Genomic DNA, 48,170 nt, shown 5'->3' with positions numbered 1-48,170 from the left:
TCTTTGCTTTCGAGCGTAGCTCGCTCAGGCGGCTATGCCGCCGGTTCTAACCGCATACGTTCAAACCATCACTGACATATTGTGCGAGAGCCTCAAAGTATTTACCGTGTTTCTCTTCTTTGTAGGTGTCGTCTAGGATGATTGCATTGTCTTGGTCAGTGACCAGCAACTGTTCGTCGCGCCCCATTGAACCAAGAGCAAGGAAGCAATAAGGGATAGGAGGTGGACCGAGTTCTTCTTCTGCCATTTCTAAAAGGCGTTGCTTAAAGCTGCGACCGATCACCGACATCGCGCTGCCCACCATGTGTGAGTTGGCGTCTTCGTTGACCAAGCGAACAAAACTGCTCTTTACTTCTTCTGCCACAATCGCTAAATCTTCGATGCTTTGCTGCTGGAAGATACTACTGACCAGCAACAGTGAGTTTTGCGATTCATAACGTACAATATCGGTAGCTTCGATAATACCAATCGGCATTTGATCTTTAACCACTGGCAAATGATGCACGTTGTAGCGCAACATGGTCAGCATGGCTTCATATACGTATGCGTTATGATCGAGTGAGATAACCTCAGTGGTCATCACCGTGGAGACATCGTCTTGCGGTGATAAGCCTTCGGCTAAAACTCGGGTACACAAATCACGGTCGGTAATGATACCTAGCACCGGAGATTGTGGGTCTTCTTCGTCCAGCACAAAGTCTGGGTCCACAATCAACAATGAAGAAACATTGTCTTGCGCCATCAATTGCGCGGCTTCTTGGATCGTCTGTCCACGTTCAATCGTCGGTGCGTCACGGGTTAATAAGGTTTTGACCTTAGAAGTGGTTAGGTCATTGGCATCGTTGTTTTCTGACACTGCTTGGCGCAAACGAGCGCTGTTCTCTACTTCAACAAAATCAGCGAATGAGTCGAAGTTATCATACAGTTCTTGGAAAATGTCTTGAGGAATGCAGTAGAGTAGGGAATCTTCTATCGCTTTTACTGGGAAGCGAACTTTGTTGTTGGTCAGAAGCCCCATTTGACCAAAAAGGTCACCCTCGTCGAGTCGGTTGTAAAGTTCACCTTTGCGTCGATAGACCTCAACCACGCCACTACGAACCATGTATAGATCGTGGATCTGGTCGCCGAAATGAATGACGGGAGTATCTTGACGATAGTATGAGATTTCGATGTTCTCGGTCACTTTGGTGAGCGTTTCTTCCGGAAGCTCGTTGAATGGGGGATACTTGGCGAGAAAGTTATATATCTCGAGAAGTTCTGCTTCCATTAAGGTGCCTTTTGGTTTGCAAGTGATAGGGTAATCTTAACTTAGTTTTAAAACAGAATCTTATCGGATCACTGTTTTTCGTGCGCAATGATAAGATTCGGACAAGTCGCACGGCAAATCGCCATCAATTCGGCTACGCTGTCATCAAGATGCCGAATTAAATCAATACAATGGGCGTATTAAAGAAGAGTTTTGGATGACACTCATGGAAGGAAGTAGAATGGTAAGACTATTATTCGCTGCACCTCTTGTAGCATTACCACTAATGAGCGTTGCCTCAGAGTCAGAACAGGTCGAGAAGTTTGGTTACGAGCACATTAATTTAGACATTGGTGCTGGGACAACGAATGAAGAGTGGCTCGATAATTCTAACGCTACCACTCTAGGGCTTGGCGGTAATTACCTATTTACCGATAACTGGCTGTTTAACGTTGACTACTCGGCGCAATTTTTCCACCCAGACAATTTCACTTTGCGTATTGACCGTTTGTTGTTCGGTGGTGGTTATCGTTATGGCGTCAACGAGAAGTTTGATATCTACGGGATTTATGGGCTTGGCGCAATTAAAGCCAAAGCGACTGATGATAAAACCGACCGTACACTGTCCTCGGATAGCGAGTTTATTCAAGGCGTCACGTTTGGCGCAAATTACCTATTTAGTGAAAAGTTAATGGGGACGGCAGAAGTGCACTTGAATCGAAGTGATATCGTCGACGAGAACAACTATAAGATTGCCTTTAACTACCAATGGCATCGCGTGATTGGTACCGGTCTTTATTACCAGTTCCGTGACACCGATTATCAAGGTCAACCGTCAGATCACATCAATGAAGTTGGAATTAGCTTTAAGTTTGTGTATTAGTTCATAGGAGTGTAGCGCCACCTTGTATAGTGGCGTTTCAACAAGCGGTAGAATCAAAAAAGGTCAGCGAGTGCTGACCTTTTTAATTTGTGACTTTCGACGCGATTACAGAACCGCAGCGATGCCTTTACATAGAGGACCCATGTTTGCTTTTGTCATACCTGCAACGCTGATACGACCTGAGCCTACGATATAGATACCGAACTCTTCTTTTAGACGGTTTACTTGCTCTTTGGATAGACCAGAGAACGAGAACATACCGTTTTGGCGCTCGATGAAGCTGAAGTCAGCATCCACACCTTCTGCCTTAAGAGTAGCAACGAATAGTTCACGCATCTCTTGGATTCGGTCACGCATTTCCGCTACTTCCGCTTCCCATTCTGCGCGCAGGTCTGCGTCACCAAGAATGTGAGTCACAACAGCGCTACCGTGCGCTGGTGGGTTAGAGTAGATAGAACGGATGATGGCTTTTACTTGTGAGAACGCCGTTGTTGCAACGTCTTCTGATTCAGCAACCAGAGTGAATGCACCAACACGCTCATTGTATAGACCGAAGTTCTTAGAGAAAGAACTCGCGACTAGGATTTCTTTGTTGTACTTAGCGAAAGTACGAAGACCAGCTGCATCTTCTTCTACACCTTTAGCAAAGCCTTGGTATGCGAAGTCGAATAGAGGAAGCAGTTTTTTCTCTGCAACCAGCTTAGCCAGCATTTCCCACTCTTCAGCTGTTGGATCGATACCTGTAGGGTTGTGACAGCAGCCATGCAGAAGAACAACGTCACCTTCAGATGCACCTTGCAGGTCGTTAACCATAGCAGCGAAGTCTTTATCTTTGGTTTCTGCGTTGTAGTAGCTGTATTGCGCTGTTTCGATACCAGCTGCAGTGAATACGCCATTGTGGTTTGCCCAAGTAGGGTTGCTGATCCAGATCTTCACATCACCAAGCTGACGCTTAATGAACTCACCTGCTACACGTAGAGCACCTGTGCCACCTGGTGCTTGTGCTGTTTTAGCACGCTTGCCAGCAACGATTTCCGCGTCTGCACCGAAAAGCAGTTTTTGTACTGCTAGACCGTATTCTGCTGTACCTTCGATTGTTAGGTAAGATTTGGTTTTTTCAGTTTCAATCAGTGCGGCTTCGGCTTTTTTAACAGTCGCAAGAACAGGGGTTTCACCTTGTTCGTTCTTGTAAATACCAACGCCTAGGTTAATTTTTTCGGCGCGAGCATCTTTTTTAAACTCTTCAGTAAGTCCAAGAATAGGGTCAGCCGGAGCGGCAACTACTTTTTCAAACATAATCTTCATCCATGTTAATCGAAGGGGTCTGCTGACATTTATACCTTTCAGCAATATTCGTTACAACAGTTAGTGATAAGAAAACTTAAAAAAGTTTTGATTTGAAACAGAAATCTAACATAACGGAGGCTTTTGATATAAAAACCCCTCTTAACAAGCGTTTTAAGAGGGGGATAATTGGCTAAGCGGCGATGTTTTGCTCATCTTGATATTGATGTGCGATATGTTGAAATTCGGTTTCAACTGCAAGAAATGCATCGACGATTTGAGGATCGAAATGTTTGCCTTTACCCTCTAGGATGATGGCTTTCGCCTTGTCATGGCTGAAAGCAGGCTTATATACACGCTTAGAAATAAGAGCGTCATACACATCTGCTAATGCCATTAAACGACCGGATAAAGGGATGTTCTCGCCGCTTAATTGATTTGGATAGCCACTACCATCCCACTTTTCATGGTGTGTTAGGGCAATCTCTTTAGCAACGCGCAAAAACGAACTACTTCCTAGCTGTTTTTCAGCAATTGACAGCGCTTCGGCACCAATTTGTGCATGTCCTTTCATGATCTCAAACTCTCCATCGGTCAGTTTTCCCGGTTTTAGTAACACGCTATCTGGTACACCGACTTTTCCGACGTCATGCAGCGGCGCCGATTTGTAAAGTAGTTCGATATAATTTGGAGTCAGTAATGAACAATGTTGTTCAAATTGGCTTAAATGTTCAGCCAATACTTTTACATATTGTTGCGTGCGCATAATGTGCGCACCGGTTTCATTATCACGTGATTCAGCCAATGCCGACAAACTGACAATGGCAACATCTCGCGTGGCTTTGACCTCATCTTGCGAAACTTGCAAACTGTCGAGCATTTGGTTAGTTAAACAGGCCATCGAGCCAAGCTCATCATGTTGGAAAACTGGTAAACGTTGCGCAATTTTCCCTTGTGTCACTTCCAGCAAAGCTTGCTCTTGGCTAAACAAGATTTTTTGCATCAAGCGAGTCCAAAGCACCATAATCGCGATTACATAGCCTCCGACGACAAGTGCGATGTAAACCAACTCTTTAATGAAGCTGATTTTGCCTAGCCCATTGGTGATTTGCTCTGGGTTTTGCTCCAACCAATAAATGTCTTTGACTGCGACCATGGTCAAAATGGTGGTCAAGGTGATGAGCAAGGCGATCATCATGCCTATCATTTGTTTCACCATGGATTGGCGCTGACCTGATAACGCAAAGCCAAATTGGTTTTGTTGACGTAGGTTGTCAAATTGAACCAGCTTGCTTTGCAGTTGCAAGATAGAACCAGTTAAAAAGCCAAAGAGCGCCATACCAAACAACACTTTCACATTGCTGTCGAAGGTAAAGTCGTATTGAAGGTTATAGTACGCAGCAAAAGGAATACTTACAGCGGTAAACAACACAGTATCAAGCTTGGCTTGTCGGTTTTGTGCAATCAAAGGATGTGAGACAAGAATAAAGTGGCGAACAAGATAGAGGAACGTAAAAACCACCGCGCAATGTAAGATCACTTCGTATACGCTCAGCGTGCTGAGCATCGGGCAGACACGTCCACCGTATGTGCCAAAAAAGAACGCCGCAGCTAGGTAAAGTTGGAATGTAAGTGGTGCATTGTAGTTAGTATTCACCATGATTATCCTTTTTTGGACAAATCTCAGCATCGTTTTCTCTCTTAGTTGAGCCAGAAGAGAGAGGTACTGTGGAATTGATGTCTGTTGATTGATCTGTCACTAGTAAAATCGAGACCTGAAATTTTATCGATAGATTCTTATAAATGATAGAAATTTGTTATGTATATGCTCAAGTAACCTTGAGATGCTTGCTTCAGCGAGGATGGCTTGGTTTGAAGGTGAGGCAACAATTTGAAGATCTAGGGGGGCTAATTCGAAAATTGTTAAAGAAGCATGTGAACTAAAGCCACTCGCCCTTCGGGAGCCTGTCACTGAAGTACGTTCTTTGCGAACTAAATAGCATCGTCAAACAACTTGGATATAGCTTGCAATTCCGCTTCGCTGTTTTCCTTGCTGTCTTTTGGTAAAGAGGGAATAGTGACAATACTCTGAATCTAGCATCTTGAAGTGACATTGATATAGCGAAGGATTTACAAAAAAGCCCCGCTATGGCGAGGCTTGGTCTCAATCATCGACATGAAAAAGGGTAGGAATTACTTTTTCAAATCCATTTGTGATTCATGTGCATTCGTTTCGATGTCTGGGTTAGAAGACAGTTTGCCTGTTGCCCAATCGTTCATGTGCTTAAGGATAGCTTTCAATGCATGTTTTTCTGTTGGTGCTTCAGCGGATTCTACTTCGATTTTTTGTTTAGGATGAGAGCCCGTTGCGTCTTCAGCAACGTGCAACCAATCTGGGTGCCAGTAGTAAGGCTGACCTGATGTTGTACTCCAAGAGTGAACACCATTAGATTCGCCTTTGTATTGAATGTCGTTTTCGTTGTATTTCGTCATTATTATCGTCTCTCATAGTCATGAGTTGAGGTGTGCGTCACCATTACTCTATAAATGTAACAGATGTCATCGGAATTAATGTGACTGCTATCTATTTATCTTGTTGATAAATGATCCATTCCGTTGCACAGCTCTCATTCAGATATATTTGTTGATCCCACCTAGCAATAACCGCCTGAAAAATAGGTATTTATGCCCAAGTAACCTCGCCCTTTGGGAGCGTGTCGTTGATTCGATCTCTGAGTCAAACAACTTGGAAAGAGCTAACTATTCCGCTGCGGTTGTTCTCCTTGACCTCGAATCAATGACAGCGCACTGAATCCTGCATCTTGAAGACACTTGGGTATAATCAATATTATTGCCCATTGAGATGTTTGATAATTGCTGCCTTTGCATGCTCAGGTGTGGCTGCTTCACCCTCTGGGACATCGAGCTCTGCTTTTGGGTGCACCCCTAGTGCATCCTCAGCGATGTGCAACCAATCTGGGTGCCAATAATATGGGTTATTGCCTTCTGGGTGGTCCCAGCTATGAACTCCTTCGTGTATGCCTCGATAAGAGAGGTCATCCATCGTAAACATTTTCATCATTTCCTCCCGTAGAATATTCATACCTTTGAAAGTATGGAACATAAATTCTCATTTCGTAACGTCAATTGATATCACTAAGATTGATTAATTACCTTTCGAGTTTGATAAGTCGAAGATCGGAATCAGGGCGTGAAGTATGCTAAGGTGCGCTCGGTAGTAAGAAATGAGGGAAGCATGAACCGATACCGCCAACTGGCTGAGCTGTTTAAAACGCAAATTCAACAAAATACATGGAGAGCAGGAGAGAAGCTGCCCTCCGTGCGTGTCACTAGCCGCAACCATTCGGTCAGTACAGGAACTGTGTTACAAGCCTATCAATTGCTCGAAGCGCAAGGTTGGGTGATTGCTAAACCTCAGTCGGGTTACTTTGTTACTGCTGAGCTCGAACGTCTCGACGCTACTGGTGCTGATAACAATACGTATCGCACTTCACTAAACGATGAGTTGTACGATTTCCTCAAACAACAAACCGTGCCAAACGCGACAAAGCTAGGCTCCGCGTTTCCTGACCCAGCACTTTTTCCTCTCGAAGCACTAAACCGTAACCTTGCCAGTTCCGGGCGAAAAATGGGACCGGATACCTTGTTAGATAACCTACCACCGGGTAGTGCTTCTTTACGCCGCTCGATTGCCCAGCGCTATATACAGCAAGGCATGACTTTAACGCATGATGATATCGTTATTACCTCTGGCGCGTTAGAAGCGCTCAACCTCAGTTTGCAAGTGGTTACTGAGCCAGGGGATACGGTTGTCATTGAGTCGCCAACATTTTATGGTGCGTTACAAGCAATTGAACGACTAGGGTTGAATGCCATTGAGATCTCGGTAGATGCCGAGAAAGGGCATTCCTTGGCTCAGATGGAACAAGCTTTTGCACAGCACAACGTTAAGGCTTGCTGGCTTATGAGTAACTTTCATAATCCAACAGGCACTTCGTTGAGCGACGAACAAAAGCAACGTGTTGTTGAGCTTGCCAATCTACATGATGTGTATCTGATTGAAGATGATGTATACGCAGAGTTGTATTTCTCCGACAAGAAGCCGACATCGCTGAAAACCTATGATGACCAAGAGCGCGTTTTGCATTGTGGCTCTCTTTCAAAAAGTCTTTGTCCTGGCTATCGGTTGGGGTGGGTGATCACCAAGCGCTTTAACGAGCGTGTTCAAAAGCTTCAACTGATGTCGACGCTATCTGGCAGTGCACCTATTCAACAGGGAGTTGCGCATTACCTGCAAAATGACAGCTATGACAATCATCTAAGAAAGTTGCGTAAAGGGCTTGAACAGCGCCAAGCTATGTTTGTGCAAACAATGAAAGAGTGTTTGCCTAAATCTATCGAGTACTATCTTCCTCCTGGCGGTTATTTCTTATGGCTTAAGTTGCCTCAAGGGATAAGCAGTAAAGCGGTTCATCACACCTTGCTATCACAGCAGGTAACTGTTGCGCATGGTGCGTTGTTCTCGGTCGATGAGCAATATCAGGACTATCTGCGTTTGAATACTTCTCTGCCCATTGATGACAATCTGTGTCAGGCTTTGCGGAAATTGGGTGAGTTACTTCACTAAAGAAACTGTTTAATCCTTTTTTGACCTAACTGTATCAGAGTGGTTTACTTGGGTTGTGCTTCAATCGGATACAGAAATATTGTGATGATTGGAGTGACAATGAAAAAGCAGTTGGTAAAACATGAATTAAGATTGATCGCCGTTGCCATTTTTAGCGCATTTCTGTTGGTATTTGCACACCTTATTTTGGCGAAATCGTTCTCTCACATGGCGTGGACGGAATACACCGCGGCTGTGATCCCCTTTATTATGTTTGGTTTGTGCGTACTGGGTGTTAAGTATGCCGCCAAGGCAGATAAAGATGATGAGAATAAGTCTTAGATTCATGAGATAGAAGTTAGGAATAAACACTATGAAACATGCATGGCTACTGGCACTGTCTGCTATCACTTTTGGTTGCACGGCTAATCAAGGTGATGAGCCCGAATCGGTGATCTTACACTACGGCAAGTCGGAGCTTGTTGCTCAAATACAAGCCAACGAACAGTTCGAAGCCCAAATCAACAATGATCAAGAGCAGGTTGATTTTTCTGGCTTTGTGAGAAAACAGTCGTCGGGCTACCTCGTTGATGTTGTTGCTATGCAAGAAAGTAAAACCCAGCATTCTAGCTCTAGTGTGAACACACAAGTGTTAATCAAAGAGGGTGACGTAGGTAAGCCACTCATGATTGGTGCGGTTAACGACAATGCAATGAGTGTGACGCTGAAATAGTTGAAATAACAGAAACGATGAAACTGCCACAAACTAAAAGACCTCCACTTGGGAGGTCTTTTTAATTCTGTATCACTCTAGGTGATTAGAAGTTCGCAGAGCGAGGAGTACGTGGGAATGGGATCACGTCACGAACGTTGCCCATACCTGTTACGTAAGATACTAGACGCTCAAAGCCTAGACCGAAGCCTGCGTGTGGCACTGTGCCGTAACGACGTAGGTCGCGGTACCAGCTCATGTGCTCAGGATCGATACCCACTTCACGCATACGTGCATCTAGGATGTCGAGACGCTCTTCACGTTGAGAACCACCGATGATTTCGCCGATGCCTGGTGCTAGTACATCCATCGCTGCGACTGTTTTACCGTCATCGTTAGCACGCATGTAGAATGCTTTGATGTCTTTCGGGTAGTTCTTAACGATTACAGGTGCTTTGAAGTGTTCTTCAGCAAGGAAGCGCTCATGCTCAGAAGACATATCGATACCCCATTCAACTGGGAATTCGAATTCACGACCAGAATCAAGCAGGATTTGGATCGCGTCTGTGTAGTCAACTTGTGCGAAGTCAGAAGAGACAAACTGCTCTAGGCGAGTAATTGCTTCTTTGTCGATACGTTGAGCAAAGAACTCAAGGTCATCACGACATTCTTCAAGAACGGCTTTGAATACAAACTTCAGCATGTCTTCAGCCAATTTTGCAACGTCGTCTAGTTCTGCGAACGCAACTTCAGGCTCAACCATCCAGAATTCCGCTAGGTGGCGGCTTGTGTTTGAGTTTTCAGCACGGAAAGTAGGACCAAACGTGTAAACTTTGCTTAGTGCACAAGCGTAAGCTTCTGCGTTTAGCTGACCAGATACCGTTAGGAAAGTCTCTTTACCGAAGAAGTCTTCGTTGTAGTCAACTTTACCATCGTCAGTGCGAGGCAGGTTTTCCATGTCTAGCGTAGATACGCGGAACATTTCACCAGCACCTTCTGCGTCAGAAGCTGTGATCAATGGCGCTGATACCCAGAAGTAACCTTGCTCGTGGTAGAAGCGGTGAATTGCTTGAGATAGGCAGTTACGTACGCGTGCTACTGCACCGATCACGTTTGTGCGTGGACGTAGGTGAGCGACTTCGCGTAGGTACTCGATAGAGTGACGAGTTTTTGCCATTGGGTAAGTGTCAGCATCTTCAACCCAGCCAACAACTTTAACGTCAGTTGCTGCTAGTTCGAAGTCTTGACCTTTCGCAGGAGAGGCAACAATCTTACCAGTTACTTCAACAGAGCAGCCAGTCGTTAGCTTAAGTACTTCGTTGTCGTAATTATTAAGATTATTAGGGACCACGGCCTGAATCGGGTCGAAACAAGAGCCGTCATAAATGGCAAGGAAAGAGATTCCAGCTTTGGAATCACGACGTGAACGGATCCAGCCACGAACAGTTACTTCACTGTCTACTGCTAGCTGACCTTTCAAAACGTCTGATACAGGCGCGTAAGTCATGTTTTCAATATTCTCCATTGAGGTAAAAATTCAACTCAACACTTAAAAGTGCCTGTCTCACAACAAAATTGTTTAAAAAACAAGCGAAGTGTTGAGTTGGATAGAATTTTTTAGATTCAACGAAACATATTACCTGTCAAATCGTCAGCTTCAACCTTTATATTCAATTTGAAGGAGAGAATTTCCTTATTTAGTCTCTTGCGCTCTCTCTGAAAGGGTAAATTGGCTAAGTAATGACTCCAAACGTTCTGAAAGATGTTCCAGATCGACACTGATCTCGCGAGTGTGCGATGCCGATTGTGAGGTCTCGTTTGCGTGTAAGGTAATGGTGTCAACTTTGCTTTGGATGTGTTTGCTTACCCCAGATGTTGTTAGTGTCTGATGTTGGATATTTTCAGCGTGTTTAAGTACTTGATGCATCTCATCGACCACATTGTGCATGGTCTGTGACAATGCTTCGACATCTATTGAGCGCTGATGAGCAAACTCGCACACTGTATCGACCGAGGTTAACGACTCTTCGCTGCCTTGTTGGAACTGAGAAATAATCGTCTCAATATTACTGGTGGCTTCGGCGGTGCGAGAGGCAAGATTGCGCACTTCATCGGCAACTACCGCAAAACCACGACCTTGATCTCCGGCTCGGGCGGCTTCAATAGCGGCGTTAAGCGCCAATAAATTGGTTTGCTCAGCGATGCCTTTTATCACGCCAAGAATTGATGACACTTCATCAGTTTGTTGGTTTAACGTCGCAATATTCTCACGCACTTTATCAATATCGGTCACAAGGTGCTTGATGTCTTCGCTGACATGATGGGCTTGACCTGCGCTGGTGGTTGCAACGTCAACGGTATGGTTAACTAAGGTTGTCGCATCGACTGTCGCTTGCTCCACCACGCTTTGTTGCTCAAGCATATCGGTAATATTGGTTTGCACTTCATTGGTTTCGACTTGTTGATTATCAGCAGCTTCATCGGTCGATTGAGCTACATCAGTCAGCCTTCCTGCTGAGTCTGCAAGAGAGTGGGAGGTATCTCGAACGCGTTCTAAACTCTCTGACACCGTATCCATAAACGAATTGATGGAATCCGACAATTGACCGACTTCATCATTTTGTGTGCCTGACAAACGCTTGGAGAGATCTTTACTGGCACTAACGTTAGACATAAAGCGTGATGTATTTTGAATAGGGCGGACGATGATTTTTCGGATGAGTCCCATAGTGATGAGGAAGCCAACAAATGCGATCACTGACATGATCCCCATCGCAAACACGGCTTGCTTGTTAATCAGCGTGTTGACGTGACTCATGTTGTATTCAAGACGAATAGCACCAAGCACTTCGCCCTCAGGAGCAATATGGCAGGACACGCAATTTGTGCCTCGATAGTCCTCACTTGATTTCATTGGTAGAGCGACGACCAAGCCCTTACCCCATTCAGCACTGATGGGTTCAATGACCAATTCTCCGCTCAGTGCCCGTTGATCGATGTCGTCGAGAGGTTGTTGGTTGGCTTGCCCTTGACCATAAAACTTTGACACGGCATCGGCACGCAACACGCGTACTTGTTCAATGCCTTCCTGTGCCAGCGCTTTTTGTCGTAGTGTCTCTTTCTGCGACATCGTGCCTGTCAGCATCATCATGTTTAAGCTGTCGAAGTAGTTACTGGCTTTGTCGTGTAACTGTTCGCTTAGTACATCATTAATAAGTGTTTTTTGTTGGTAGTACTGATACCCAGTGGACACGGCAAGAACACATGTGAACACGACGATCAGGGCGAGTAGGAGTTTAAAGGTAATAGTTGAGCGCATATTTTTATAAGTGTTATTGGAACGAACCCCACAATATTAAGAGGTTAGTTGCACTTGAGCGATGAATTGGCTAACTGAATGTGACCCCAAACATTTTGTGGTTATGTAAATGTGATGTAAGTGGTGTGTAATCAAAACTTTGACGTGGTGACAAAAAAACGGCACGGTGTTTTTTAAGATCTTTTAATGCCAAAAATTTTCTACTTGGTTAGATAATGGCGCCCGTGTTTTCAATTTCAATACGTCATGATTTACTGCTTTATCGTTTGCCTTGCTATTCATAGCGGGCGCTATTGATAAAGGTTGTCATTAAAGGGTGAATTCCTTAGTATTGCGTGTCTTTTTAAAGCCTGAGAATCAAGATGAAAACAGAATTGTACAAAGAGTTTATGTTCGAAGCGGCACACCACTTGCCACACGTACCTGAAGGTCATAAGTGTGGACGCTTACATGGACACTCTTTCCTTGTTCGTCTTTATGTAGAAGGTGAAGTAGACCCTCATACAGGTTGGGTTGTAGATTTTGCTGAAATCAAAGCCGCATTCAAACCTATCTACAACCGTCTCGACCATTACTATTTGAACGACATTGAAGGTCTGGAAAACCCAACCAGCGAAGTTCTAGCAAAATGGATTTGGCAACAACTTAAGCCAAGCTTACCTCTGCTTAGTAAAGTAGAGATCAAAGAGACGTGTACCGCAGGTTGTATTTACAAAGGTGAGTAATCGTCTTCTGCATGCATACAAGAAAGGCAAGCCAAACGGCTTGCCTTTTTCTTTATCAAGAATTTATTAGTGGGCGTTTAATAGCCTATGCCATTTCTCAGTGCAAACTGAACTAAATCTGCATGACTATCCAGCTCTAGCATGTCTAGCAACCGATATTTATGAGATTCGATCGTTCTTGGGCTTAGATTGAGTTCTGTGGCAATTTCTTTTGCTGATAATCCTTTAGCCAGCAAACCCAGCACGTCACATTGACGGTGACTCAAACGTAGCATGCGGTGATTTTCTTGGTCGGTTTTCATGTCTGGACGGTGCAAACTACGATGTAGCTTTGAATGTTGCCAAAAGGACAGCCACATATGAGAGATGAAGCTAACCTGTTCAAGCTGGCTTTCGGATAAGCCGCAACTGTTGCTACCAAAGAGAGTAAAAGAGAGACCGCCCCAGCGCTGACCAAATTGGACGAGTGGAATAGTGTAATGGCAACACGCGCCTTGTGCTGACAGCATGCGCAATACCACTACATCACTGTTGGCTAAAGCGTTTTTATCGAAAAACTGGGTTTTCTCAGAATTACCAATTAAGCGCAGGTAGCGTTCGCCATCTTCGACCCCGACTTGCTTAGTCGTCAGAACTTGGTGTGGTTCGCGAGCAACAGAAAGCGTTTTCCCTTGATTGAAAAACAGCATGGAGTTGGGAAACATCGTCATACGATCGATTTCAAACCATTCCATGGCTTCTAGCATAAACTGCTTGAGGTAGCTTTCACATTCGTCAGCATGTGCGGACGTTAAAAGCTTCGCTTGACGTATCATCAACGCATCAAAACTGGTGGATTTGGTGGTTTTACCTATATCACTGCCCATAAAAGTTGGCCCATCTTATCGTTTTTTATAAATGCAGTATTTTTACTCTACACCCTTGCCCTATCATTTTGCAAAATTGCTCCCGCAATAATTCGAAGTTTTTCGAATCACATATACGGTATCCATTTTATCTCAAGGAGAGAGTTCACGCACGTATGGGCAAAGGGCTCCAACTGCATGGATACGGTCATTTTTTATTATCATTTGGGTGAATGGCGAGCAAGTTAAGCCTCTTTCACCTTACGGAGAGGTGTACAATGAAGATGATGAAACTGCGTTATCGCGCGGGATCACATAGCATGTGGGTGGAAGTCGTAGTATCGACGTTTGTTGCCGAAGAATTGGCGAAAGAATACATTGGCTATGGCTGGCAAGCTGAAGTCATGGCAGTTTAAAGTGAAATGGGCAGTCCAATATAGACTGCCCATTTTTTATTTCGGTGGTTTGTTTTCGACTTAACTCAATGCATGGCGCATGATCAGCGCCTTACCTTGAGCGTCGTAAATGGTCTTTTGCGTATTTTCAAACCCAGTTGTCTCAAACAGTTTGATCGCCGCTTGGTTGGTGCTGGTGATCGTCGCACATATCGAGTTGCTTTCGGCATCAATAGCGTAACCATACACCATCAACTTTTGCAGCGTCGCTTTGCCTATCCCTTGACGCTGAAAGCGTTTATCAATCATGAGGTAGGTCAACCCAAGTTCATGACGTTTAGCAAAAGGCGCATGTTGAGCAAATGCTTTATCAATCACCAAATACCCCACAGTCAAATAGTCGTGGAATATGGTGTAAAACACTTCCGATTTGGCGCGTTGTTGGTAAGCCTGTTCAAAGGGCTTGAAAAATCCTTTTTGATCGTCGTGCACATCCATTTGCATCAAGCTGGCAAAATCTTTCAGCTTGGCTGGTTTAATAGCGATCATGTGCTGAATCTATTTAGAGGCGGTAAAGTCGATACCGCCATTATAGTTGTGGATATAAAAAGTACGCAATCTGGTTATGTGCAGATTTTGTCAATAAATAGAAGCCGCTAGCGACACAATGGGTAATAAAACCCTTGATGGATGTGCGCGCCAAGGGTGGTGAGTAGATGTGCGCATTCTGCAGTTTCAACACCTTCTACGATCACTGTGCAGTGGTACGTGTGTCCCATCGCGATTAGCTGACGCAGAGTTTCAACCTTTTTGTCGTCTTGCTTTAAGTTCATGACAAACAGACGGTCAATTTTCAGGTAATTCGGCGTAATGTGGCTAATCAGCTCAACATTGTTATTCCCAGTACCAAAGTCGTCAATGCTGATTTTACAACCAAGCTGTTTGAGCTTACTGATGTTGTCAAATATCTCGCGCGTGTAATACATCGAGGCATTTTCCGTGATCTCGATGGTCAGCAGTGTACAGTCTAACTGGGACAACTGACGATAAAGACGCGTAAAATTGCGCCCAATGAGAAGAGAAGGACATACGTTGATGCTGAGGGGGGCGAGTAATGACTTTGCGTCGCCATAGACGGTTTTTATCACCAGTAAGGTGTGATTGATCAGTAAGCCATTGGCAATCAAACGTTCAATAAATCGCTGAGTGTTTTTAACTTTAAAACGTGACAGTACCTCATAGTGAATATTTTGCCGATTTGATGTGTTATGAATAGGTTCAAGCTTTAGGGTGAACTGACGAATTGCCCATAGGTAGGAGACCAGCGAACGCAGCTTTTTATGCCTGGCAATAAACATTAGTATAAAGCTCAAAATAAGGATGCTTGTGATCGGTCCGGATACATAATAGATCTCTTTGTAGCCGTTATCATTGACGTTATATAAAAACGAGTTGCCCTGGGTATCGCCAATTTCGAGCGCTGTACCGGTGTTAGTACACACTTTCATTCCCGACAAAAACATCCGCGACATGTGGCTCTCTATGCTATTCGCTAGATTGATGTTTTTCACTCGCACCAACACTTCTGCGCCGTCAAAGAAAAATGAATGCGTGGTGTAACTTTCGTTATTGAGCCAAAGGTTGCGGTCTCTCTCGTTGACTGGCACGACGGCTTCTGGTGTCACCAAACAACGAATATTGTGTTTGTCCGTCATTAAGGCGGACTCGACCAGTTGGATATTATCGAACAAACCACGTAAGCGGTCTTCATGCTCAAAGCAGCTACGCTGTGCCAGATCATGGGCAAAGTCCATCGCATCATCAAAATAGTTTTGCCTGACAATCGTACTGATTGTGTAAAAGCAAATCGCAACATACAAGATGATAGTAAAAACGAGAAAAAACAGTAGATTCAAGTACAGCGCACGACTGCGTAAGCAGATGCCTATTGCTCTTCTTATGCTGTGTGTCGCTTGTTGATGGATCCGCGCTTGCTGCAGAAGTCCGTCTTTTTGTGCATGTTGGCTATCGTATGGCACAAAATATCCCTTTCTGTGGATGTTTTCGATCAGAGACTTAGGTGCCTCTACGTGATTCTTTGTCAGTTGCCTGAACTTCTTTCGTACCGACGCAACAGCGTTCTTAAATCCATTTTCCGGCAACATCAAATGATGTTGCGCTGATAACTTCTTTTCGATTTTCCTCTGGCTAATAGGCGCGTTTAGGCTGCCAAAAGCGGCGATGGTGCTAAGGATCAAATATTCGATTCGGTTTACAGGAATAGAAGAGTGGATGGAATGATTGAGCTGTAGTGAAAGTTCTTTTTCGGTCAGGCAAACGCAGATTTGGTTTCCGAGTTCAAACCTAATCATGTGTTATTGCGCTCCAGGATTAATTTTTTGAATACGTTATCAATATTGATGTATCAGGTATGTGACCTTCTACGGGCATATCCTAAACTTCTGGATATAGTGACCATTTTAGATTTTTTTATAAAGCTCAATCTAGTTGTATTTCGGTGGATTAAGAAAGCAGAAACGAAAAAAAAGCCCAAGCAATGTGCTCGGGCTTTTCAATTAAGAGGGGAGGATTAGCAAATCACTTTGATTGCTAGACCGCCTTGAGATGTCTCACGGTATTTTGCGTTCATGTCCTTACCGGTCTCTAGCATGGTTTCGATAACCTTATCCAGAGAAACCGTAGGTGCAGATGAGCGACGCAGTGCCATACGAGTTGAGTTGATCGCTTTTACTGCCGCGATGCCGTTACGCTCGATACATGGAACCTGAACCTGACCCGCTACAGGGTCACAAGTTAGACCTAGGTTGTGTTCCATCGCAATTTCTGCTGCCATACATACTTGCTCAGGGCTACCACCCATCAGCTCAGCAAGACCAGCTGCAGCCATCGAACACGCTACGCCAACTTCGCCCTGACAACCAACTTCTGCACCAGAGATAGATGCATTACGCTTGTAAAGACCACCGATTGCACCAGAAGCCGCAAAGTAACGGATGTAATCTTTTTCAGTTACTGTCTGGATGAACTTATCGTAGTAAGCCAGTACCGCTGGGATGATGCCACACGCACCGTTCGTTGGTGCTGTAACAACGCGACCACCGGCAGCGTTTTCTTCGTTTACTGCGAAAGCGAACATGTTTACCCAGTCAACAACCGACATTGGATCGTTAGTTGTCTTTTCAGAAGTAAGCAGTTGCTGACGAAGTGCTGCTGCACGACGAGGTACGCGTAGTGGACCAGGCAGAATACCTTCTTCGTTCATACCGCGATCCATACATTCGCGCATTGTGCGCCAGATGTTTGCGAAGTATGTACGAGTCTCTTCATCAGAGTGCAGAGAGTGTTCGTTTTTCATCACAAGTGCGCTGATAGAAAGACCGCTTTCTTTACACTGGTGAACTAACTCTTCTGCCGTTGTGTATTCGTAAGGAACCTTGATAGGGTTCTCTACTTCTTTACCGAAATTCTCTTCATCAACGATGAAACCACCGCCGATAGAGTAGTAAGTCTTTGAGTATACTTTTTCGTCATCGATCCAAGCGTGGATCTGCATGCCGTTTTCGTGTAGCTCAAGGTTAGTAGTATGGAAGTTCATACCACCATCTTTCGGGAACGATACTGTATGACAGTGCATGCCAACAGGTAGGCGCTCAGTTTCTTCTACTCGAGCGATAAAGCCCGGAATAGAGTCGATATCTACTTTCTCAGGGGAGTTGCCTGCAAGACCCATGATGATCGCGATATCCGTGTGGTGACCTTTCCCTGTCAGTGATAGTGAACCATAAACGTCAACGGTGATTTTAGTGATGTCGCGCAGTTTTCCCATTGCACGAAGATCATCAATAAATTCTTTACCCGCTTTCATTGGACCTACAGTGTGTGAGCTTGAAGGACCAACACCGATTTTATAGATGTCAAAAACACTAATCATATCGATTACCTCAGAACAAAGCCTCCCAAGAGGAGTTGGGAGGCTTTTTATTATCGTTATATTCTTGGATTAATCACGCTAAATAAAGCAGCAGTGATTAAAGAGCGCCGTAGATTACAGAACTAATTGCCGCAAGACCACAGATTGCTGTGAAAATCTGTACAGGTGCTGAAGTTTTGTACTTCGCCATTGCTGGTACTTTCTGCATTGCGAATACAGGCATCAAGAATAGGATTGCCGCGATCATCGGTGCACCCATTGTTTCAATCATGCCTAGGATGCTTGGGTTAACGATAGCAACGATCCAAGTTGTGATTACGATGAACAGTAGCGATACTTTTTCAATCTTGCTGACAGGAGTTTGAGAGCGAGATTTGATTAGACCTACTAGACCTTCGTGCGCACCAAGGAAGTGACCAAAGTAGCTAGAAGTGATCGCTGCAAACGCTACTAGAGGACCCATGTAAGAAATAAGTGGAGACTCATGAACGTTAGCTAGGTAAGACAGTACTGAGATGTTTTGTTCTTGCGCAGATGCTAGTTGCTCTGGAGATAGAGAAAGTACTACAGAGAATACGAAGAACATTACAAAACCCATAAGCATCATTGCTGCGCCACCAGTGATAGCGTCAGTTTTCTTCACTGCGTCATCACCGTATACACGACGTTGTTCTTTAGAGAACTGAGAAATGATTGGGCTGTGGTTGAAAGAGAATACGATGATTGGAATTGCTAGCCAAACGATGGTCGGCATTTCGCCCCAGTTTGGTGATACTTCCATCATTGATGTATTCCAATCAGGAATTAGGTAGAAAGAAAGTGCTAGTAGGATAAATACTAGTGGGTAAACCATTGCTGATGTTGCTTTCAGCATTAGTTCTTTACCAAATACTACACCTGCTGTCATTGCTGCGATAAGTGCACCAGACAGTAGCCAGCGAGGAATAGATTCCATACCCATTTGGTTGACTAGGAAAGAGTCAACTGTGTTTGTGATACCAACACCGTAGATAAGTACGATTGGGTAGATAGCGAAGAAGTAGGCAAAAGTAATAAGGTTTGCGCCAGTTTTACCGAAGTGCTCTTCTACTGTGTCAGTGATGTCCGCTTCAGGGTTTTTCGCAGAAAGTACGAAACGAGCGAGAGATTTGTGTGCGAACCAAGTCATTGGTGCCGCGATTAGCGCTAGGATAACTAATGGCCAGAAACCGCCAGCACCTGCTTTAATAGGAAGGAAAAGTACACCTGCACCTACTGCTGTACCAAACAGGGACAGACACCAAGTGAAGTCTTTGTAAGAAAACTTACTAGACGATTGTGCGGTCGAAGCCGCAGAAGTAGTTGTATTCATTTTTGAGTTACTCATTTTGGGAACAGGAAATAAGTCGGGAGCAATTTTGCAAGATTTTGCACTAGGAAAATTAGATCTAAATCATGTATTGCTCGAGCTTATTGAATGATATGTCAAAAACCTGCTTTTTATCACGAAAACGGCGTGCTACACGTGATTATTGCTAATGAGTAAAATTAGAAAAACTTATCTGAAGGGGCGATTGTATAAATTTATCTCACCGCAAGCGTTTGCGATATAAAATCCAAATTAAACTAATGTGAACGAATGTTTGAAAAATAACCTTTTATTAATATTGATGCACATGATGTTTGCTATAGAAGCAAGATTATCATTGATAAGACAGTTAGTTAGAAATGATGTGTTTTTGCATCGACTCGATAATTTGTGCTGTCATTCCCCAAATGAAATGCTGTTGATAGGGGATTGCAAACACACGGTGACTGGTGTTTTTTAGTTTGAATTTTGTACTGTAAAGCTTTTTGGGATTCAAAATATGATCTGCTGGCACCTCAAAAACCTCGGCGACTTCGTTTGGGTCGATCTGAGTCGAATAGTCTGGTGAGACAAAGGCTAAAAATGGCGTCACATTAAACTGGCTAATAGTAGGTAGCTTGGGCAACTGACCAAACACCCTTATATCTGTTTGATGAATACCAATTTCCTCTTCTGCTTCTCTAAGGGCGGTATTTACAAGTACTTGATCGTCATCTTCAAATTTGCCCCCAGGAAAACTGATTTGCCCTGGATGATGCTTTAAGTGCTCGGCACGCTTGGTCAAAATCACTTGCAGACCTTGTTCACGTTCGACAAAGCCAATCAATACGGCCGCTTCTCTCAACTTCAATGATTCTAAGTGCGCTAAGCGTCCCAAAGACTCACGATGATAGCCTGTGGGCATTTGCAGTTGGAAGTTCTGCAGTAATGTCGATTTATCAATAACCAATGCTCAATCCTTTTACTGAAAACACCTGTGTGCTGAAGCATATTAATTTGAAAGTTATACCTTTATACACCATTCTTTATTTTAAGGCGTCACTATAAGGTTAGTTGAAGACGATGAAAGGGATTATTTTCACAGAGTTCATGGAGTTAGTGGAAGAGAAGTTTGGTCTGGAAGTTTTGGACCAAGTGCTCGACTTATCTAATGATGAAGGCATCTACACCTCGGTCGGCAGTTATGATCATCGTGATTTGGTCAAGTTAATTGTCAACCTCAGCAAAATATCCAACATTCCACCGGAGCAGTTACAAGAAGTGTTTGGTGAGTGTGTGTTTCAAAACCTGCTAAAATCAATCCCAAACCATGCCAGCTTGCAGCAATGCTCCACTACGTTTCAATTTGTGCGTCATGTGGAAGACTTTATTCACGTGGAAGTGAAAAAGCTTTATCCAGATGCCAATCCACCGCAATTTGACTTTATCAGTGAAACTCAATCGGAGATGGTGTTCGATTATCGGAGTGCGCGCTGCATGGCGCATGTGTGTGTGGGGTTAATTAAAGGCTGTGCCACTCACTTTGATGAAACGGTGATCATTAAGCACCAAAATCAGTCGCAAGATGGAAGCCAAGTTCGTTTTTGGCTGGAGGCTCAATAAGGCAATATGACAGGAAGTTCCTCATTAGAAAGGAAACTCAAACGAGAAGTGGCATCGCGAAAAGCAGCAGAAACACTGTTGGAGCAAAAAAGCTTAGAGTTGTATGAGGCGAATCAGCAACTGAGCGTAGCCTTAAAGAAGCTGGAAATGCAGTCAGAGCACGACTTGCGCAAGTTTGAGTTTGAAGAGCAAATCGATGCCACGTTGATTAAGTTTGGTCGTACCTTCCTTTCTAGCACCTTTGATGAAACCATGATTGCCAGCTTTTTGGAGCAACTGACATCTAATTCGGTTGTGTCGGGTGCGTACCTGTATTTGAGCGATACGCATTTATCTTCGTTGCGTCGTCATCAATTTGGTCATCTTAATCTTGCTCATGATGCGCCCATCGATGCCAAGCCTCGCTGGCAAGCGCAGAAGCTTTACCTGCCGATTATTATCGATTCAATGATTTTAGGCGAGCTTGTGTTTTCCGTGGATCTTGAACAAGTTGACCAAGAATTCATTTCAAAGCAAATGGTATTAGTGTCTGATTTAGTTCATGGCGTTATTAGCCGTCACTTGAGCCTAGAGCGTGAAGTTGAGTTACGTAAGCGTGCCGAAGCATCGGAAAAGGCGACCAAAGAATTTGTTGCCATGATTAACCATGAGTTGCGAACGCCTTTAAATGGTGTGCTCGGCAGCGCGGAGCTGTTAAGTAAAACCCCCTTGGAGGAAGAGCAGCTTCAATACCTTGGTAATCTAAGTCAATCAGGCGATCTGCTACGCGTTATTATTAACGACTTGCTCGATTTCAGTAAGATGAATGCGGGTATGATGGAAATCATAAACAAAGTATTTGCTTGGAAAGACCTAGAAAATGCTTTGACCGGCGTATTTGCAGCCAAAGCTGCGGAAAAGCGCATTCACTTTTCTATTGATAAGAAGTTGGGTATTCCTGAGTACTTGATTGGAGACTTTGAACGTATTACGCAAATTCTGGTCAATTTGATTGGTAATGCGATTAAGTTTACCAATCTTGGAGGGGTGGTGCTTCGTGTCGAATGGAGCGATGGCTGCGCTCTGTTTGAAGTGGAAGATACTGGGATTGGTATCCCGCTGGAAGCGCAGCAAGCTTTATTTGACCCCTTTGTGCAAGCCGACCGCTCTACCAAGCGAAGTTTTGAAGGCTCTGGGCTTGGACTTGCGATTTGTAAGAATTTGGTTGATTTGATGGACGGCGAAATCAGCTTTGTCAGTGAGCCGCGCAAGGGCACTATCTTTAAAGTCAAATTGCCACTGAAACAAGGACAAGCACAGGGCAGAGCGGCTGGCGATGTTTTAATTGGTCATCAGATAGATCTGTCTGGGCGTTCCGTATTGGTGGTGGATGATATTCGCATGAACCAAGTGATTGTGACTCAAATGCTGAAAAAGCTCGATATTACTCCAGATTTGAAAAACAATGGGTTAGAAGCGCTTGATGCGGTGAAAGAGAAAGATTACGAATTGATCTTTATGGATTGTCGGATGCCGGAAATGGATGGCTATGAAGCAACGGTACACCTTCGAGAAAATGGCTTTCACAGACCGATTATTGCACTAACAGCAGGCACCACCCTTGAGGAAAGACAAAAGTGCGTGGAGTCTGGGATGGATGACATCCTAACCAAACCATATACTGCTGCGGATATTGAGCAGATGATGTGTAAGTGGTTAGACGAATAGAGAGCACGAGAACATATAAAGAGAAGCGGCACGGTTATGTTGCAGTGCCGCTTTGTTTATTTCGATTGAGGTTTTTTGCTCATGATTTGAGCGCTGGTAGTATCTTTGAGAGCTTATCCAGGGTCTCTTGATATTCTGCAGCGCAGTCACTGTCTGCGACCACACCGCCACCAGCCCATGCGTAGAGCCGTTTGTCTTCTGCGACCAAAGTGCGGATTGTAATACTGGTGTCCATACGCCCATGACGGGAAATATAGCCAATACTGCCACAATAAGCGCTGCGTCGATGAGGTTCTAACTCTTCAATGATTTGCATCGCCCTTACTTTCGGCGCACCAGTGATCGAACCGCCGGGAAAACATGCACGAAGCAGATCTGCAGCGCAGTAGCGAATGTCTAAGTTGGCCCGAATGGTGCTCACTAAATGATGCACTGCGGGAAAGCTCTCAATATCAAATAGCTTCGGTACATGTACGCTACCTGGTGCCGCGACCCGACCAATATCGTTGCGAAGTAAGTCGACTATCATCAAGTTCTCTGCTTGGTCTTTCTCTGCGGTCTGTAAATCAAACGCGTTGGCGGAATCTTGATGTGGATTTTGACTGCGAGGACGAGTGCCTTTGATCGGTTTGGTTTCAATAACGTTATCTTTAAGCTCTAGAAAACGCTCTGGTGACACGCTAATAATCGCTGATTTAGGCATACGAATGAACGCGGAAAAAGGCGCTTGATTTGCTTCTTCCAGTTTTTTGTAAGCTTGCCATTCACTGCCTTGATAGGCGGCGTTAAAACGTTGTGCTAAGTTAATTTGGTAGCAGTCGCCGCTCAGTAGGTACTGTTGCACACGCTCAAAACGAGAAGCGTAGGACGCTTGGGTCATATTGGATTGCCAGTCGCTAATCAGCTTGAAGTCTTCAACATCCGCGCTCGATTGCGCATTGAGCCATTGCCATGCTTGCTCGATGTTTCTGCCGACCATACACGCTTTGTTTAGCTTGTGGTCAACGATCAGCGCCCATTCATACAAGCCTACAGCCATGTCTGGAGTACGCAAATCTTTGTCTGCCAGATCAGGCATGGATTCGACTCGACGACCTAAATCGTAGCTGAAGTAACCCAGTGCGCCACCGACAAACGGTACATCCCATTTCGTGTCAGCTTCAACCTGTGGTAGTAGCCGCTGCTGAAGGTCTTCTAGCAAAGAAAATGGGTCATCTTGGGAAACGTAGTTTTCGTTTGATGTGGTGATTTGTGTGTCACTGCTCACTGTCTCAAGGGTAGCGATTGGGTTTGCGACTAATACGTCGAACCGGCTATCGATGTGCGTCTGCGAGGCAGAGCGTAAAAGCATCGCCCAAGGTTGGCTTTCAATACGGGAAAATAGCGAAAGAGCGAGGTCGTTGGCGTAATCCAATGCCTTAAAATCAAGCAATTGCGTATCCATGTTGTTCATTTGTTTAAATTGTGACAAAGAGTTCATTCACTGCATGGCATGTCATGGGCAGCAAGAGTATCATAAACCCTTGTATAGCCAAACTACCTCTATACAAAGGCTTGGAGGTGGTTTTACTATAAAAGAAGGCGACTTCATTTACTCGTGTGTCGATATCAGCCGTTCGACAATTGTTTATAAAACATGGTTTAAAAATAAACGTTTATAAAAACAAAGCTCATCAAGAGCAATAAGCTCAACAAACACGATTGAAGCCAAGCCAATAATGGAAGCAAAGCATAACAATAATGAGGCATGCAATGACGGTAATACGCACGCAGGATGTCATCAGCAGTGTTGCTGATGCGCTACAGTATATTTCTTACTACCACCCGCTAGACTTTGTTCAAGCCCTTGAAAAAGCCTACCACCGTGAAGAGAGCCAGGCGGCAAAAGACGCCATCGCTCAGATCCTAATTAACTCTCGTATGTCGGCGGAAGGTCATCGACCGATCTGTCAGGACACGGGGATCGTGACTTGTTTCGTGAACATCGGCATGGGCGTCCAGTGGGACTCGACCGATATGACGGTACAACAAATGGTGGATGAGGGTGTCCGACAGGCTTACACAAACCCAGACAACCCATTGCGTGCCTCGGTTCTTATGGACCCTGCTGGTAAGCGAATCAATACCAAAGACAACACGCCAGCAGTCGTGCACATTAATATGGTGCCTGGAGACAAAGTTGAAATTCAAATTGCTGCGAAAGGTGGCGGTTCTGAGAACAAAACTAAGATGGTCATGCTGAACCCGTCAGATGACATAGCAGAATGGGTAGAGAAAACGCTACCAGCTATGGGCGCTGGTTGGTGTCCTCCTGGTATGCTTGGCATTGGTATCGGCGGCACTGCAGAAAAAGCAGCGGTACTGGCAAAAGAATCTCTAATGGAACACATCGACATTCAAGAGTTGATTGACCGTGGTCCTCAAAATGCGGAAGAAGAGCTTCGTCTTGATATCTTCAATCGTGTAAACAAACTTGGCATCGGTGCTCAAGGCTTAGGCGGTTTAACGACAGTTGTTGATGTGAAAATCAAAACTGCACCGACTCACGCCGCTTCGAAACCTGTGTGCTTGATCCCGAACTGTGCAGCGACACGCCACGTGCATTTCACTCTTGATGGCAAGGGACCGGCAGAGTTGACGCCGCCAAAACTGGAAGATTGGCCAGACATTACTTGGGAAGCAGGCGAGAACACACGTCGCGTTAACCTTGATACGGTCACTAAAGAAGAAGTCCAAGAGTGGAAAACGGGTGAAACCGTTCTGCTGTCTGGCAAAATCCTTACTGGTCGTGATGCGGCACATAAACGTATCCAAGGCATGCTAGAGGCGGGAGAAGGTCTACCAGAAGGTGTCGATCTTAAGGGTAAGTTCATCTACTACGTTGGTCCGGTTGATGCAGTGGGTGATGAAGTTGTTGGTCCTGCAGGTCCAACAACCTCCACGCGAATGGATAAGTTTACTGACATGATGCTAGAGCAAACGGGCATTATGGGTATGATAGGTAAAGCCGAGCGTGGTCCAGCTACGGTTGAGTCAATCAAAAACCACAAAGCCGTTTATCTCATGGCGGTAGGTGGAGCGGCTTACTTGGTTGCGAAGGCGATCAAAAAAGCACGCGTTGTGGCGTTTGAAGATTTGGGTATGGAAGCAATTTACGAGTTCGAAGTTGAAGACATGCCAGTTACCGTAGCAGTTGACTCAAATGGTGTAAATGCGCACCAAATTGGTCCAGATACGTGGAAAGTGAAAATCCAAGAGATGGAAGCGTAAGCCACGAGTTGCTAATTTGTCAGGTCACAAGGTTTGTGTCATGCGGAGTCTGACTCGGCGAGGCGCAGGCGTCTCAATCGAGAGAATGTGACAAAGTGCTGATTTACCTAGCAAACATTTGACAAAAGTGCAGCGAAAGCTGCACTTTTTGTCTATATAATCAGATATAAACTTATAGGCATAACAAATTTTGTTGTTATGCTGGTCATGATTAGGAGACGGCATGCCTCGTTTTATTCAAATTCTACAAATAGTCCTTGCGGTTGTGATCGGTAGCTTTGTGGGCTACGACTTGATCCTTCACGGCATCAGTATCTTCGATGAAAAATACGTCACCATCACTTGTGTCTTGTGGTTGATTTTGGAGATTGCACTGTTTGTTATCTACAAGCTTATCGAAGACGATTAGAGTGTAAACTGGTTATCAAGATCCCCGAAGCCTCTGAAATTCTCAGAGGCTTTTGCGTTTTTAAACGTCAGATTTTGCCGTGAATACTTTGTTCATCTTTGATTAAGGTTGGTAAAATTACACTGCGTAGCAGAAATTGATGAGATAAATAAAAAGTATGAAAAGAATAACGCAAGAAGTGAATGACTTTATCAGCCGTGGTATGGACACCAATGTCCGAATCGCCGTGACTGGGTTATCTCGAGCGGGGAAAACCGCCTTTATTACTTCTTTAGTCAATCAACTGCTGCACACTGCGACACACGATAATTTGCCACTGCTTAATGCGGCCCGTGATAAGCGCCTGATTGGCGCTAAACGTGAACCACAAACGAACATGATGGTGCCACGTTTTGCCTATGACGAAGCAATGAGTCAAATTCATGCTACACCTCCCCAATGGCCGGTGCCAACTCGTGACGTGAGCGAAATTCGTCTTGCACTCAAATATAAACCGAACAAAACCACTAAAAAGCTGCTGAGCAAAACCGCGGTATTGAACGTCGATATCATTGACTACCCGGGTGAGTGGCTTCTTGATTTACCTTTGCTTGATATGGATTTTGCAAGCTGGTCTCGTACCCAGTTTGATGCGCTAAAAGGTCAGCGTCTTGAGCTTGCCAACCCTTGGTTAGAGGCGCTTGATTCTGTGGATTTGAATGCAGAAGCTAGTGAAAAACAGCTTGAGCAGGTTGCTAACGCATACACAGATTATTTGCATGCTTGTAAAGACTCAGGGCTACACTGGGTGCAACCTGGTCGATTTGTTTTACCGGGTGAACTGGCTGGTGCGCCAGTGCTGCAGTTTTTCCCGTGTCGAGTTGAGGAAGGGGTTAAGCCTTCTAAAGGCAGCAACCTCGCGATGCTAGAAGCGCGTTACCATGAATACCAGCAAAAGGTCGTCAAAGCGTTTTACAAACATCATTTTGCTACTTTCGATCGACAGATCGTACTGGTCGACTGCTTGCAGCCACTTAACGCGGGTGATGAAGCTTTTTATGATATGCGCCAAGCGCTTGAACAGATCATGCGTAGCTTCCGGTATGGGCGCAGTAGCTTCTTGCGTCGTTTGTTCTCACCAAAGATCGACAGAGTTCTGTTTGCTGCGACGAAAGCGGATCACGTGACCCCAGATCAGCACCCTCACTTAGTGTCATTGTTACAGCAAATGGTCCACCCAGCATGGCAAACCGCAGCGTACGAGAATATTGAAATGAGCTGCATGAGCATTGCGTCGATTCAAGTGACCATGTCAGGCTTTATTGCCTCCGGAGATAAAACCGTCCCCGCGCTGCAAGGCACGACGTTAAAAGGGGAGCCAATGACGATGTTCCCGGGAGAAGTCCCTAAGAAGCTGCCGAATACCGCCTATTGGCAAAACAGTGGCTTTGATTTTACTTCTTTCCGTCCAATGCCTTCAGAAACGGATGAGCCGATGAAACACATTCGCCTAGACAAAGCATTGGAATACCTATTGGGAGACAAATTGAAATGAGTGAACTAAAACAAAAACAAGTCTTCTCAGAAAAAGTGATGCACAGTGATCAAGAGAGTGTTTCTCCTGAGTTGACGGCTCAAAAGACGTTTTCAGAAAAAGAAACCTTCGTACCTGTGGCGATTGAAGAGCAACAGGATGAAACAGAACAAGAGTTACAGCTTGAACATGTCATTCGCCCGAGAATGGGTCGCAAATGGCTGACAACGGGGCTTTTTGCAACCTTTGCCGGTTTAGTTGGTTGGCAGACGGTCGATTCTGTCGTTACCGCAGTACAAACTGCTGATTGGCTTGCTCTTGGCTGGGCTGGCTTTATCACCACTATCGCTTCTTTTGGTTTGGGTGCACTAGGCAAAGAGCTATGGAAGCTGCGTAAACTTCGCAATCATTTTAGTGTGCAGGAAGAAAGCGAAGGACTTATTGATAGCCAAAGCGTCGGTAAGGGCAAAGCCTTTTGTGAAAAAGTGGCGGAGCAAAGCGGCGTGTTGGCAGAAAACCCGGGGTTTGATCGTTGGAAAAACAGCGTAAACCCAGCTCATAGTGATGCCGAAATTCTAGATATGTATGATTCCATGGTTGTGAGTCAGCAAGACAAGCTCGCAACCAAAATTGTTTCGCAACATGCAACTGAATCTGCCGCGTTGGTGGCTGTGAGCCCATTAGCAGCCGCTGATATGTTGCTGGTGGCATGGCGTAACTTCAAAATGATCGATAATCTTTCGAAGGTGTATGGCGTTGAGCTGGGGTATGCTTCACGCATCAAACTGCTATGTGCAGTGTTCGTTAACATGGCAGCAGCAGGTGCCAGTGAGCTCGCGATTGATGCCAGTATGGATCTGATGTCGATGGATTTAGCTGGAAAAGTCTCTGCGCGAGCAGGGCAGGGTTTGGGTGTGGGTATTTTGACTGCGCGCCTAGGGCTCAAATCGATGGCACTGCTTCGTCCATTACCTTGGTATCCGGAGCGTCAGGTGAAACTAGGTGCGATTCGCAAAGAAGTGGTGGCGAAAGTTGCATCAATCACGATGAAACCGTAATCAATGTCACCTTTGACGGTGAGGATTACTTGACGCCATTCCAAGCTTGGTAGAAACTACTGTCAACTTTTCCTGACAGTTGTGATTTGGGATATTTTCAGTGCGTCTTGAAGTCTTTTGTGAAGATAGACTCGGTCTTACCCGAGAACTGCTCGATATTTTAGCGTCTAAAAGCATCGATTTACGTGGTATCGAAATTGATATTAGTGGCATCATTTACCTAAACTGCCCTGATATTGATTTTGATACCTTTAGCGAACTAATGGCAGAAATCCGCCGTATACCGGGGGTCAAAGACGTACGTAAAATCCAATTTATGCCAATGGAGCGCCACAATACTGAGTTGCTCTCTTTGGTAGATAATCTTCCAGATCCTGTCTTTGCCATCGACCTCAAAGGTGCGGTAGATATGGCGAACATGTCAGCATTGTCTCTACTTGGTCAGCACAAACAAGATGTGATTGGCACTCAAATCGGAGTTTTGTTACCGAGTGTTCGTTTTTCTCGTTGGTCGGAAGGCGTTAATGCCCGCACTCGTGAAAGCTTAGTGATTGATGGTTTGGACTACATTCTTGAGTTGATGCCTGTTTACATTAAAGACGAAGCGCAAAACTCAACTCTTGCTAGTACGTTGATGACTATTCGCTCTAGCCAGCAAGGTGTGCAGATAGAAGAAACTCTGCCATTGCATAACCAGTTAGGATTCGAGCATTTTGTTGGTTTATCGAATCGCCATAAGGCGTTGATGAACCAAGCGAAAAAACTGTCAGTGCTTGACCAACCCCTATTGATTGAGGGTGAAACTGGTACTGGCAAAGAAATGCTGGCAAAAGCATGTCATAGCCGATCCGGACGCGCGAGCAAGCCATTTATGGTGCTGAGTTGTGCGTCGATGCCGGACGATGTTGCGGAGACCGAGTTATTTGGTCATGCACCTGGCTCGTTTAATCATGAGCAAGGGCATAAAGGTATTTTTGAGCAAGCCAATGGCGGCACCGTTTTTCTCGATGAGATAGGCGAGATGAGTGCACACTTACAAATCAAACTACTTCGCTTTTTACAAGATGGAAACTTCCGTCGTGTTGGTGCAGAAGATGAGATGCATGTTGATGTGCGTATTATTGCCTCAACCAAGCACAACCTAGCCGAACTTGCCGAAGCAGGTAAGTTCCGTGAAGATTTGTATTATCGTCTCAACGTTCTAACGTTGAACATCCCGCCGCTGCGTAAACGCTCGAACGATGTTGCACCATTGCTGGATTTGTTTGTCACAAAACATGCTCAGCAGCTTGGTATCGATAAACCAGAACTCGATGATGAACTTGTTGATGCGTTAGCAAATTACCAGTGGCCCGGTAACATGCGTCAGTTAGATAACATGGTGCTTCGCGCGCTGACTGAGATGGAAGGTCATTTGCTAAAAGCGGATAACTTTAATCTGCCTCAACCGCAAGCAATGGGCGGAGGTAGCGCAACCTTGAACCTTGATGGATCATTGGATGAGATCATGCGTGATTACGAATCGCAGATTTTAGAGCGTTTGTATCAATCTTTCCCATCAAGCCGTAAGCTTGCCAAGCGATTGAATGTCTCTCATACCTCTATCGCGAACAAGTTGCGTGATTATGGTATTCGTAAAAGCTAGGGTATTCGTACAAACTGGGCTATCCGAAAATTAATCCGAAATTAAATGGAAGTTGTCATTCGTAATGGAAGATAAAAGCTCCTCAATCGCCGTTCACAAGTTGGACGGCGACTTGCTTCTACGTACCGCAGAAATTGGTGATGCCGATATGATTGCGGCGTATTTTCAGACAAACCGAGAGTATTTAGCGCCTTTTGAACCAAAACGTGAAGAGGCATTTTACTCTGTCAACGGCTGGCTACAAAAGTTGATAAAACTGAACGAGCTGCATAGATTGGGGTTGGGCTACTACTGCCTACTCGTTCACGCTGAATCAGGTAAAATGCTCGGGACGCTCTCTTTCAGTAACCTGACCCGTTTCCCATTTTATGCCTGTAATGTGGGTTACTCTCTTGCTGAAGATGCGCAAGGAAATGGCTATATGCGCCGCGCGTTGAAAATGGCATGCGACTATATGTTTGATGTACAAAAGTTACATCGCATTCAAGCTGGCTACATGCCGCATAACACGCGAAGTGAAGCTGTTTTGCAACATGTCGGATTTGAAAGAGAAGGTTACGCAAAGGATTATTTGTTGATCAACGGTGAGTGGCAAGATCATGTGCTGACATCGCTGACTAACCCGAATTGGAACGCAGAGGCTCGATAGATGGAAAGGCTGGAAAAGCAGTTAGCGCTTTTGATAGAACTAGACCAACTGAAAAGCGTACTTCGACGCACTCGAGTAAAAAGCGCTGATGGACGTCTGGAAAATAGCGGTGAGCACAGCTGGCACGTTGCGCTAATGGCTGTTTTAATGCAAGAGCACGCTAATGCTCCAGTTGATATTGCGCGTGTGATGAAAATGCTGCTTATTCATGATGTGGTAGAGATCGACGCGGGCGATACCTTTGTTTATGATGTTGCAGCGTCTAAAGAGCAAGAAGAGAAAGAGTTCAGAGCGGCTCAGCGTTTGTTTGGTATGTTACCAAGCGATCAAGGTGAAGAACTGCTCGCTCTGTGGCATGAATTTGAAGCCGCGCAAAGTAATGATGCTAAATACGCTAAGGCGTTAGACCGCCTTATTCCAATGTTGCTCAACTACCACAATGATGGTCAAAGTTGGAAAGAAAATGGGGTGACGCGAGAGCAAGCGTTAACCATCAATAAAAGAATTGAATTTGGCTCTGTCACATTATGGGACAAGGCTAAAGAACTGATTGAAGATGCCACCGAGAACGGTTGGTTGAAGTCGTAAGAAAGGAGACTGAATGTCTTATTTGCCTTTGGATGAATACCAAAGAAAATGGATTTTTACTCACCAGTCAATGCCAGTGCCGGAAGAAGACCTAGAGTTTATCAAGCCAATGAGTCAAGCTCGCGCCGCGCAGTTCTGGAAAGAGAACATCAGTGCGCAAAGCCCTGATGCAGATCGTTTGAGCTCATCAGACTGGCCAATGAAAGAGTCTAACTGGTCACAAGAAGTCGATTGGATGGCTGCTTGGGAAGCTGATGAACCTGAACTTCCAGAAGAAGTGGCGACGTTTATTGACTGGCAAGATGATGTAACCGTGTACTTTTGCTATGAGAAATACAACGTGATTGAGACGAAGTGGTCAACGTTTAAAAAACACTGGAAGAATTTCTTGTTCTACGACGATGGTCCGATTTTGATTGGTCGTCGCCGCGCTCAAGCTCTGTGGTTTGACTCCAAAGGAAACGTCAAGCTAGGAGAGCGCCACTAGCACGACTTTCGCGCATAAATGGCTAAAGCCACCGATGTTTTACTCGATGGCTTTTGTTTTTTATAGGCTCGATAAAGGGCTCAATACGCCGCCAGCACCTCGCTCGATTACATGCGTGTATATTTGTGTGGTTTTTACATCGGAATGTCCAAGCTGCTCCTGAACCGTGCGTATATCTGCACCGGACTCGAGTAAGTGCGTCGCAAAGCTGTGCCTGAGCGTGTGGCAAGTGACCGACTTTTCTATGCTTGCATCTTTTGCGGCTCGCTTCACTGCTCTTTGTATCGCGCTTTCATTGATATGGTGACGCCTAAACTCTCCTGTTTCGTTGTCGACATTTAACTTGGTGGAAGGGAAGAGGAAGTGCCAATTAAAATCCAGCTCGGCTCCAGGATATTTTCGACTTAAGCCGTCGGCTATATTTACACCCGCATAACCTGCCACATGACGATCTTTTTGGTAATAATCTCTTGCTAAGTTTACTTGTGCTTTTAATGGTTCATGTAACTCTTTTGCCAGTGTCACTGTCCGGTTCTTGCCCCCCTTTCCTTGCCAAACTCTGATTGCTCCATAATCGTAATCGATATCTTGAATCCGCAATCGGAGACATTCCATGACTCGAAGCCCTGAACCATATAACAATTGAATATGGAGTTTATATCGTGGATCAATATGTTGAACAAAGCGGCGTACTTCATTCCTTGTTAATACCACTGGCAATTTCATTTCAGCCACTGACTTTTGAAATCGCATGTTTAATGAAAGTGGCATTTGAAAGTATTCACGGTATAAAAAAGAGATAGCATTTAATGCGAGAGCCTGCGTTTTTACTGCCACTTTTTCTTCAATCGCGAGGTGGCTAAGAAAGCCTTCAACATCATCTTCAGAAAGTTTCGAAGGGTGGGCTAGCTGGTGGAAATGTATGTATCGCTTTATCCAAAATAGGTAGGCTTCTATGGTCTTCTTGGCATAATGACGTGAGATCATATGCTCTTTCACGCTGAGTAAAAACTGACTTTTCATTGTTTAATTTTAACTGGTTATTTATACAGGCTTCTTAAATTAGCGTGCTTAAACGAATTAGGCACGCCTGCGCAGTCTAATTGCGTGGTTGAGCACACAGATTCATACTGATTTTCTATTTGTTTCATGCAGATAAGTGCTAGCATGCATACTTTCTTTTGCATGAAAGAAGGCGGTAGCGTGCCTGAAAGATGGCTTAAAGCCGTATAGAAAGCGTTATATGCTAAGGGTAATTTACTTTTCGTTATAAAATCGGAATTAGAGAGGAAGCCAAAGTTGTACGGCAATGAAATTTTTAAGGTAATAAAAGATAAAAGAGAGAAATACCTAAAGGAAGAGGATGAATTAAGGTTGAGTAGTGTCGGACCTCCAACCCGAGAGGAAATTTTTAGTTCATTCCCTTACATTGACAACATAGTATTTCAAAAAATAGCAACCAGTATAAATTGGCAAAAGTTGAGTATGAGGTTCCTTTGCTTAATTATATCTAGTATCTGGTTTTCCGTTTTTCCTGTATACCTTTTTGTAATCTATATGTATGAAAAAGGTTTCTTTTCATATGAGTTTTTTGTCGATGGAGTTGTCGGGTTAAAGTCATTTTTCTTTGCAGCCGCAATAGTTACAGTGTTGCTTTCTTTCTATCTGTTTGGTTTTATTCTTGTTGCAAAGAACATCTATGTAGACTATGTGAAAACCGGTGCTTTTTCATGGGCAGCTAGGTTTGCATTATGGGCATCATTTGCACTTGCTGCATTTATACACTACTTGCTGTTCTTTCTTTCGTTATCTTATGATGATTTAGTAGTTTACAAAGCGAATGTAGTAATGGCATTCGTAATAATTTTGTACGTATCAAGCTTCATTATCGTTAGAAAGTCAGAGTCAGCTACAAATTGGATTCCTTCGGCAGTTTTCTTGTTTGTTTCATTTAGTTTACCTCTATTTTCGATGGACAGTGTGGCAAAAGTTATTGATGCAGGTTTGCGGAAATTTAATGTTGGTGCAGACAAAGAGGTGAAAATCTACGAAGGCACGAATAATAATTTAATCGCTAGTGGTAAGGTTTTATTTTGGTCTCCTGACTTTATCTACTTTACTTCTCAAGACGGGGAAAACAATTACTTGCATGCTTATCCTACTAAAAATGGCACACACATTGTTGTAGAAAGATAGGCGCATATAACAAACTGTTTAAGAGTGATTCACAACGCGTGGCATTTTTACTATGCGTTGTTTTTTCGTGTTTAAGGTGGTATGCGGCAACTGCGGTATTGCGTTGTTCACACCTTAACAGGGCGTTAGCTGTATGGAGTAAATATGGAATCAATTGGGAAGTTTTTAACTGCTAGTTGGGTGGCAGTGGTAACGGTTATTTTCTATTTTAAGCGTTCGGAACTTGGCGAGCTATCGTTAAACGAGTGGGGGGACTTCCTAGCTGGTATCACTGCACCAATTGCTTTTCTCTGGCTTATTATTGGGTATCTACTGCAGAAGAAAGAACTAGAAAATAATACCCACGCCCTTCAGCTGCAAGCGGAGGAGATGGCAGAAACATCTGAACATCATAGAGAGGCTGTAGCTCTTCAAAAAATTGAACTAGCCCATCAATATACAATAAGCCTAGACGTAACAACGGTTGGAATGGAAAGGCTCAAAGAAGATAGCTCAGTCTTAATGGGGCTTACTATTCTGAATAATGGAAGAGAAAGGCGTAATTTAGTTGTCAGGACTTATCCTGATATTGGCTTAACCACAGTGATAGAATCGGATGTTTTTCAGGCAAATGAGGGGCGTAGATATTTCTGGATATCTAAATCAGTAAATGAGCTGCCTCCTAGGTTTATAGTCGAAGTGTCTTACACCGATGTGGAGTATTTGCATCAAGGTCTGTCTTATTTCACCATTCAAAGAACAGGAAGCAAATCTGAATATGGTATTACCCGTGGGAAATACAGCTAACAAACTGTTCAAGAGGGATTCGCAACGCGTGGCATTTTTACTATGCGTTGGTCTAAGTGATTAAGGTGGTATGCGTTGGCATCGGTATTGCGTTGCTCACCCCTTAACAGGGCGTTATACCGCCCGATTATGAGGATTAAAAATGAGTAAGGTTATAGATATAGAAAATAGTAAGAATATTGACAAGACTATCCGGGTTCGGTGTAAAAACTGTAATAGTGATACAAATCATAAGATTCTTGCTGGCGTTCAACTGAATGGAAAGGATTATCACTCTCCAGAGGATTATTTTGGCTGGACAGAAGAATATGAAGTAGCGCAATGTTTAGGTTGTGAGAATGTAGTGTTCCATAAAACACACGAAGATGAAGATAGTTATTACTATGATCCTGAACTAGGTTGTCCAGTATATAACAAGTCTGTGAATCTTTACCCAAAGCCAGAAGACAGAAGTCACGGCATAAAAGATAGGCACCTATTACCTCCAAAATTACAAAGGATATATCTGGAGACAATAAGCTCACTAAATAGCGGACATACGATTTTAGCCGGTATCGGAATAAGAGCTATTGTTGAAACTGTATGCAAAGATCAAGGTACTTCAAGCCGTGACCTTTTCGGTAGAATAAATGAACTTAAAGACAATGGCGTCTTAACAGATTGGGGGGCGCAGATCTTACACAAGCTTCGTGCTCTGGGTAATAATGCAGCTCATGAAGTTGAGCCTCAGAGTGGTGAGCAATTAAAACTAGCATTTGATGTAATTGACAACCTTCTCCATAGCGTTTACATCCTTCCAGAGAAAGCCAAACAAACATTTCCATCGGTATAACAAACTGTTTAAGAGTGATTCGCAACGCGTGGCATTTTTACTATGCGTTGCGTTTGGTGTTTAAGGTGGTATGCAGCGGCTTTTGTATTGCGTTGCTCACACCTTAACGGGGCGTTATATCACAATGAAAAATATGGAGAAATTAACAATAATGGTTGCAAGTCAAAGTCACAAAATAGGTCAATTAAAATGGTTTTATTCTGCGCTGACTGGTGTGTGCGCAGCATATTTCTTTGCCTTATTTAGTGGGCAAGCAAGTATTGTAGGATCCAGTTATTTGCAAGCTTCTACCATCTTGTTTGCGATATGTTTGCCTCTATTCGCAACTTTTTCCCTAGTCCATATATTCTTTGTTGAGGCTAATTTGCCTTCAGATGTCTGTGATGCAGCATTGGAACAACCTTGGGTTACAAAGTTATCCAGAGTAGCGATCATCATGTTTATTGTGGCATTTGGCTCGCTAATCGGGCACTTTTCAGTATTAGCTTTGTTTGGCTCAGTTACAATGACAGTATGCTGTTTTTTCAGCGTTAAGGTGTTTGTAAAACAAGTTAATCAGAAACTACGCGAAAAGTGATATAACAAAGCATTTAAGAGTGATTCTCAACGCTTGGCATTTTTCATTCTAGCGTTGAGCTTAGTGTTTACGGTGGTAAGGTTGGGTTTCGTGGTTGCGTTGCTCACACCTTAATGCGGCGTTAGCTAAATAAAATAATAATGAGGTAACTATGGGTTGGAAAGGTACAGTTAGATCTATTAATGCAGCCGCAAAGCGCGCAGATCGAAACGCAAAAAAACGTCAACGTGAAATTGAAAAAAAGCAAAAGCAGTATGCGAAAATGCAAGAACTGGAGCAAGCTGCGTATGAAGTCGACGTTTTTGAAAATCATATAGAAATTGTTCAGTCCATGCACAAAGAGTGTGGAGATGAAATTAACTGGCATCAAATTTCTTTGTCTAACGAGCCTATAAAACCAGTGTTTTCAAATGTGTTAGAGCAAAAAGCAACGCAGCTAAAAGAAGCATACAAACCTAGCTTCATTGACAAATTGTTTAAGCGAGTCGATTCAAAGCTTTCAGCTTTAAATCTTGCTATAGAATCAGCTAAACAAAAAGACAGTAATAACTATGAAGCTTCACTCAAAACTTGGGAACAGGAGTGTGAAGATTGGGCGGATAGCGTCGAACAGGCAAAGAAAGTATTAGCGGGCTCTCCTGAAGCCAAAATCGAAGTGATTAAAGAAATGAGCCCTTTTAGTGAGCTTGATGCGTTGGGTTCAAGTCTTCACTTGTCCATCTCTGATACATCGTTAGTAACTGTGAATGTACACATTCATGGTGAAGATATCATTCCTAGCGAACAAAAGAGCCTGTTAAAGAGCGGCAAGTTGTCGGTCAAAAAAATGCCTGTAGGGAAGTTCAACGAAATCTATCAGGATTATGTTTGTAGCTCAGTCCTGCGAGTTGCACGTGAGCTGTTTGCAATATTGCCCGATGAATTTGTGGTAATAAATGCAACCGACAAATTGCTTAATAAAGCAACGGGACACTTGGAAGAATCAAATGTTCTTTCGGTGTATATCTCTAGGGCTACGTTAGGTGGGATTAACATGGAAACAATAGACCCTTCCGACTGCATGAAAAACTTTATCCATAATATGTCTTTCAAAAAGACCAAAGGCTTTGAGGCTGTCGAAACAGTGGATGTTGAAGCTGTAGCGTAACTTATTTAGCTAACAAACAATTTAAGAGTGATTCAGCACGCTCGGCATTTTTGGTTTGGGTCTAGTTTAGTGATTACGGCGTCCAATTTGAGTGTTGTGGCAGCGTGCTTCACACCTTAATTGGGCGTTAGGTTTCAATCGTCTATCAAAGATTCAAGTTATGTTAGGTAAAAGGCTCGGTTAGTTAAATGTATAGAAAAGAAAATTTTAATGAAGATAATTTTGACAAAAAACTTGTTGAAGCTGTAGGGAATCGCTTGGAGCATGGGCTTTATACGGACGCTATTCTTCAGGGAACAAAGTACTTAACACAGTTGTTAAGAGATAAAGGTGGCTGTGAAGGTGATGGCGCCAATTTAGTCGGACAAGTTCTTGGTGGGAATGTACCCAAGTTACCGATAAATAGTGGCAATACCGTTTCAGAGAGAGATGAACAAAAAGGGATTGAGCAGCTGCTACGTGGTTACTACATAGGAATTAGAAACCCTAGAACCCATGAAGTGACTGAGGATACAGAAGAGTTTTGTATCCGAATTCTAATCTTGCTAGATACTATCCTTAAATACCTGAATGTGGAATTAAATGAGTTTGATATTATCCCTGTAGTTGACAAAATTTATGACCCTCACTTTGTACCTAGTATTGAATATGCTGAAGCTTTGATTGCACATGTCCCTAACAACAAATTGGTTGATATGTTTATTCTTGCCTTTGATCGCAGAACTGAAGGTAAGACTGATGACATTAAATTTGCATTTAATGCCATTTATCAACAGATATCAGGTGAAGATGAAAGAAAAGTTACGGAACACCTAGGTGCAGCATTACGTGAAGCCGCAGAAGACACTGATATAGCCGAGATTTTTAGATTGATGAAACCTAGTGCCTGGCAACTATTACAAAGTGACGTAAAAATGCGTATGGAAAACATCATCATAAAAAGTTGTGGTGTTGGTCGCTATGATATGTACGCGAGTTCACTTACTCATGGTTCAATTGGCACTTGGGGAAATACATTTGGTCGTTACTTCTCACGCATCAATGACTTAGGTGAAACAATTATTTCAAGGCTTGCAAACGACTGGTACACGCAAAATTATATTGCGCAGTACTACCCATATGCTATGACAACAATTATAACTAGTGATGCGATGCTCAAAAGGTTAGCGGATCAGTTGGCATATGCTGCGATAGGAAATCAAGCAAAAATACTCAGAACAAAACTACTAGAAGTAGCCAAAAATTATCCGGCTGAACTTAAAGAATACCTTAAGGTATCGGTTCAAGAACGTAGATATAGTGATACAGATTATGCAGATAAGCTATTAGCCGAACTTGCGTAAAAAACCTAACAAAGCATTTAAGAGTGATTCCCAACGCTTGGCATTTTTCATTCCATCGTTGGGTTTTGTGTTTACGGTGGTAAGGTTTAGTTTCGTGGTAGCGTTGCTCACACCTTAATGCGGCGTTAGCAGTTTACGCAGGAGGTTAGATTGGCAGTCTATTGTATTTATAGTAATCAGCTCATGAGTAGTGCTGATATTAGTAGAGAGCATATAATTCCTTTATCTATGGGAGGAATGGATGGTTTTGAAATTCCTGTTGGAAAAGAGATAAATAAAAAAGTTGGTTCCAAAATAGATGGGAAAGTGTCAAATGATCCATTTATTGCTCTAGACAGAAAAAATGCTCAGGTTAAAGGGCACAGTGGTAAATTAGCACAACCAGTTTGGAAAAATGTAAAAGTTGGCGATGAAAAACAACCTCTTCAGATTAGGTTCAATGCACCAGGAGAAACGGAGCATTGGTGTCCTAAAACCAAAACAACTGTCGATACATCCTCACTTGCGGGTAAAAAAGGTGAGATCCAACTTAAAGTAGATATTATTCCACCATTATTGTTTGTTGCTAAAGTCGCTTTAGCTGCGGGTTATTACGTTTATGGCGACATTTTTAAAAACAATGCCGATATTACGTCTTTACAAGATTTAGTAAACATAGAGCCAAAAAACCAAGAAAAAGTGTTGTCCTCTAGCCGACTTCGTTTTATCGACAGGTTTCAGCATGAAGAGAAAGACATTGGCGATTATCTAATGTTTAAAGAAATTGGTGAGCTAAAGTCATGCTCGACAGTTACGCTCATGCAGCATCAAGATGGTTTTGTTGTTGCGGTCTCAATTCTAGGGAAATTTCTTGGTGCGGTAGATGTTGATGCCCAAATGGATGACTTCCCAAATGAAGGTAATCATCGACAAGGACATGTGGTTTTTTTAGACCGTGAAAATGGTATTGAAACAATGTCTTTTTACGATGCTGTATGTATTGTTGGAGAAAGATACGGTCTTCAACCACAAAACTGCTAACAAAGCATTTAAGAGTGATTCGCAACGCTTGGCAGTTTCGCTTCGCTCAAGTATAGCCAAACGCCGCTCACACCTTAATGCGGCGTTAGTCGCCAGAAAAAGCTAGCAATCAAAATCATGTTGCTGAGCTTAAAATTTAGCAGCTGTTTGCCTGGTACACCGATTAATCGTCGATCATCAGAACTTATTTTTAGCTGTTTTAAGTCCAAAGTTTTGTAACTGTCCTAGCGGTTGTTTTGTTCTTTGGTGCTGACAGAGCAGGGCAATCGAGAGTCTGTTTTTGGTTGCAACTCCGCTCGGCGAGTTTGTCGGTACAAAAGCCGATTTACTCGCTGAAATGACGTTTTCTCTGGTGTTGTAAATTCCACCTGGTTTCAGTGACTTTGTTGAAAGTCCGCACTGTGAGATTGGCTTTCCAAAAGCCCTTTTTTGTGTTGTCAGTCCGTTTTCTGCGGCGTTGTTTGTTCCAAGTGGTTTCATTGACTTACCGCTTTGAGACTACGCCTGACTTAAATGCATCAAAGCACATAAAGTTTGTTGTTCGCAAAGTTTAGTTCGGCTTAAAATTGTCGCTCGGTGCCTCGCGACTAACAAACTGCTCAAGAGGGATTCGCAACGCGTGGCATTTTTACTATGCGTTGAATTTAGTGATTAAGGTGGTATGCGGCGACATCGGTATTGCGTTGCTCACCCCTTAGCAGGGCGTTATGTTCTTCGAGGAAAAAATGAAAATATCACCTTCAGAAGTATTGCCAGCATTCGTTGATATATATCCAGATTGCCGTGAGCACTTTATAAAAGAAGCTGACTATTGGATAGACGAAAAAGGAGCTATTTCAGTTCACTCGTTATTCTCAATCTTTAGCTCACTTGTCGTAGAAAGGTTCTTGTTAGGTGAGTATGAAAAAAGCGAAGATTTGTTTGGTTTCATAGATCTTGCAATCAAAGTGGGGGATAAAGAGGTTTCAAATGCTGCGTGCACATGTTTCGTGGAAAATCTCATAAACATTGCATCTACAAAAACTGACTTTGAGTTATCTCACTTCTGGAGTCTACTTGGACCTTTAGCTACAGAGTTCGCAGATAACTATATGGCTGAGAATTTTTAGTGCTTAGTAAGTACGAACATAACAAATTGTTCAAGAGTGATTCGGCACGCGTGGCATTTTTACTATGCGTTGGGTTTAGTGGTTAAGGTGGTATGCGGAAGCTTCGGTATTGCGTGCCTCACACCTTAACAAGGCGTTAAAAGTCAGAGGTATCAGTGAAAAAGTTTCTTAAAATTATATTGGTTTTTGCGTGCTTGATGATACTTATCGTAATTACTCCTTATGCGGCAAAATATTGGGAGCAATTTAGCAACGCTACAACTCAAGACTTTGCAAATTTTGGTACGTATTTTAGCGGTGTTTTAACTCCGTTATTTACGCTGGTATCTGCGTTATTTGTTGGGTTTCAAATACTAGAAACTAGTCGAAACAATAAACTTGAACGACTTGTGAGGGACCACAAAGAGTACTTAGCGTCATTCATTGTTAAATTAGATTCAATCAAGAAAAGTGATATTGTTAGCGCCGATCACTGTGCTTTAAAGGCATATCGTAATGGAGAGGGCATATTTCTTAATCTCCAACAATTTTATACATCTCAAAATCAGTTGATTGAGGGTTTTAATATCGTCTCTAAGACTTTGTTTCAGATTTATCAAATAGATCCTCATCAATTTAGTTCTTCACAAGGTCTAACTTTTTCTAAAGCAGATAGAGATATTTTGGCTCGTATAGAGAGATTGGCTTTTTTCTTGAACATCGAGAGAGGTTACACAACGATTCAAGATTACGAATGGTTGTGTAAAGAGTCTCGGTTAAAACTGAAGAACTGACTTTTAACAAACTGTTTAAGAGTGATTCGCAACGCGTGGCATTTTTACTATGCGTTGTGTTTAGTGTTTAAGGTGGTATGCGGCGGCTATTGTATTGCGTTGCTCACACCTTAACAGGGCGTTAACTGGCGCAGAAAATACGCAAGCACAATGATACAGTTTCTAGGTTCAGAGATTTAGCGTGTTTGGTCGGTTTCATTAATTAAGCTAATGCGACTAATTTCAGTTTGATACTTAAGTTTACTGATGTGAAAGGCGGCACAAAGCCTTCTAATAATATAAGGTATTCGCGATTAGTTCGGCGCACTTACATCGCCGAAGTATGGTGTTGTGAGACGCATTTCAAACTAAAGATAAACGGTAATCTTTTAGTTAAATACATGTTTGAGTTAGCTTTACTAATCATTAATTAGGAAAACTAGCCTTGGCTAAAGTGGTTGTAAGATCGGCGAAAACTGAAAGGCGCTCAGTTAACAAACTGTTCAAGAGGGATTCGCAACGCGTGGCATTTTCGCTATGCGTTGATTTTAGTGTTTAAGGTGGTGTGCGGTCGCTTCGGTAATGCGCTGCTCACCCCTTAACAGAGCGTTATGCAAATTGGTTAAGTTCGGAGATATAGATTGTTCAAGATTAGCGAAGAAGTCCAGAAGTTAAAAACTCAAACATTGACTCTTTCTGGAATCGCACTATTCATTTCGATTACAGCGGCATTGCCAGAAAAAATTGCAATTATCGGCTTAGACCTTTCCGGAAGCAAAGAAACAGCTGGCTGGTTTTTACTCATAATTCTTGGCTATTTCCTTATCAAGTTCTCAGTACTTTCCATTTTTGAAGTCGTGAAAAAAGCGCTTCCTCGTTGGATTAGCTATAAGGGTAAAGATCTTCGTGGAGATGTAATGGGATTTTCTGAAAAAGATATCTACGATGAATATGAGAGGCAAGGTCAATATAACGCAAATGAAGACCTAGGTACGCTTTCAGGAGAAGCTGCTGACATTGACCGTAAACGAAAAAAAATGGATCGTGATTATAAATCTAAGTTTGTGGCGGTATACAATTTATGGCTATATATCAGTGACATAATTTTCCCAATTGTGTTTGGCTGTTTCTGTTCTTGGGCTCTTTATCGCTTCTTAGAGTATGGTGTGGTCTTCAAATTTACATAACAAACTGTTCAAGAGGGATTCGCAACGCGTGGCATTTTCACTATGCGTTGGTTTTAGTGTTTAAGGTGGTTTGCGGTGGCTTCTGTATGGCGTTGCTCACCCCTTAACAGGGCGTTAGCTTAATAGGAGTAATGTTTAATTGAGCGAGTATATTGGGTTGGTCTCTAGCGTAGTAGGTTTCATTACCCTGATAGGTACTGGTGTGCTGTGGTACTACAAAAAGAATCCTTCAATAAAAGTATCTATACAAAAGACTGATAGTAATATTTCTATTCTTGTTAGAAACCATAAAGATGTACATGTGAAAGTTAAGCATGTTCTCTTAGTCACAAAATCTAGATGTAAGAATGGACTTCATTTTGACCATCACTCATTTTTTTCGCTTGTCGATAGCGAACAATACGGTTTTCAGTCCACTCAAAATGATAATTTAGATATATCCTTAGAACCAAATGGTTCAGTTGTGAACTTTGATATACCGTATTCAAAGGTGGTTCACCTATATGGGCATTTTTTGCCATACAAACCATGCAATGTGTATAACACATTATATTTAGAGAAAGTTGTTAAAATGCCAAAGTGCTATGTGGCGATTTTTCTCGATTCGGGAAAGTACAAGCTTGTTCCGCTACCATCTGAGTTTTATCCATTTTACCGAAAATATGTTGGTCACGAACTAGATAGAGACTTTGCTATTTATTTGGGAGAGCACCCTGATTTATCGCTCAGTTTTTCAACTCGGGAGCAAAAATTGAAGTACGAAAAGTGGTTATTAGATAGGTATTCAATAACAAGAAAAAATTACCACTACCTATTGGAAAATTAAGCTAACAAACTGTTTAAGAGTGATTCGCAACGCGTGGCATTTTTACTATGCGTTGGTTTTAGTGTTTAAGGTGGTATGCGGCAGCTTCGGTATTGCGTTGCTCACACCTTAACAGGGCGTTAGCCATACAAGGAATAACTATGAAAATTGAGCTAGATTCGAACCCGAAAATTAGCGACATTGAGGAAATCCGCTCACATCTTAGAAAATACAATGATGAGCACCTCGAAGGCGTAGTTGAGCAACCAGTAGCAATCTATGTTTACAACGATGAACAAGACAAAATAGCAGGTATTACCGCAGAAATTTGGGGTAATTGGCTCCATGTTAAGTTGTTGTGGGTCGCAGAGTCGTTGCGTGGAAGCAACATGGGAACACATCTACTCAAGCAACTTGAAGAACATGCCGCGTCACAAGGTTGCCAATATGCACAGGTCGAGACATTCAGCTTTCAAGCTCGTCCATTTTATGAAAAGAATGGCTATTCGTGCCAAATGACGTTAGAAAACTACCCAGTATCTACAGCCGTACATTACTTGGTCAAAAAATTGCGGTGAGAGTATGGCTAACAAAGCGTTCAAGACGGATTCACAACGCTTTGCATTTTCGGTTTGCTTTGAATTTAGTGTTTACGGCACAATGATTTAGGTTTGGTGGTTATCGTTGTTCACCACTTAACGCGGCGTTAGCTGAAAGGCTGAAATACGTCTTCGGAGAATTATGATTTTATTAAATGATATTTTAAAGCTTGATAATCTAGAAAATGTTAGAATTAGGTTTAACAAAATGTTTGATGGTAACTGGGATCCTTCTAGTTTGTATAAACAAGGAAATACGGAAGAGTTACTAATTGGAAACTACCATAATCGTGGTGGTAAAAAAGTTTATAGAGTTGGTGATAAAGTCTTCGGGTTTATTAAAATCAAAGAGGATCGATGGCTACTTTTTCACGCTGGAGTTGTAACTAAAGATTTGGATGCTATGAGCGGTATGGGTTACGACTTTGAGGTCTTACCTGAGTACGACAAATATTGCGGAAGACTAATCGTTGAGTATAAAAACAGTTCGCAATATATGATTAGACGAGCAAGCAAAGTTATAGAAGACTGTAAAGTATTAGAAATTTTGTCAGATAATTTTGACGACGACTTATTTCCAGGATATGAAAATGTGAAGCTATCATGGGCAAGCCTTGAAAGAGTCATTAAGAAGGAAAGCTGGCAAGTTGCTTTAGAAAATCAAAAGGGTGTTTATCTTATAACTGACACGTTAACAGGGAGAATGTATGTTGGTTCTGCATATGGTCAAGATATGATGCTTGGTCGATGGCGAGACTATGTTAAAACTCTTCATGGTAATAATAAGCAATTAAAACTACTAGAATCGGATTATATTAAAGATAATTTTGAATATTCAATACTGGAAATTTTCAAATCAACAGTGGACGACAAAGTTATCCAACGTAGAGAGTCATGGTGGAAGGATATATTAAAAACACGATCTTTTGGTTATAACTCAAATTAATCACCTAACAAACAATTTAAGAGTGATTCCCAACGCTTGGCATTTTTCATTCCATCGTTGGGTTTTGTGTTTACGGTGGTAAGGTTAGGTTCTGTGGTAGCGTTGCTCACACCTTAATTCGGCGTTAGCAATACAGAGGTATTGGGAAAATAATGAGTAAAATAGATGTAACAAAAGTCCTTGATGGTGTAGAGAAAATCACTTTAGAGGGTAGTGACTGTAAAGTTTTTCGAATGAGTAAAACGACATTTCGACGTTTTAAAGATCATCAATTGTTAGATCTTGCGGGGGTCTATTTGCTATCGTCAACTGACGAGGAAGAGGACAGGATCTATATTGGTGAGGGAGATGATGTGAGAACTAGATTAAAAAGTCATTCATTCTCTAAAAGGTTCTGGAATTATGTTCATATTTTTACTTCAGACAATATGAACATCGCATTTGCGAAAAATATTGAGAACAGCTTTATATTAAAGGCTAAAAGGGCTAGTAGCCACAATGTTACTAACTCTGAAGAGGGAGGCTCAAAGAAATTAGGTTCCCAAGATCTGGAGTACCTAAAAGAGTCGAAAAAACAATTCTTTCAAATTATTGACGCTATTGGACTAACTATTTTTGAAAGTTCACCTAAAACATTGTATTCATGTACCGGAAAAGGCTTTGAAATTCATCTTGCCGAACCTGATTCAATAAATCGCACTGTAAAGGTTAAAAAATGTAGCCAGTTTTCAACACTTCAGGTCGAAAAGTATGATCTAAGAACTGTTTGGGGAATAGAATTAGATAACAACAATATTCTAACTGAAGATGTCATTGTAGATATTGGGAATTCCTCTTTGCCAAATTTGTTTGGAAATATGTACCTAACTAAATTTAAAAACTATAACGGAAAGTCTATTATTTCTCATCTATAAATGTATTGCTAACAAAGCATTTAAGAGTGATTCGCAACGCGTGGCATTTTTACTATGCGTTGATTTTAGTGGTTAAGGTGGCGTGCGGAGGCTTTTGTATTGCGTTGCTCACACCTTAACAGAGCGTTAGATTTTAATTGGAGAAAGTATGTATCGTTCAGAACTACATGACATTTTGAAAGAATCATTGGAGAAGACTAAGTGGACGCGCTCTACGAAAGATGAAGATAACTATCGTCAAGTCTTGTGTTCTGCACTATATAATTACATATCACCTAACAATGTTGAGATTCCTTCGACAAGGTCTGCGCATGGTGACATTAAAATCTTTGGTAGAAGAATCGAACTGAAATATGCAAACAATGACAAAGTAGAAAAATTAGAGAGCTTTTTGAATGATTTTGATTTGCTTCTAGATGACAAAATTGAATTTTCGATTATGGCTATAAGGACTGATGTCGTACATACCGATAATTTCCTTCATAATTGCGTTCGAACTCCAATGCTAAAACCTTCCGGTGCTAATAATCAATTCTGCATGCATCAAAGTAATTTGTCTGGAAAAGCTAAAGTGTCAAAAAAGTATGAATACAAGGGACCGTCGGTGTTTTTGCCTGCTGTTTATCCACATGAAATTCGAAACCTCACTATTCGAGAAGGGCAGGGTAGAAAGTCTACTGCTTATTTATCATTTGAAAATATTAATGCGATAGATCGCTCATCAATAATCCAAATAGATGAAAACTACATTCACTGTGACGTAATTGGCTCTCGTGAAGACGGATTTATTGCTTTCCTATATAAGAAAATGTGCGGTACACAAGTTAGAAATAAAAAAATTTCAGATCGAGTATCAATAGAGTACAAGCCTAATAATCTTGAACTCGCATTGAAGTATTACGTTGATATTGAGGTTAAAAGTAAGAAAGATACATCAGGCAAAAACACTGTTTTAGAATGCGGTGTGCCTCTCTACAAAATCTAACAAAGCATTTAAGAGTGATTCGCAACGCTTGGCATTTTTTATTCCATCGTTGGGTTTTGTGTTTTCGGTGGTATGGTTAAGTTTTGTGGTAGCGTTGCTCACACCTTAATGCGGCGTTAGTACGGGGTTGACATCAAAGGTCATAAGTTTTGGTGTTTATCTGTTTTGGCGCTCGTCTTTACACCTTTCAGTTTGTACCTTTCACGTTCTCTCCGGTGGCACTATATGCGGAGTGTTCGCTTTGATTTCATCGTTTACGGTCTCTAACTCTTAATCTATTTCTTTATTGCTTCTTCTTTTTCGTGGTTTTTACTAAGTCAAAATTGTCTTTCTTTGGTGTTGCCGTTGAAGTGCGAGGAACGAATCCTTTTCTAATTTGAAGTCAGTAAAAGTAGGTGAGTTCAGTACGTTTTTCTTCTAGCCAACTCTCGTATTTCAATCGGGGTAAAGTTTTGTAGCTGCCCGTCTCACTTCAGTGTTCAAAGCCTTTCATATTATGCGACTTTTCAATATCTTGGAGCGCATAAATAGAAGTAGCGCATGTACTAACAAATTGCTTAAGAGTGATTCGTAACGCGTGGCATTTTTACTTTGCGGTGGCTTATGGTGATTAAGGCGCTGTGCGGTAGCTTTTGTATTGCGTTACTCACACCTTAGCAAGGCGTTAGGCAATTGGGAGTTACATTGAACTTAGTCTGTTATCTTTCA

Annotated in this window: 46 protein-coding genes and 1 pseudogene; 31 read left to right on the top strand and 16 right to left on the bottom strand. The window is 42.8% G+C overall.

Annotated features, from left to right (window positions below):
* Window positions 1-49: 49 nt before the first annotated feature.
* Window positions 50-1,267, bottom strand: a pseudogene (locus tag AACR11_RS16090) (DUF294 nucleotidyltransferase-like domain-containing protein); the annotation flags it as partial.
* A 220-nt stretch (window positions 1,268-1,487) separates the two neighbouring features.
* Between AACR11_RS16090 and AACR11_RS16085 the strand changes: the two are divergent.
* Window positions 1,488-2,129 (top strand): outer membrane beta-barrel protein, encoded by a 642-nt coding sequence (locus AACR11_RS16085; protein ID WP_005445156.1) that lies wholly within the window; start codon window positions 1,488-1,490, stop codon window positions 2,127-2,129.
* 105 nt (window positions 2,130-2,234) lie between these two features.
* On the opposite strand, the gene AACR11_RS16080 is transcribed toward AACR11_RS16085, so the two are convergent.
* The 4 genes from AACR11_RS16080 to AACR11_RS16065 all read right to left on the bottom strand — a co-directional run bounded on the left by AACR11_RS16080 (window position 2,235) and on the right by AACR11_RS16065 (window position 6,492).
* Complete coding sequence (locus AACR11_RS16080; protein WP_029790032.1) at window positions 2,235-3,425, bottom strand: amino acid aminotransferase; 1,191 nt, start codon at window positions 3,423-3,425, stop codon at window positions 2,235-2,237.
* 181 nt (window positions 3,426-3,606) lie between these two features.
* Window positions 3,607-5,073 (bottom strand): HD domain-containing phosphohydrolase, encoded by a 1,467-nt coding sequence (locus AACR11_RS16075; RefSeq protein WP_017189469.1) that lies wholly within the window; start codon window positions 5,071-5,073, stop codon window positions 3,607-3,609.
* Between the two features lie 533 nt (window positions 5,074-5,606).
* The gene (locus AACR11_RS16070) at window positions 5,607-5,906 is read right to left on the bottom strand and encodes a hypothetical protein (RefSeq protein WP_005445160.1); all 300 of its coding nucleotides are present in this window, start codon (window positions 5,904-5,906) and stop codon (window positions 5,607-5,609) included.
* 355 nt (window positions 5,907-6,261) lie between these two features.
* Window positions 6,262-6,492 carry a hypothetical protein gene (locus AACR11_RS16065; RefSeq protein ID WP_026000256.1) on the bottom strand — a complete coding sequence of 77 codons (231 nt, stop codon included), beginning with the start codon at window positions 6,490-6,492 and terminating at the stop codon, window positions 6,262-6,264.
* A 177-nt stretch (window positions 6,493-6,669) separates the two neighbouring features.
* On the opposite strand from AACR11_RS16065, the gene AACR11_RS16060 reads away from it, so the two are divergent.
* The 3 genes from AACR11_RS16060 to AACR11_RS16050 all read left to right on the top strand — a co-directional run bounded on the left by AACR11_RS16060 (window position 6,670) and on the right by AACR11_RS16050 (window position 8,773).
* A complete protein-coding gene (locus tag AACR11_RS16060) occupies window positions 6,670-8,061 on the top strand; it encodes an aminotransferase-like domain-containing protein (RefSeq protein ID WP_017189470.1) in 1,392 nt (463 codons plus the stop codon).
* A 99-nt stretch (window positions 8,062-8,160) separates the two neighbouring features.
* On the top strand, window positions 8,161-8,382 hold the full coding sequence (locus tag AACR11_RS16055) for a hypothetical protein (RefSeq protein ID WP_009698378.1): 222 nt from the start codon (window positions 8,161-8,163) through the stop codon (window positions 8,380-8,382).
* A 31-nt stretch (window positions 8,383-8,413) separates the two neighbouring features.
* A complete protein-coding gene (locus AACR11_RS16050; protein WP_009703467.1) occupies window positions 8,414-8,773 on the top strand; it encodes a hypothetical protein in 360 nt (119 codons plus the stop codon).
* 85 nt (window positions 8,774-8,858) lie between these two features.
* Here AACR11_RS16050 and asnS read toward each other — a convergent pair whose 3' ends face one another.
* Both asnS and AACR11_RS16040 read right to left on the bottom strand, forming a co-directional pair.
* Window positions 8,859-10,259: an asparagine--tRNA ligase gene (gene asnS, locus AACR11_RS16045; RefSeq protein ID WP_005445169.1), complete on the bottom strand. Its 1,401-nt coding sequence runs from the start codon at window positions 10,257-10,259 to the stop codon at window positions 8,859-8,861.
* Window positions 10,260-10,445: 186 nt separating this feature from the next.
* A complete protein-coding gene (locus AACR11_RS16040; RefSeq protein WP_029790031.1) occupies window positions 10,446-12,071 on the bottom strand; it encodes a methyl-accepting chemotaxis protein in 1,626 nt (541 codons plus the stop codon).
* A gap of 362 nt (window positions 12,072-12,433) precedes the next feature.
* On the opposite strand from AACR11_RS16040, the gene queD reads away from it, so the two are divergent.
* Complete coding sequence (gene queD / locus AACR11_RS16035; RefSeq protein ID WP_005376896.1) at window positions 12,434-12,796, top strand: 6-carboxytetrahydropterin synthase QueD; 363 nt, start codon at window positions 12,434-12,436, stop codon at window positions 12,794-12,796.
* Window positions 12,797-12,873: 77 nt separating this feature from the next.
* Here queD and AACR11_RS16030 read toward each other — a convergent pair whose 3' ends face one another.
* Complete coding sequence (locus AACR11_RS16030; protein ID WP_079324895.1) at window positions 12,874-13,662, bottom strand: response regulator transcription factor; 789 nt, start codon at window positions 13,660-13,662, stop codon at window positions 12,874-12,876.
* A gap of 257 nt (window positions 13,663-13,919) precedes the next feature.
* On the opposite strand from AACR11_RS16030, the gene AACR11_RS16025 reads away from it, so the two are divergent.
* A complete protein-coding gene (locus tag AACR11_RS16025; protein ID WP_005445182.1) occupies window positions 13,920-14,057 on the top strand; it encodes a hypothetical protein in 138 nt (45 codons plus the stop codon).
* 60 nt (window positions 14,058-14,117) lie between these two features.
* On the opposite strand, the gene AACR11_RS16020 is transcribed toward AACR11_RS16025, so the two are convergent.
* From AACR11_RS16020 to AACR11_RS16000, 5 genes are all read right to left on the bottom strand, one after another.
* Window positions 14,118-14,585: a GNAT family N-acetyltransferase gene (locus AACR11_RS16020; protein WP_005445185.1), complete on the bottom strand. Its 468-nt coding sequence runs from the start codon at window positions 14,583-14,585 to the stop codon at window positions 14,118-14,120.
* Window positions 14,586-14,692: 107 nt separating this feature from the next.
* On the bottom strand, window positions 14,693-16,408 hold the full coding sequence (gene tpdA / locus AACR11_RS16015) for a cyclic di-GMP phosphodiesterase TpdA (RefSeq protein ID WP_029790029.1): 1,716 nt from the start codon (window positions 16,406-16,408) through the stop codon (window positions 14,693-14,695).
* Window positions 16,409-16,626: 218 nt separating this feature from the next.
* Complete coding sequence (locus AACR11_RS16010) at window positions 16,627-17,988, bottom strand: L-serine ammonia-lyase (RefSeq protein WP_005445190.1); 1,362 nt, start codon at window positions 17,986-17,988, stop codon at window positions 16,627-16,629.
* A 97-nt stretch (window positions 17,989-18,085) separates the two neighbouring features.
* Window positions 18,086-19,339, bottom strand: coding sequence for an aromatic amino acid transport family protein (locus tag AACR11_RS16005; RefSeq protein WP_005445192.1), 1,254 nt, complete (start codon window positions 19,337-19,339; stop codon window positions 18,086-18,088).
* 346 nt (window positions 19,340-19,685) lie between these two features.
* Window positions 19,686-20,285 carry a CoA pyrophosphatase gene (locus AACR11_RS16000; protein WP_005445194.1) on the bottom strand — a complete coding sequence of 200 codons (600 nt, stop codon included), beginning with the start codon at window positions 20,283-20,285 and terminating at the stop codon, window positions 19,686-19,688.
* A gap of 113 nt (window positions 20,286-20,398) precedes the next feature.
* Here AACR11_RS16000 and AACR11_RS15995 point away from each other — a divergent pair, with 113 nt between their 5' ends.
* Window positions 20,399-20,938 carry a heme NO-binding domain-containing protein gene (locus AACR11_RS15995; protein WP_009698373.1) on the top strand — a complete coding sequence of 180 codons (540 nt, stop codon included), beginning with the start codon at window positions 20,399-20,401 and terminating at the stop codon, window positions 20,936-20,938.
* 6 nt (window positions 20,939-20,944) lie between these two features.
* Entirely contained in the window at window positions 20,945-22,645 is a 1,701-nt protein-coding gene (locus AACR11_RS15990) for an ATP-binding protein (RefSeq protein ID WP_026138239.1), read from the top strand.
* A 79-nt stretch (window positions 22,646-22,724) separates the two neighbouring features.
* Here the strand turns inward: AACR11_RS15990 and pabB are convergent, their stop codons facing one another.
* A complete protein-coding gene (pabB, locus tag AACR11_RS15985; protein ID WP_029790027.1) occupies window positions 22,725-24,089 on the bottom strand; it encodes an aminodeoxychorismate synthase component I in 1,365 nt (454 codons plus the stop codon).
* Window positions 24,090-24,397: 308 nt separating this feature from the next.
* On the opposite strand from pabB, the gene AACR11_RS15980 reads away from it, so the two are divergent.
* The 8 genes from AACR11_RS15980 (at window position 24,398) to AACR11_RS15945 (ending at window position 32,264) form a co-directional block, all read left to right on the top strand.
* Window positions 24,398-25,915 (top strand): fumarate hydratase, encoded by a 1,518-nt coding sequence (locus AACR11_RS15980; protein ID WP_009698369.1) that lies wholly within the window; start codon window positions 24,398-24,400, stop codon window positions 25,913-25,915.
* Window positions 25,916-26,138: 223 nt separating this feature from the next.
* The gene (locus tag AACR11_RS15975) at window positions 26,139-26,324 is read left to right on the top strand and encodes a hypothetical protein (protein WP_005433708.1); all 186 of its coding nucleotides are present in this window, start codon (window positions 26,139-26,141) and stop codon (window positions 26,322-26,324) included.
* A gap of 157 nt (window positions 26,325-26,481) precedes the next feature.
* Entirely contained in the window at window positions 26,482-27,858 is a 1,377-nt protein-coding gene (locus AACR11_RS15970; protein ID WP_029790026.1) for a YcjX family protein, read from the top strand.
* A complete protein-coding gene (locus AACR11_RS15965) occupies window positions 27,855-28,895 on the top strand; it encodes a YcjF family protein (RefSeq protein WP_029790025.1) in 1,041 nt (346 codons plus the stop codon). Before AACR11_RS15970 ends, AACR11_RS15965 begins: the two co-directional genes overlap by 4 nt.
* 100 nt (window positions 28,896-28,995) lie before the next feature.
* A complete protein-coding gene (gene tyrR / locus AACR11_RS15960) occupies window positions 28,996-30,540 on the top strand; it encodes a transcriptional regulator TyrR (protein WP_009698366.1) in 1,545 nt (514 codons plus the stop codon).
* Between the two features lie 64 nt (window positions 30,541-30,604).
* Window positions 30,605-31,189 carry a ribosomal protein S5-alanine N-acetyltransferase gene (rimJ, locus tag AACR11_RS15955; RefSeq protein WP_005445212.1) on the top strand — a complete coding sequence of 195 codons (585 nt, stop codon included), beginning with the start codon at window positions 30,605-30,607 and terminating at the stop codon, window positions 31,187-31,189.
* Window positions 31,190-31,777 (top strand): HD domain-containing protein, encoded by a 588-nt coding sequence (locus AACR11_RS15950; protein ID WP_005445214.1) that lies wholly within the window; start codon window positions 31,190-31,192, stop codon window positions 31,775-31,777. It abuts the gene before it with no gap.
* 13 nt (window positions 31,778-31,790) lie between these two features.
* Window positions 31,791-32,264, top strand: coding sequence for a DUF2947 domain-containing protein (locus tag AACR11_RS15945; RefSeq protein WP_005445216.1), 474 nt, complete (start codon window positions 31,791-31,793; stop codon window positions 32,262-32,264).
* 60 nt (window positions 32,265-32,324) lie between these two features.
* Here the strand turns inward: AACR11_RS15945 and AACR11_RS15940 are convergent, their stop codons facing one another.
* Window positions 32,325-33,287 carry an integron integrase gene (locus tag AACR11_RS15940; protein WP_029790024.1) on the bottom strand — a complete coding sequence of 321 codons (963 nt, stop codon included), beginning with the start codon at window positions 33,285-33,287 and terminating at the stop codon, window positions 32,325-32,327.
* A gap of 276 nt (window positions 33,288-33,563) precedes the next feature.
* On the opposite strand from AACR11_RS15940, the gene AACR11_RS15935 reads away from it, so the two are divergent.
* The 7 genes from AACR11_RS15935 to AACR11_RS15900 all read left to right on the top strand — a co-directional run bounded on the left by AACR11_RS15935 (window position 33,564) and on the right by AACR11_RS15900 (window position 40,165).
* Window positions 33,564-34,460, top strand: coding sequence for a hypothetical protein (locus AACR11_RS15935; protein WP_031781250.1), 897 nt, complete (start codon window positions 33,564-33,566; stop codon window positions 34,458-34,460).
* 144 nt (window positions 34,461-34,604) lie between these two features.
* Window positions 34,605-35,246, top strand: a complete 642-nt coding sequence (locus AACR11_RS15930; RefSeq protein WP_079324893.1) for a hypothetical protein — start codon at window positions 34,605-34,607, stop codon at window positions 35,244-35,246.
* Window positions 35,247-35,388: 142 nt separating this feature from the next.
* On the top strand, window positions 35,389-36,078 hold the full coding sequence (locus AACR11_RS15925; protein WP_079324879.1) for a DUF4145 domain-containing protein: 690 nt from the start codon (window positions 35,389-35,391) through the stop codon (window positions 36,076-36,078).
* A 124-nt stretch (window positions 36,079-36,202) separates the two neighbouring features.
* The gene (locus tag AACR11_RS15915; RefSeq protein WP_139374614.1) at window positions 36,203-36,655 is read left to right on the top strand and encodes a hypothetical protein; all 453 of its coding nucleotides are present in this window, start codon (window positions 36,203-36,205) and stop codon (window positions 36,653-36,655) included.
* Between the two features lie 151 nt (window positions 36,656-36,806).
* Window positions 36,807-37,802 (top strand): hypothetical protein, encoded by a 996-nt coding sequence (locus AACR11_RS15910; RefSeq protein WP_004743050.1) that lies wholly within the window; start codon window positions 36,807-36,809, stop codon window positions 37,800-37,802.
* A gap of 188 nt (window positions 37,803-37,990) precedes the next feature.
* Window positions 37,991-39,145 carry a TIGR02391 family protein gene (locus tag AACR11_RS15905; protein ID WP_079324875.1) on the top strand — a complete coding sequence of 385 codons (1,155 nt, stop codon included), beginning with the start codon at window positions 37,991-37,993 and terminating at the stop codon, window positions 39,143-39,145.
* Between the two features lie 183 nt (window positions 39,146-39,328).
* The gene (locus AACR11_RS15900) at window positions 39,329-40,165 is read left to right on the top strand and encodes an HNH endonuclease (protein ID WP_139374613.1); all 837 of its coding nucleotides are present in this window, start codon (window positions 39,329-39,331) and stop codon (window positions 40,163-40,165) included.
* A 177-nt stretch (window positions 40,166-40,342) separates the two neighbouring features.
* On the opposite strand, the gene AACR11_RS15895 is transcribed toward AACR11_RS15900, so the two are convergent.
* Window positions 40,343-40,645 (bottom strand): hypothetical protein, encoded by a 303-nt coding sequence (locus AACR11_RS15895; protein WP_029789821.1) that lies wholly within the window; start codon window positions 40,643-40,645, stop codon window positions 40,343-40,345.
* A gap of 245 nt (window positions 40,646-40,890) precedes the next feature.
* Here AACR11_RS15895 and AACR11_RS15890 point away from each other — a divergent pair, with 245 nt between their 5' ends.
* From AACR11_RS15890 to AACR11_RS15845, 8 genes are all read left to right on the top strand, one after another.
* Window positions 40,891-41,274 carry a DUF7674 family protein gene (locus AACR11_RS15890; protein ID WP_139374612.1) on the top strand — a complete coding sequence of 128 codons (384 nt, stop codon included), beginning with the start codon at window positions 40,891-40,893 and terminating at the stop codon, window positions 41,272-41,274.
* A gap of 155 nt (window positions 41,275-41,429) precedes the next feature.
* A complete protein-coding gene (locus AACR11_RS15885; RefSeq protein WP_029791004.1) occupies window positions 41,430-42,047 on the top strand; it encodes a hypothetical protein in 618 nt (205 codons plus the stop codon).
* Window positions 42,048-42,667: 620 nt separating this feature from the next.
* Window positions 42,668-43,213, top strand: coding sequence for a hypothetical protein (locus tag AACR11_RS15880; protein WP_029791003.1), 546 nt, complete (start codon window positions 42,668-42,670; stop codon window positions 43,211-43,213).
* Window positions 43,214-43,352: 139 nt separating this feature from the next.
* Complete coding sequence (locus tag AACR11_RS15870) at window positions 43,353-44,039, top strand: hypothetical protein (RefSeq protein ID WP_029791000.1); 687 nt, start codon at window positions 43,353-43,355, stop codon at window positions 44,037-44,039.
* A gap of 140 nt (window positions 44,040-44,179) precedes the next feature.
* A complete protein-coding gene (locus AACR11_RS15865) occupies window positions 44,180-44,596 on the top strand; it encodes a GNAT family N-acetyltransferase (RefSeq protein WP_029790017.1) in 417 nt (138 codons plus the stop codon).
* Between the two features lie 163 nt (window positions 44,597-44,759).
* Window positions 44,760-45,563: a GIY-YIG nuclease family protein gene (locus AACR11_RS15860; protein WP_029790016.1), complete on the top strand. Its 804-nt coding sequence runs from the start codon at window positions 44,760-44,762 to the stop codon at window positions 45,561-45,563.
* 152 nt (window positions 45,564-45,715) lie between these two features.
* The gene (locus AACR11_RS15855) at window positions 45,716-46,477 is read left to right on the top strand and encodes a GIY-YIG nuclease family protein (protein ID WP_029790015.1); all 762 of its coding nucleotides are present in this window, start codon (window positions 45,716-45,718) and stop codon (window positions 46,475-46,477) included.
* Window positions 46,478-46,625: 148 nt separating this feature from the next.
* Window positions 46,626-47,462 carry a hypothetical protein gene (locus AACR11_RS15845; RefSeq protein ID WP_114145650.1) on the top strand — a complete coding sequence of 279 codons (837 nt, stop codon included), beginning with the start codon at window positions 46,626-46,628 and terminating at the stop codon, window positions 47,460-47,462.
* Window positions 47,463-48,170: the final 708 nt, after the last annotated feature.

The sequence above is a fragment of the Vibrio sp. L85 genome, from assembly GCF_963871815.1.
Taxonomy (GTDB): domain Bacteria; phylum Pseudomonadota; class Gammaproteobacteria; order Enterobacterales; family Vibrionaceae; genus Vibrio; species Vibrio harveyi.
Note: the sequence above shows the minus strand (reverse complement) of the source record. Positions and strands in the feature narration are given on the sequence as shown.

Excerpts from the sequence above, each read along its gene's own strand:
- AACR11_RS16085 (WP_005445156.1), top strand. The coding sequence starts at position 1,488 with ATGGTAAGACTATTATTCGCTGCACCTCTTGTAGCATTACCACTAATG.
- AACR11_RS16080 (WP_029790032.1), bottom strand. The coding sequence starts at position 3,425 with ATGTTTGAAAAAGTAGTTGCCGCTCCGGCTGACCCTATTCTTGGACTT.
- AACR11_RS16075 (WP_017189469.1), bottom strand. The coding sequence starts at position 5,073 with ATGGTGAATACTAACTACAATGCACCACTTACATTCCAACTTTACCTA.
- AACR11_RS16070 (WP_005445160.1), bottom strand. The coding sequence starts at position 5,906 with ATGACGAAATACAACGAAAACGACATTCAATACAAAGGCGAATCTAAT.
- AACR11_RS16065 (WP_026000256.1), bottom strand. The coding sequence starts at position 6,492 with ATGAAAATGTTTACGATGGATGACCTCTCTTATCGAGGCATACACGAA.
- AACR11_RS16060 (WP_017189470.1), top strand. The coding sequence starts at position 6,670 with ATGAACCGATACCGCCAACTGGCTGAGCTGTTTAAAACGCAAATTCAA.
- AACR11_RS16055 (WP_009698378.1), top strand. The coding sequence starts at position 8,161 with ATGAAAAAGCAGTTGGTAAAACATGAATTAAGATTGATCGCCGTTGCC.
- AACR11_RS16050 (WP_009703467.1), top strand. The coding sequence starts at position 8,414 with ATGAAACATGCATGGCTACTGGCACTGTCTGCTATCACTTTTGGTTGC.
- asnS (WP_005445169.1), bottom strand. The coding sequence starts at position 10,259 with ATGACTTACGCGCCTGTATCAGACGTTTTGAAAGGTCAGCTAGCAGTA.
- AACR11_RS16040 (WP_029790031.1), bottom strand. The coding sequence starts at position 12,071 with ATGCGCTCAACTATTACCTTTAAACTCCTACTCGCCCTGATCGTCGTG.
- queD (WP_005376896.1), top strand. The coding sequence starts at position 12,434 with ATGAAAACAGAATTGTACAAAGAGTTTATGTTCGAAGCGGCACACCAC.
- AACR11_RS16030 (WP_079324895.1), bottom strand. The coding sequence starts at position 13,662 with ATGGGCAGTGATATAGGTAAAACCACCAAATCCACCAGTTTTGATGCG.
- AACR11_RS16025 (WP_005445182.1), top strand. The coding sequence starts at position 13,920 with ATGAAGATGATGAAACTGCGTTATCGCGCGGGATCACATAGCATGTGG.
- AACR11_RS16020 (WP_005445185.1), bottom strand. The coding sequence starts at position 14,585 with ATGATCGCTATTAAACCAGCCAAGCTGAAAGATTTTGCCAGCTTGATG.
- tpdA (WP_029790029.1), bottom strand. The coding sequence starts at position 16,408 with ATGATTAGGTTTGAACTCGGAAACCAAATCTGCGTTTGCCTGACCGAA.
- AACR11_RS16010 (WP_005445190.1), bottom strand. The coding sequence starts at position 17,988 with ATGATTAGTGTTTTTGACATCTATAAAATCGGTGTTGGTCCTTCAAGC.
- AACR11_RS16005 (WP_005445192.1), bottom strand. The coding sequence starts at position 19,339 with ATGAATACAACTACTTCTGCGGCTTCGACCGCACAATCGTCTAGTAAG.
- AACR11_RS15995 (WP_009698373.1), top strand. The coding sequence starts at position 20,399 with ATGAAAGGGATTATTTTCACAGAGTTCATGGAGTTAGTGGAAGAGAAG.
- AACR11_RS15990 (WP_026138239.1), top strand. The coding sequence starts at position 20,945 with ATGACAGGAAGTTCCTCATTAGAAAGGAAACTCAAACGAGAAGTGGCA.
- pabB (WP_029790027.1), bottom strand. The coding sequence starts at position 24,089 with ATGGATACGCAATTGCTTGATTTTAAGGCATTGGATTACGCCAACGAC.
- AACR11_RS15980 (WP_009698369.1), top strand. The coding sequence starts at position 24,398 with ATGACGGTAATACGCACGCAGGATGTCATCAGCAGTGTTGCTGATGCG.
- AACR11_RS15975 (WP_005433708.1), top strand. The coding sequence starts at position 26,139 with ATGCCTCGTTTTATTCAAATTCTACAAATAGTCCTTGCGGTTGTGATC.
- AACR11_RS15970 (WP_029790026.1), top strand. The coding sequence starts at position 26,482 with ATGAAAAGAATAACGCAAGAAGTGAATGACTTTATCAGCCGTGGTATG.
- AACR11_RS15965 (WP_029790025.1), top strand. The coding sequence starts at position 27,855 with ATGAGTGAACTAAAACAAAAACAAGTCTTCTCAGAAAAAGTGATGCAC.
- rimJ (WP_005445212.1), top strand. The coding sequence starts at position 30,605 with ATGGAAGATAAAAGCTCCTCAATCGCCGTTCACAAGTTGGACGGCGAC.
- AACR11_RS15950 (WP_005445214.1), top strand. The coding sequence starts at position 31,190 with ATGGAAAGGCTGGAAAAGCAGTTAGCGCTTTTGATAGAACTAGACCAA.
- AACR11_RS15945 (WP_005445216.1), top strand. The coding sequence starts at position 31,791 with ATGTCTTATTTGCCTTTGGATGAATACCAAAGAAAATGGATTTTTACT.
- AACR11_RS15940 (WP_029790024.1), bottom strand. The coding sequence starts at position 33,287 with ATGAAAAGTCAGTTTTTACTCAGCGTGAAAGAGCATATGATCTCACGT.
- AACR11_RS15930 (WP_079324893.1), top strand. The coding sequence starts at position 34,605 with ATGGAATCAATTGGGAAGTTTTTAACTGCTAGTTGGGTGGCAGTGGTA.
- AACR11_RS15925 (WP_079324879.1), top strand. The coding sequence starts at position 35,389 with ATGAGTAAGGTTATAGATATAGAAAATAGTAAGAATATTGACAAGACT.
- AACR11_RS15915 (WP_139374614.1), top strand. The coding sequence starts at position 36,203 with ATGAAAAATATGGAGAAATTAACAATAATGGTTGCAAGTCAAAGTCAC.
- AACR11_RS15910 (WP_004743050.1), top strand. The coding sequence starts at position 36,807 with ATGGGTTGGAAAGGTACAGTTAGATCTATTAATGCAGCCGCAAAGCGC.
- AACR11_RS15905 (WP_079324875.1), top strand. The coding sequence starts at position 37,991 with ATGTATAGAAAAGAAAATTTTAATGAAGATAATTTTGACAAAAAACTT.
- AACR11_RS15900 (WP_139374613.1), top strand. The coding sequence starts at position 39,329 with ATGAGTAGTGCTGATATTAGTAGAGAGCATATAATTCCTTTATCTATG.
- AACR11_RS15895 (WP_029789821.1), bottom strand. The coding sequence starts at position 40,645 with ATGAAACCACTTGGAACAAACAACGCCGCAGAAAACGGACTGACAACA.
- AACR11_RS15890 (WP_139374612.1), top strand. The coding sequence starts at position 40,891 with ATGAAAATATCACCTTCAGAAGTATTGCCAGCATTCGTTGATATATAT.
- AACR11_RS15865 (WP_029790017.1), top strand. The coding sequence starts at position 44,180 with ATGAAAATTGAGCTAGATTCGAACCCGAAAATTAGCGACATTGAGGAA.
- AACR11_RS15860 (WP_029790016.1), top strand. The coding sequence starts at position 44,760 with ATGATTTTATTAAATGATATTTTAAAGCTTGATAATCTAGAAAATGTT.
- AACR11_RS15855 (WP_029790015.1), top strand. The coding sequence starts at position 45,716 with ATGAGTAAAATAGATGTAACAAAAGTCCTTGATGGTGTAGAGAAAATC.
- AACR11_RS15845 (WP_114145650.1), top strand. The coding sequence starts at position 46,626 with ATGTATCGTTCAGAACTACATGACATTTTGAAAGAATCATTGGAGAAG.